Below are 55119 nucleotides of genomic sequence, written 5' to 3'. Positions count from 1 at the left end.
GACGCGTGCGCCTCCAAGCCTGTCGGGCAGGTGGCCGAAGCACAGCCTTGCCACAATCAGAGACGCAGCATAGGCCGTGAAAGGAAGCCATACCGGCTGCCAGCCCCGCTCGGCGAAGAGCAGGGCGCCGAAGCCCAGAATAGCACCATAGCCGAGGCTGCTGAAAGCAGCTCCGACGCCAGGAAGCCAGACCGCTTTCGCCACGCTCCTCCATGACTGCGGCACGCTGCCCGCGGCGGCGCCGGTGCCGCGCATCGGCAGGATGGCAAGCAGCGTCGCCAGCGGCAGGACGATCGTCGCGAGTGCGATCGCGGTGAAACCGCTCGCTGCATAAAGCGCAGATCCGACCGGCGCCCCCAGCGCGAGCGCCGCAAACATCGCCGTGCCCACCCATGCTATGACTTTTCCGGAGTTCTGTCCGCCCGCAACGGAGAGGCCCCAGGCGACGCCGCCGGTGATGATGAAGCTCTCGGACGCGCCCAGCACCGCCCGTCCGGCGAACAGCGCCGATGCGGACGCTACCGGCCGGTCGAGCAATGCCAGCGAGCCGAGGTAAAATAGCCCGGCAAGGGCAGCGGCAACGAGGCCGACGACGACGGCGCGCTTGCCGCCGCGCCCATCGGCATAGTTGCCAGCCCCGATGCGCGACAGCATCGAGGCGACGAACTGGCTGCCCGTCACTAGCCCGACTGCGAAGGGGCCGAAGCCGAGCTGCTGGTGAAGATGCAGCGGCAGGACGGGTAGCGCCAGTCCGATCAGCAGGAAGCCGGCGAAGACAGCCGCCATGATTGGCACCAGTTCCGCGATGACGCCATTTCGGTCTGACATCCGCGCCATTTTGGCCATCGGTAACCCAACTGTTCGGATCAGTAGCGTTCGTAGGTTACGCGCCAGCCTTCGGCCGGGTTGTCAGGCGTGAGGACCAGTTTGTTGTCCGAGACCTCGAATTTGCGTTTCATGCTCTTGCCGACAAGGTTGCGGACCAGGGAGGACTCGATCGTGATGACGAAGGTCTTGTCCTTGTCGTTGATGGCGACCGGCCCGTAATAGGCTTCGTAGCCATTCGCCGTGTAAGGCGTGTCCGGCGCCTTGGGGTCGGGGTTCTGCGCCTGCACCGAGAGGGTGCCGGCCTCGGTGAAGATGACCTGGCCGGAATATGGCACGGGCTTGAGGTTTCCCTCGGCGCCGGCCTCGAGCGAAATCATGCGCCATGCGCCGATGATCGCGGACTCTTGCGAGAAAGCCGGCGTGGCGACCGAAAGCGCAAGCGCAAGGGCGGCAATCTTCAATCTCATCGTCATATGTTGTCCCTTTTCTGAGTTGTGGGTGCGCACAGGCCGTCCGCCCGATCTTTGCTCACACCGAAAGCATGACCTTGATGGCGCGACGCTCGTCCATGGCGCGGTAGCCTTCAGCGACCTCGGCCAGCGGCAGCTTGAGGTCGAAGACCTTGCCGGGCTTGATCCGACCTTGCAGCACACGGTCCATCAGGTCGGGCAGGAAACGGCGCACCGGCGCCGGGCCGCCCAGCATTCGTTTCTGGCCGAAGAATAGTTTTTGGCCGTCGAAGTTCACGCCATGCGGCACGCCGACATAGCCGATGGTGCCGCCGGGGCGGGAGCAGGCCAGCGCCTGGTCGAAGGATTCTCCCGTGCCGACGCATTCCAGCACGGAGTCCGCGCCGACGCCCTTGGTGAGTTCCTTGATGAGGGCCACGCCTTCCTCGCCGCGCTCAGCGACGATGTCGGTGGCGCCGAACTCGCGGGCGAGCTTTTGGCGGCTGGCGTGCCGGCTCATGGCGATGATGCGCTCGGCGCCCATCTCCTTGGCCGCAAGCACGCCCATCAGGCCGACCGCACCGTCGCCGACCACCACCACCGTCGATCCTTCGCGGACCTCGGCTGCGTCGGCCGCATACCAGCCGGTGCCGAGCACATCGGACACCGCCAGCAGGTCAGGGATGAGTTCGGCCGGCGGCACCTCGGCGGTGGCGACCAGTGTGCCATCGGCCAAGGGTACGCGAGCGTAAGGCGCCTGCGCGCCCGACATGAACTCGCGCTGCACGCAAGACGACTGGAAGCCGAAGCGGCAATGCGGGCAGGTATTGTCCGAGAGGCAGAATGACCCGACGACGAACTGGCCGGGGCGGACCGTGCGCACCTCTGCGCCGACCTCGACGACGATGCCGCAATATTCGTGGCCCATATGCATCCGCCCGGCGACCGGCTGCAGCCCGCGATAGGGCCACAGGTCCGAGCCGCAGATGCAGCTTGCCGACAGCTTGATGATGGCGTCCGTCGGCCGCATGATTTTCGGATCGGCGATTTCCTCGCAGCGGATGTCGCCCGGTTTGTGAAGAACGGTTGCAAGCATGTTGGTTCCTTTCGAGGGGAGAGATCAGCCGCCGTAGTCGGCGTCGCTGACATGTTCCAGCCAGTCCACGACCTTGCCATCCTTGACCTCCTGGAGGGCGATGTGGGTCATGGCGGTCTGAGGCGACGCGCCGTGCCAGTGCTTTTCGCCGGGCGCGAACCAGACGACGTCGCCTGGACGGATTTCCTCGACCGGACCACCCTGGCGCTGCACGCGGCCGAGGCCGGAGACGACGATCAGCGTCTGGCCGAGCGGATGCGTGTGCCAGGCGGTGCGGGCGCCGGGCTCGAAGGTCACCTGTGCGCCTTGAACCCGCTCGGCGTCGAAGGGATTGAAGAGCGGATCGATCCGCACCGTTCCGGTGAACCAGTCAGGTGGTCCCTTGCCGGAAGGCCTGGTGCCGGCGCGAAGAATGTCCATGGTGATCTCCTTTGCGTCCTCAAATGCGTTCGATGCGAAGCGGGAATTTGCCGCGAATGTGCAGGGCCTGCTCGCCCTCGTCGAAGCGGCCAAGCCTGATCAGCCCGGGATGGCGGTAGTCGGCGTAGAACATGGCCAGGTTGCCCCAGGGCATGAAATAGCACAGGTCGTAGGGCTGCTCGTCGGCGAACGGACCGCTTCCCTCCTCGGTCAGCTTGCGTGGCAGATAGGCGATCTTCTCGTTATGGGGCGTAGTCCTCGATCTCGAGGTCGAGCGGCAGCATGGAGAAGAAGTCGCGCGCCGAGGGATTGTCGTAGAGCGTGGCGGTCATGGTGCGGCCGTTGAAAACCATCCTGATCTTCATGTCGGTGGGCTCCTGGCTGACGGGAGATTGGCCTTCCTGGCTGGCGGCTGTGCGAGGCAGGGCCGCCACCGCGAGCGCGGCGCCGAGCAATGTCCGGCGGCTGAGCGGCGCACGTTCGATCGTCATGGCAAAGACCTCCGGGCCATATACGCTGCGGCAAGGGCGGCGAGCGCCGATCCGCAGAGCAGCACCGCGCCCAGAGTGAACGGTCCCCACCAGCCCACCGTATCGAACAGCGTGCCGCCGATCGCGGCGCCGCCGGTGATGGCGAGCTGGATGACGGCTACCTGCAACCCGCCGCCGGCCTCCGCGTCGTTCGGCAACGTTCGGCTGAGCCACGTGCCCCAACCAACCGGCGCGGCCATGCCGAAGAAGCCCCAGGCAACGAGCAGCAGCGCTGTGGGACCCGGGAGTGCACCGAAGGCGATGAGCGCGGCGGCCAACGCAGCCATGACCAGCGGGATGACGGTGAGGATGCTGAACAGACGCGTGCGCAAAAGCCGGCCGACGCACCATGTGCCGAGCACCCCGGCCAGCCCCATCGCCAGCAGGACCGCCGAGAGGGCGGCGATGTCGAGCCGGGTGACGTTCTCGAGGAAGGGCCGCAGATAGGTGAAGAGCGCGAACTGGCCCATGAACAGCATCATGATCGACGCCATGCCGGTGGCGACGGGAAGACGGCCGAGCAGCGCCAGCGGATTGCCGGCACGCTTCCTGCGGCGCGGCGGCAGCGGCGGCAGGCTTGTCCACTGCCAGGCCAGCGCCAGGAGACCAAACGGCACGACGAGGAAGAAAGCGCCGCGCCAGCCGACATAGGCGCCAAGAAAACTGCCCAGCGGCGCGGCGATGGTGGCCGCAATGGCATTGCCGGCGTTCAGCATGGCGAGACCCTTCGGAACCATGTCTTGCGGCACGAGGCGCATGACGATCGCGGTCGACATCGACCAGAACCCGCCGATCGCGATACCGAGCAGCGCCCGGCCGACCATGAGCAACGCGTAGTTCGGCGCGAAGGTGACAGCCAGACCGGACACGATGAGGAGGAGGGTAAAGCCGGTCACGACCAGTCGGCGGTCGATGTGGCGCGTGAGGCCGGCGACCAGCAGGCTGGTCACGACGGCGAAAGCGCCCGAAATCGAGATCGCCTGTCCCGCCCGGCCCTCGGTGATGCCGAGATCGGCCGCTAGCGGCGACAGCAGGCTGACCGGCATGAATTCCGACGCGATGAGCACGAAAACACACAGCGCCATCGACAACACCGCGCCCCATGCGGCGCGGTTTTCAACAAGCCTTGTGTCGTACGTGGTTTCCATGATTGGCATCCTGGCAAAGCGACCGGACGGATCAGCCGCCAATCCCCATCGCTGCTGGAAGATATTGCAGGGGAACCCATTTAAGTAGACTAAGCAATCCGCATGGACTTATCTGCTCATGATATGAATGTCCGATGGGAGGTGCCCTGTGCAACGCGATGGCATGAAGGACCTGCTCTGGTTCGTGGCGGTCGCCCGGGAGCGCAGCTTCACCAGGGCGGCGGCCAAGCTCGGAACCTCGCAGTCGACCCTGAGTTCGACAATCAAGGAGCTTGAAGCTCGTCTTGGCGTCCGCCTGCTGACGCGTACGACACGGAGCGTCTCTCCGACCGACGCCGGCGAGCGACTTTTCCAATCGCTCGTTCCGCGCTTCGAGGAAATCGAATCCGACCTCGCAAGCCTGGTGGCGTTTCGCGACAAGCCCTCCGGAACGGTCCGTATCACCCTGTCCGACCATGCGCTCCAGACGACCGTCTGGCCGAAGCTGCAGCCCTTGCTCAGCGACAATCCCGACGTGCGCGTCGAGCTCTACAGCGACAACGGCATGAAGAACATTGTGGAGGAGCGCTTCGACGCAGGCGTGCGGCTTGGTGAGAGCATCGACAGGGATATGATCGCAGTGCGCATCGGACCCGATTGGAGGCTCGTGGCCGTGGCTTCGCCGGACTACTTTTCCCGCCATCCGGTTCCGACCGCGCCCCAGGACCTGGTCGACCATGACTGCATCAATATGCGGCAGGCGACGTTCGGCGGATTATATGCCTGGGAATTCGCCAGGGATGGCCGCGACCTTCGTGTGCGGGTGGAAGGCCAACTCACCTTCAATTCGTCCATTCCCATGATCGAGGCTGCGACAAGCGGTTTCGGGATCGCCTATGTCCCGGAAAACCTCGTCAGCCACCACATCGCCGAGGGACGCCTCAGGCTCGTGCTTGACGACTGGAGCCCGCCATTTGCCGGCTATCACCTCTACTATCCGAGCAGGCGACAGCTCTCCCCTGCGATGGCGGTGATCATCGACGCGCTCCGCCATCGCATCTGACAACTGTTTGGATCATGAAGCTGAGCTTAAATGGCAGGTTCTACCGCCAGGCTCTTTGATTTCTACGCTACGGAAGCTGCTTTGCGCCTGGTTCCTGTCATCCAGGTGGCCTTTGGCATGCTCCTGAAACTGCCGGTCTGTTTAGGTCGCAGCAATGTCCATGACGGGTGGATTCGAACAGGCCCGCCGCGCCCATCAGCCCATCGCCCATCGCGGGAGGCTGCGGGTGAACTCGACTTTGGGTCGCGATGCCGGAACAGATAACTTTCGATCCGAGACAGACGATACTTCTAAATCTGATATCCGGTTGCTGAAATTGTGCGACAGTGCCTCATCCGATTCGGAAGGGTGACTGGACGCATACAATGTACGTGGTGCGGGAAACTCTCGATGATCTACTCGGCGTAGTCTACCGAAGATTACTGAGAAGTCGTAATCGCTTGAGCCCTACCAAGGGACCAAACCGAGAGGAAACTGGAGTTCTACTAAAACTGGCGAATCCTAGAAATAGGTTCAGCCGGACTGAAGAAAGGGCAACACTTTTAAGCTGTCTAGGTGAGACGCTTTGGTACCTATCAGGGTCAGACACTCTCGATTTTGTCGAATACTACATACCAAAATACCGCGAATTCTCGAAAATTCCGCAGGAAGCGACTTCCACCACCGGCGCGTACGGACCGCGGCTCTTCGCAGGAAAACCTAACCAAATCAAACGGATCATTGACATGCTCAATGATCCGGACAAGCGCAGCACGCGCCAAGCAGTCGTCCAGATTTTTGACCAAGCGGACTTGGGGGAGAAGGATGTTCCCTGCACGTGCACGGTCCAGTTTTTCGCTCGGGGAGACTACCTTCATTGTCAAGTTTCCATGCGCTCCAACGACGCCTATCGCGGCTTGCCGCACGACGTGTTTGCATTCACCGTGCTCCAAGAACTGGTCGCCCGCAGTACCGATCTTGAAATCGGTACCTATAGCCATTCAGTAGGAAGCCTTCACCTCTACGACAGGGAAGAGGCGAGGGCCAAAAAATATATCGCCGCTGGCTGGCAGGATACGATTGGGATGCCGCCGATGCCGAAAGGGGATCCGTGGAGTTCGGTCAGATGGCTGCTGAATATGGAACGCCAAATTCGAGAAGGGGCGACCGTTTTGGGCCGAACAGACGGAATAGACCCATATTGGATCGATTTGGCTCGGCTCCTTCTTGTAAAGAGACTGTTCGATCAGAAGGACCATCGCGGTGTCGTCAAACAGAAGAATCTGATGTCCTCGACTGTCTACGACGCCTTCATCCGAGGGAGGGAGGCAGAGCTTCCACAAGCATTCATACCCCAGCCTGATATTCCTGGGCTTGTTGTAGGGAAGGAAAAGCAGAGTTGAGCGCCGCGGAGCATCTAAGGATCGCTACCTTTCAGCAGGTACTACACGAGATCAACAACAACACCGTTCCTTTGCCTGGTCTCGCAACGGAGGATCAGTATAACTGTCTTGCTAAGCAGCTTGTTGACAGCCGGCGACGAATTGAGTTCGTTTTTCACATCCGTGACGGGCAGCACCATCCTTCGCGTGCCGACCCTGCTTCCGGCATGTTCGATCCGCTCAAAGCTGCAGTTCTCCACCTGCGCGCCGGCCGACGCGACGAAGCGTATTGGCTCGTATTCCTTGCTACTCATTTCGGGAAACATCAGGCCGACGGATGGGAGCTTACCCGGCAGATATACGGAAAAGTAGGAGGACCAAGCCGTTGGGACTGGGCCGCAATATCTCAGAATCCTGGAGCTTTCCGACCTTGGCTCGCCGTCAATGAGCAACTGCTTCGTATATGGCGCTTTAGCAACCATCGGAAGTACGAGAGCCTAAGAGCAGACTCGACAAAGGGTACAGCAAGAGTGTTCGAGACCTATGTTGCGTGGGTCGGTCCACCTCGCACCCATGCGGGGATGATCCATGACCTGCACGTCGAGGTTGGGCAGAACCCACAGGCGGTATTCGACAAGATGTATCGCTCAATGGATGACGTTATGCGCTTCGGTCGTCTCGGCCGCTTCGATTTTCTCACAATGCTTGGTAAGCTCGGTATTGCACCGATTGAGCCTGGCTCGGCCTATCTCTGGCACAGCGCTACTGGACCACTTCGCGGCGCTCGTCTGTTGTTCGGCGGAGCAGCAAATGCGAATTTGCGCGCCTCAGAACTGGACGACTTGCTGCTCCAGATCGACGCGAAGTTGAAGGTAGGGATGCAGGCATTGGAGGATAGCTTGTGCAATTGGCAGAAAAGTCCTGCGCAACACCTGCTATTTCGAGGATAGCTTCGTATCACACTGAGACCACTCATAACGACGCTTTAGCGTGTTGAACTGGCCTCGGCCAAGCTGACCTGAGTGCTGTAATTGCCCTACAAGAACTCCGGGTGAGATGCCGATCTGCACTGCCAAACGAATGATGTCGTTGGCTCGAAATCGGATCTTTTCAAGCGAGCCTTTGAACTCCAAAGGTATCAGGGTGCGCTCGGCAAATTCGTTGGCCTCTTTCTCTTCCTTCTCAGCGACCTCGCTTCCATCTTCGAGAAACAGTGCATCCTTACCGTGCAGCAGAAGGTGGCCAACCTCGTGAAAGAACGTGAACCAGAAATGGTCATCTGACTTGTAGCGAAGCGTCAAGGCGATAAGCGCCTTCGTCGCTGAAAGGAAGCGTGTGGCGCCGCTTGCCCTGCATCCCGTGGGAGCCGGAGCGATTACGAGCGCAACACCGCATTCGGCACACAGTGCCTGCAAAAGTGGGATGAACTGCCATGGATGTTTCCGACGTGTCAAAGCACGCATCTCGGTCACCTTTAGCTTTAGGAGGGCAGGGTTCCAAAGCGCACATGGGATGAACTCACTCTGAAGCTCCGACCAGCGAAGCCATACTGCTACGGCTCCCGGTCTTGATTCGTAGGTGGGCGATGTTCGGAATGAGACTGCCGCTATGTCCTGTCCGTATCGGGCCTGCCATGAGACCTTGTCATCAACTCCGAAAAAATGCAGGAGAGTCGCGGCCAAATCCTCCTTGGCTGGTGCTGGAACCCAGCCAAATTTCACCATGTCCTTGACCGGAAATTGCGCCAGCCAAGTCTGCTGTTCTACCGTCTTCCTTCCCACAGTCCGTTCAAAATCAGCTCGGTAAATATGCTCTAGCTTCAACCAAAAAGAAGCTGATGAACCCACGGCCTTACTCAGGCGTTGCGCCAACGATTCGTCGATCTCTGTCTCCCCGATCAGAAGCCTATCTGCCTCCGGTTCAGGAAGATCGATGTGGGTGGCAAACGTCGCTAACGACATGCCGTGTTGATCCATAATGCGTGCGATTGTAGACCCAGGCGGATGCGTCCAATCGGGAGTGAAGGAGTCAGTTCTATCGTTCATCCGAGATGTCCATGATCTTTATCCGACTGACCTTGCCCCATAGGATCGCCTGGGAAGCATCCATCGGCGGGGTCGTGTGGTTCACTTGTATTTTCAGAAACACCCCAGCGGTCACTTGAATGGATGTTGACTGGCCGAGCCCTTTGGTGGGTGTCATATCGACATCCGGAAGGTCGTCAATGCAATCCGCAGCACGCAACTCAGCCAGAAGCGCCATAAGCGCTTTTGCCACATCCAGCCCAAATTCATCTTCCATTGCTATCGACGACTCGCATAGCCTTCGAAGCGCGATGCGATTGAAAGCTAGCTCCATTCGCTGCCTATTATTCCGATACCAAGCGACTCAAAATTAGCTTTGAGTGCAGTTTGCTTTAATGCGGCTACTTTGCAATCAAAACGATCAATTGCTGGACGCCAGTAGAGTCGCAACCAATTTCACAGAATATGGGATTATCGAGAATGAAAGATCTTAGCCTTCAGGCGATCTGTGAAGGAATGATAGCGATTCGTCACAACGCGTCTGAACTCCTAAAAGACGCGGAGTTACTTTACCAAAACAGCAGGATAAGCAGATCCTACGCTCTTTCGTATGTGGCTTGCGAAGAGGCCGGCAAGCTATCCATCCTTTTGGGCGCCGCCACTCAGATCGTTCTCGGCATTCCTGTCGACTGGAAGGTCACGGGAAAGCGCTTCAGATCACATGACTCGAAAGCAAGTCAGTTCATGGGATTGGCCAGCGCCGTGCCGTTGATCGAAGAGGCCGTAGCAGCCGAGAAAAAGGCCATCGACGTTGAAGACCTATTTATGAAGGCCGCCGCCGGAGTTGCTGTAGGGCCAGCTCTGTTCAGATATCGCAACGCTTCGATGTATTGCGATTTTGAGGACGGTTCATTTGTTACACCAGATGAGCGAATAAATGCTTCGATGGCTGAGCAGATGATTAAGTTTGCCAAGCAGCAAATTACTGCGGCCAATGTGCTGCTCGCCAGCTCAGCTGAAGAGACCGCAGCGAATATCGCCAAGCGAACGCGGCGAGATCGGTATGAATTGGTAATGTCGCTGGTAAGCAAGTTTGCGCAATCGCCTATGCCGCCCCGTCGTTGAGCAGGCCGGTTGCCATGACAACCTGCGGGTTCGTTTGACGCCTCATTTCCGCTTGCCATCCCAAAATTCTCATCCTAGTCTCCCGTTGAGAAAACCTTTTCTCAAATTCCGCAGCATCTTCCATCCACCCACATGGACACGCCACGGCCCAGTAAGAGAAAACCTTTTCCCAACCGAGGACTTACACCCGCACCATGGCCCCCGACACGTTGCCACCACCCGCCAAGACCCCCATCACCCTGCGTGAAGTGGCGGCGATGGCTGGCGTCAGTGTGGCCACGGCCTCGAAGGCGCTGAACGGGCAGGGGCGGATGACGGCCGAGACGCGGCAGCGCATTCGCGAGACGGCGCAGCGGCTCGGCTTTCGCCCCAACAGCCTGGCGCAGAGCCTGCTGCGGCGGCGCTCCTTCACCGTCGGCCTGTTGACCAATGATACCTATGGCCGCTTTTCGCTGCCGGTCATGTCGGGCATTTCGGATGCGTTGGTCGACGCCGGTGTCTCGGTGTTCATGTGCAATGTCGAGGACGACCCGCGGCTGGCGCAGCTGCATGTCGAGGCGATGCTGGACAAGCGCATCGACGGCATCATCGCCAGCGGCAAGCGCATCGACCGCCATCTGCCGGTCGACCTCGCCAATCTCGGCGTGCCCGTCATCTACGCCTTCAGCCAGCCCGATCCCGGCGCCATCGCCTTCGTCTCCGACGATGCCGGCGGAGCGCGGCTGGCGGTCGAGCATTTTTGCCGGCTCGGGCGTCGGCGCATCGCCCATGTCAGCGGACCGCCAAGCTTCTCCGTGGTGCATGAGCGGGCACAGGCTTTTTGCGACGTGCTGGCCGAGAACGGTCTGCCGGCGACCCAGCCCTTGCTCGGCTCGTGGTCGGAAGCCTGGGGGCATGAGGCGGTGGGCAAGTTGTTCGACGGCCCAACGCTCTTCAACAAGAAGGGAGAGAAACCCGACGCCGTGTTCTGCGGCAACGACCAGATCGCGCGCGGCGTCATCGATGCGCTGCGCGAGCGCGGCTTGGGCGTGCCTGGCGATGTCGGCGTCATCGGCTTCGACAATTGGGAGATCGTGGCCGAGGCGACCCGCCCGCCGCTGACCTCGGTCGACATGAACCTGGCAGCGCTCGGCCGCGAGGCCGGCCTCACACTGCTTTCGCTCGTCGGCGGCCAACCCGCCGCGCCGGGCATTCGAAAACTGCCGTGCCGGCTGGTGGTGCGTCAGTCATGCGGCCGTCCATTGGGCGGCTAGGAGAACGCGCGGCGCGATCTGCGCCGCAACAGGGAGGAGGAGAAAACCATGAGGAGGAAAACCATGAAGACCATGATTACCGGGTTCGCGCTCGCCGCGAGCATCATTGCCTTGCCTGCGATGGCCGCCGATACCGCCAACATCTGGGTGCGCGCCGACGGCTCGAACTTCATGCCGCGCATCGTCGATGCCTTCAACAAGGGCCATGAGAACCAGGTCAAGCTCGACATCATTCCCAATGCCGAGATCATCCCGAAATATGGCGCCGCCGCCGCCGGCGGCACGGCGCCCGACGCGCTGTCGCTCGACCTGATCTACACGCCGTCCTTTGCCGCCGCCGGCCAGCTCGAGGACATCACCGACTGGGCGAAATCGCTGCCCTATTTCGCCAGCCTGTCGCCGGCGCATGTCAAGACCGGCACCTACAAGGACCACATCTATGGGCTGCCGTTCTCGGCCGACGCCTCGGTGCTGATCTGGAACAAGAAACTGTTCAAGCAGGCGGGTCTCGATCCCGACAAGGGGCCGGCCAACTGGGCCGAGATCGAGGCCGATGCCGAAAAGGTCAACGCGCTTGGCGGCGACATCAAGGGCTTCTACTTCTCCGGCAATTGCGGCGGCTGCAACATCTTCACCTTCACGCCGCTGATCTGGGCCTCGGGCGGCGACATCCTCTCCGAGGACGGCTCGAAGGCGACGCTGGACAGCCCGCAGCTGCGCGGCGCCATCGACCTCTACCGCTCGATGGTCAAGAAGGATCTGGTGCCGGCCGGCGCGCAGACCGACACCGGCGCCAACTTCTTTGCCGCCTTCGCCACCGGCAATATCGGCATTTCGCCGTCCGGCGCCTTCGCCATCGGTGCGCTCAACACGCAGTATCCGGATATCGACTATGGCGTCACCTTCCTGCCGGGCAAGGACAGCGGCTGGTCTTCGTTTGCCGGCGGCGACAATTTCGTCGTCACCAAGGGCACCAAGAAGCTCGCCGTGGTGAAGGAGTTTCTCGACTTCGCCTATTCGCTCGAAGGCCAGACCATCCTGGCCAAATACGGCAGCCTGCCGGTGCGCGGCGACATCGCCAAGGAGGCGCTGAAGGATCTCGATCCGCGCTACCAGATCGCCGCCGAAGCCATGGCCAAGGGCCGCACGCCCTATTCCGTGGTGTTCAACGACCTGATCAACTCGGCCAACGGTCCGTGGACGCAGATGATCAACGAGGTCGTCTTCGGCGACGACGTCGATGGCGCCATCGCCAATGCACAAGAGACCATGCAGTCGATCATCGACCAGGCGCCGCAAAAGTAAGCGGCGCCGCCCCTACCTCCCCCTCGAGGGGAGGTCGGACCGCAGGTCCGGGTGGGGTCGTTCCGGCAGTGCTCGACGTTCTTTTTCGTCGGCGCACTGCGCGGAGGACCCCACCCCCGGCCTGCGGCCGGACCCTCCCCTCGAGGGGGAGGGGGATCACCGCACCCGGAGCCCACGTATGACCATCACCACCACCCCGCCACGCGCCAGAAAACTGGTCGGCGCCGGCCGCCGGCAGTGGATCGGCCTGCTCTATGTCGCGCCGGCCGTGGCGCTGGTCGTCGTGTTCTTCATCATTCCGCTCGGCATGACGGCCTGGATGTCGCTGCACAACTGGCCGCTGATGGGCGAGCATTTTTACATCGGCTTCGACAATTACCGGGCGATCCTGCGCGACAACCGTTTCTGGAACGCGCTGAGCTTCACCGCCTACTACACCGTGATCGTCACCATCGTGATCTTCGCCGTCGCCTTTCCGCTGGCGCTGTTCATCGAAAAGCCCAGGCAGCTGACCGGCTTTTACCGGACATCCTTCTTCATGCCGGCGGTCGTCGGCTTCGCCTCGGCCAGCCTGCTGTGGTCGTGGCTGCTCAATGTCGATTCCGGCCTGTTCAGCCCGGCCGCCTACGATTTCGGCCTGACCGGGAAAAAGTTCAACCTGCTGGCGACGTTCCAGCCGGCCTTCTGGTCGATCATCGCCATGGTCGTCTGGAAGGTGGCGGGCTTCACCATGATCATCCTGATGACCGGCCTGCAGTCGATCCCGACCGATCTGCAGGAAGCGGCGATGATCGACGGGGCAGGGCCGTTCGCGCGCTTTCGCGCCATCACCCTGCCGCTGATGCGCCGCACGCTGGCGCTGGCGCTGATCCTGTCGATCGCCGGCTCGATCCTCGCCTTCGACCAGTTCTACATCATCCTGCGCGGCGGCCCGCGCAACCAGACGCTGACCGCCGTCTACTGGATTTTCAACCAGTCCTTCGTCTCGTTCAAGCTCGGCTATGGCGCCGCTTTGTCGATGATACTGCTCGCCATCCTGGTGGCGCTCAGCCTGGTTCAGCTGTGGCTGCTGCGCAAGCCGGAGGGCATCGACTAATGGCGCAGGCAAGAAGCCGCAGCAGCCGCCTCTGGCTCAGGATCGCCGAGCATTCGACCGGCATGATCGCCTCAGTGCTGTTCATCGCGCCGATCGTCTGGGCCGTGCTGTCGACCTTCAAGCCGGCGCAGGAGGCGCGCCAGCCGCCGCTGCCGCCATGGCCGACGACCGGCTTCTCGGTCGAGAACTATCGCACGCTCGACACCTTTGGCGACGGCCTCTGGCTGCCGGCGCAAAACAGCCTCTATGTCGCCTCGATGACGGTGATCCTGTCGGTCGTCGTCAGCGTGCTGGCCGGCTATGGCTTTTCGCGCTTCCGCTTTCCGATGAAGGATGTGCTCTTCATCGTCATCCTGTCGACGATCATGATCCCCTTCCAGTCGATCCTGACGCCGATCTTCCTGGTGCTGACCAAGGTCGGCCTGCACAACACGCTGACCGGGCTGGTCCTGGTCTACACCACGCTGCAATTGCCGTTCTCGATCTTCATGATGCGCAACGCCTTCGACGCGGTGCCGCGCGAGATCGAGGAGGCCGCGCGCATGGACGGCGCCAACAACGTCACCATGCTGCTCAAGGTGATGCTGCCGCTGGTCTGGCCGGGCATCGTCACCATCGCGCTGTTTGCCTTCCTCGGCGCCTGGAACGAATTCCTGGCCGCCCTGGTGCTGATGACCGACCAGTCCAAATTCACGCTGCCTATCATGATGACCGCACTTCAGTCGGGCCGCTTCGGCGCCATCGACTGGGGCGCCGTGCAGGCGGGCGTCACAGTGATGATGGTGCCGTGCCTGGTGCTCTTCCTGTTGCTGCAGCGCTTCTACATCCGCGGCCTGATGGCCGGCGCGGTGAAATGACCCGCCGTGAAATGACCAATATCCAACGGAGTGACACGATGACCGTTCAACCATCCGCCAAGCCCGGCAAACTCGCCTTCCGCCCGCTGCCGGTGCCGCAGGTCGATGTCCGCGGCTTCTGGGGCGACCGTGTCGATGCCGTGGCGTCGCGCACCGCCGACATCCTCTACGAGCGCTGCGTCGAGGCGCGCATGCTGGAGCAGATCGACCCGGACCGGCCCTCGCCGGGCGTCGTCATTCCGTTCCATTCGCCGTCGCCCGACGAGGCTGCCAGCCCCGGCTTCACCGGCTCGACGGTGACGACGCAGATGTTCTGGGACTCCGATTGGGGCAAGACCATCGAGACCGCGGCCTATTCGCTCTACCGGCGCAAGAACGCGGCGCTCGAGAAGAAGATCGATGCCGTCATCGACCTCTACGGCAGACTGCAGCAGGAAGACGGTTATCTCTCCAGCTGGTACCAGCGTATCCAGCCCGGCAAGCGCTGGACCAATCTGCGCGATTGCCACGAGCTCTATTGCGCCGGCCATCTGATCGAAGGCGCGGTCGCCTACTACCAGGCCACCGGCAAGCGCAAGCTGCTGGATATCATGTGCCGCTACGTCGACCATATCGCCGACACCTTCGGTCCGGAGCCGGGCAAGAAGAAGGGCTATTGCGGCCATGAGGAGATCGAGCTGGCGCTGGTCAAGCTGGCGCGGGCGACCGGCGAGCAGAAATACATGGACCTGGCCAGGTATTTCATCGACCAGCGCGGGCAACAGCCGCATTATTTCGACGAGGAGGCGCGTGCGCGCGGCGCCGACCCGAAGGCCTATCATTTCAAGACTTATGAGTACAACCAGTCGCACAAGCCGGTGCGCGAGCAGGACAAGGTCGTCGGCCATGCGGTCAGGGCGATGTACCTCTATTCCGGCATGGCCGACATCGCCACCGAATATGGCGACGACACGCTCAGGGTAGCGCTCGACCGTCTGTGGAACGATCTCACCACCAAGAACCTCTATGTCACCGGCGGCCTCGGGCCATCGGCGCACAATGAGGGCTTTACCAGCGACTACGACCTGCCCAACGAAACCGCCTATGCCGAGACCTGTGCCTCGGTCGGCCTCGTGTTCTGGGCCAGTCGCATGCTCGGCATGGGTCCCAACGCCCGCTACGCCGACATGATGGAGCGGGCACTCTACAACGGCTCGATCTCCGGCCTGTCGCTCGACGGCTCGCTGTTCTTCTACGAGAACCCGCTGGAGAGCCGGGGCAGGCACAATCGCTGGAAATGGCATCGCTGCCCCTGTTGCCCGCCGAATATCGGCCGCATGGTCGCCTCCATCGGCAGCTATTTCTACAGCCTGTCGGACGACGCGCTGGCCGTTCATCTCTACGGCGACAGCACCGCGCGCTTCGACATATCGAACCGGGCGGTCAGTCTGATTCAGACCAGCAATTATCCCTGGGATGGCGCGGTCTCGATCCGGATCGAAGCCGACGCTCCGGTGGCATTCACCTTGCACCTGCGCGTCCCGTCCTGGTGCGGCAAGGCGGCGCTCAAGATCAACGGCGCCGCCGTCGATCTGGACGGCATCACCAGCGACGGCTATGCCGCGATCCGGCGCGAGTGGCGCCAGGGCGACCGGGTCGAACTCGATCTCGAAATGTCGATCGCCCGTCTGTTCGCCAATCCGGAGGTGCGTCAGGACATCGGCCGCGTCGCACTTGCGCGCGGTCCGCTGATCTATTGCGTCGAGGAGACCGACAATGCCGGCCAGTTGCATCGGATCGCTCTGCCGCGAACGGCAAAAATCGAGGCGCATGCCGAGCCGAACCTGCTCGGCGGCATCGTCACGCTTTCGGCACTTGCCAGCAAGGAAGCCCAGGAAAACTGGGAAACCGGGCTCTATCGCACCGATCCGCCGACGGTGAGCGAAACGAAAATCACCGCCGTCCCGTACTTTGCCTGGGACAACCGTGAACCCGGTGAGATGCTGGTCTGGCTGCGGGACGGATGAGTTACAGGCTGACGAACGCCGTCAGCGGCAAATGATCCGACGCAACCCGCGACAGCGGCGTATCATGAGCTTCCACCGACGAGACCATGCCGTGCCGGTTGGCCATGATCCGGTCGAGCGCCAGCACCGGCAGGCCTGAGGGAAAAGTCGGCACCGCCGCCGGCGTGAAACCAAAGGTGGCGTGCAGCGTCTTGAGCGCCGAGCGGTTGCCCAGCCGCCATTCGTTGAGGTCGCCGAGCAGCAAGGTCGGCCTTTCATCCTGGTTGCTCATGATGTCGAGCACGACGCGGGCCTGCTCCGAACGCGAGCGGCGCAACAGGCCGAGATGCGCGGCGATGACGCGCAGAGTGCGCGTTTCGTCGAGGTCGATCTCGGCAACCAGCGCGCCGCGGGGCTCCAGTCCCGGAAGCTTGATCTGATGGACGTCGCGCACCGTGCCGCGCTTGAACAAAAGCACGTTGCCGCGCCAGCCATGGCCCTTGCCGCTTCCGGAAACCGGCACCGGCACAAGCCCTGTTTCGTGTTCGATCCGGGCAAGGTCGAGCAGCCCGGCGCGATCGCCGAAGCGGTTGTCGGCCTCCTGCAGCGCGATGACGTCGGGGCCGATCTCGCGGATGACGCGAGCGGTCCGTTCGGGGTCGAACCTGCGGTCGGTGCCGATGCATTTGTGGACGTTGTAGGAGGCGACCACCATCTGGGCGCCTTCAATGTGCTTGCGCGGCGTCGCGTTCGCCTTGCGCGCTTTCCTGCCGCGGATCGACAGGAGCACTGTTTCAGGAAGGCTGCGTCCGTTTATGTCCATAGGCCTGCGTTCAATCTGTCCTGATTCTAAAGATAGGGCGATCCCAGCCATAACAACCGGTCAAAAACCCGGATGACAAATGGCCGCGCTCTTAGGGTTGCGAGTGTGACGGGTTTGGCGGAAGCGATTGCCGCTCCGATGCGCCCCTCGATCTCGGCGGCAAAGCCGGTATCCAGCACCTCCAGGTCGATTTCGAAATTCAGCCGCAGCGACCGGGCGTCGAGGTTGGAGGAGCCGACATAGGCCCAGACGCCATCGACCGACAACAGCTTCGAATGGTCGAACGACCCCTCATGCCGCCAGACGCGGCAATAGTGCTTCAGCACCTGGTCGTACTGCGCCGTCATGGCGCGGCCGACCAGGAAGAGATTGTTGACCGCGGGCACGACGATGTCGATCTCGACGCCGCGCCGGGCCGCCGTGACCAGCGCGCTGACAAATTCCCGGTCCGGCAGGAAATAGGGCGACATGATGCGGATCGATTTGCGGGCGACGGAAAATGCCCCCGTCAGCAATTTGTGGTTGGTTTCGATGCTGGCGTCCGGCCCCGACGCCACCGCCCGCACCAGGATCGGCTGACCGGGAGGCGGCGAGGGCTTTGCCACGTGCCAGACCTCGTCCTTGAGGGACTCGTTGCCGGCAAAACGCCAGTCTTCGGCGGCAACCGCGAAAAGGTCGGCCACGACGGGCCCCGTGACCTGGAAATGCGTATCCGCCGAACTGGCGCTGCCGGCGAATTCGGCCGAAAATCCCTTGCGGATGTTCATGCCTCCCGTGAACGCCACCACACCGTCGACGATCAGGATTTTCCTGTGCGTCCTCAAATTCGCATAGGGAAGTCTCAGGCCCATGACGATGTTGCCGTTGAACAGATCGACGGTGACGCCGGCTTCCCGGAGTGTCCCAAGGATGCTGGGCACGGAATAGCGCACGCCGACCGCATCGATCAGCACGCGAACCGTCACACCGCGCCGGACCGCGCCGGCCAGCGATTCCACAAAACGTCGTCCGATCTCGTCATTGTCGAAGATGTAGGTCTCGAGCAGAATGCTGCGCTGTGCGCTGTCTATCGCCCGGCACATTGCTGCGTAAGCTTCGTCGCCGGTCCTGAGGATCGTGATCGCGTTTGCCGACGTCAGTGCGCGCCGCGCCACCCTGTCGCCTAGCGTCTTCAGGCCGGCAAAGCGCTGGCCGAATTCGGCTGAGATGAGTGTTTCGAGCGCAATGTCGTGGTCGTGTTTGGCTGTCTCGGCTTCACCGGCGACGGGCCGCATGGCGCTGATCGTGGCGCGGCGGATGCGGTTGATGCCGGCAATGGCATAGATGATCGCGCCAAGGAACGGCGACAAGATCATCACGCCGACCCAGCCGGTGGCGGCGCGCACGTCTTCCTTGGTCATGATTGCGTGGACGATGCCGATGGCGGCCATCAGCATCGGAATGATCACAAGGATCAGAGGCCAGTAGGTCACAAAGGTCTGCCACATCGGCAGGACTATCGAGCCAGCGGCCGCAGAAGGCAATGTGGGGGATTAGTACCGGGCAAGGGATTAACCAGGACGGAGGCGCTCGCGCCTCAGTCCTTCGCCCGCTCCACATAGGCCCCGTCAGCCGTCATCACCACCACGCGGGTACCCGGCGCGATGTGCGGCGGCACCAGCGTGCGCACGCCGTTGGAAAGCACGGCCGGCTTGTATGACGAGGACGCCGTCTGGCCTTTGGTCGTCGGCTCCGTCTCGACCACTTCGAAAGTAGCGCGCTGCGGCAGCACCAGGGCTATGGCGATGCCGTTGAACTGCGAAATCTGCACCGCCATGCCTTCGAGCAGGTAGGGCGCCATGTCGCCGACCACGCTTTCCGGCACCGCGACCTGGTCGTAGCTTTCCGGGTTCATGAAGTGATACCCCTCGGCGTCGGCGTAGAGGAAGGTGTGCTCGCGCTCCTCGACATAGGCGCGCTCGACCTGCTCGGTGGTGCGGTAGCGCTCCGAAACCTTCACCCCGTCGGAGATGCGGCGCATGTCGAGCTGGGTGACCGGCGTACCCTTGCCAGGGTGGATGTTTTCGGCAAAGAGGATCACGTAAAGCTTGCCGTCCTTGTCGACGACATTGCCTTTACGGAGCGAACTGGCGATGACCTTCACCACGGTTTTCAATCCTAGACTTCGTTGGCCTGAAACGATCGTTCGGCGCAAATCGGCTGCGAGAGCCGTCGCCGTAGCGCATCTTGGCCCGAACCGCCAGCCCTGTCAGCAATTCCGTTGCCCGGCAAACCCATGACTGGCGCTTCGCCCTGGTGGACGCCGGATGTTCACGCCGACCGCCGGCCGCGGCTGATGGCCCGCAACGCCATAGCTGCCGCAATGCGCGGCTGGTTTGGCGAGCGGGACTTCATCGAGGTCGAGACGGCGGCATTGCAGATTTCGCCCGGCAACGAGGCGCATCTCTCAGCCTTCGCCACCGAGGCGATCGGCGCCGACGGCGCGCGCCGGCCGCTTTATCTCCACACCTCGCCGGAGTTCGCCTGCAAGAAGCTGCTGGCCGCCGGTGAGCGGCGCATCTTCAGCCTGGGCGCCGTCTGGCGCAACCGCGAGCGCGGCCCCTTGCACCATCCCGAATTCACCATGCTGGAATGGTATCGGGTCGGCGAAACCTATGACAGCCTGATGGCCGATTGCGCCGAACTGCTGAAGCTGGCAGCCGAGCGGGCCGGCGCCAAAACCTTCCGCTTTCGCGGCCGCGAGGCCGATCCGTTCGCCGAGCCGGAACGCGTGAGCGTGGCGGAAGCTTTTGCGCGTTACGCCGGCATCGATCTTCTTGCCACCGTTTCTGCCGATGGCGGCACAGACCGCGCCGCACTCCATGATGCTCTGATCAAGGCCGGCCTGCGCACGGCCGGCGATGACAACTGGGCCGATTTGTTCAGCCGGGTAATGGTCGAGAAGGTCGAACCGGTGCTGGGGCAGGGGCGGGCCACCATCTTGTACGGCTATCCGATCTCGGAAGCGGCGCTCGCCCGGCCGAGCGCGGAGGACCAGCGCGTGGCCGAGCGCTTCGAGCTCTATTGCTGCGGCGTCGAGCTCGCCAATGCTTTTGGCGAACTGACCGATCCGGCCGAGCAGCGCCGGCGCTTTGCCGCCGAGATGGACGAGAAGGAGCGCGTCTATGGCGAGCGCTATCCGCTGGATGAGGATTTTCTCGCCGCCCTCGCCATCATGCCGCAAGCCAGCGGCTCGGCGCTCGGCTTCGACCGGCTGGTGATGCTGGCAACGGGCGCGACGAGGATCGATGACGTGATCTGGACGCCGGCCGCCACTCCTTGACGGAAATCGGCCTCGGTTAAACTCACAAACCGGTCAAGCCGCGCGTCTCTGGCGGCCGCCGCCGCGGATAGCTTTCGCGCTCCGCTCGGGCGCTATGCCGCAGCGGGACAATTGTCCGTGCGCCATTGCACAAGCCGCATTGGGACAATAGATGGTGCAACAGCCGCTACCGCCCGGCGCGGCTTCAGCCAGGACCACGCGCATGACCGATACATCAGAGGCAGCGAAATTGACCGACCGCGTCGCGGCACTGGTCGAGGCTGCCAAGCGGGCCGGCGCCGACGCCGCCGACGCGGTTGCCGTGCGCGGCCGTTCGATCGGCGTGTCGGTGCGGCTGGGAAAGGTCGAGAACACCGAAGCGTCCGAGGGCGACGATGTCTCGCTGCGCGTCTTCGTCGGCAACCGGGTGGCGAGCGTCTCGGCGACGGCGGCATCGGACCCCAAGGCGCTGGCTGAGCGCGCCGTGGCCATGGCCAAAGTCTCGCCCGAGGACCCCTATCAGGGTCTCGCCGATCCGGCTTTGCTGGTTGGCAAGGTGCGCGACCTCGATCTGTTCGACGCCACCGAGGTTTCGGCCGATCAGTTGAAGGAAGCGGCCCTTGCCGCCGAGGAAGCGGCCCTTGCAGTCAAGGGTGTCACCAATTCGGCCGGCAGCGGCGCCAGCGCAGGCCTCGGCGGGCTGGTGCTTGCCACGTCGGACGGCTTCGTCGGCCACTATGTCGCGTCGCGCTTTTCGCGTTCGGCCAGCGTGATTGCGGGTGAGGGCACCGGCATGGAGCGCGACTACGAATACTCCTCGAACCAGCATTTTTCCGATCTCGACGCGCCGGAGCTGATCGGCCGCAAGGCCGGCGAGCGCGCCGTGCGCCGCCTCGGCGCCCGCAAGGCGGCGACCGGTCCGGTCAACGTGGTGTTCGATCCGCGCGTCGCGCGCGGCATTGCCGGCCATCTCGCCGGCGCCATCAACGGCGCTTCGGTGGCGCGCAAGACCAGTTTTTTGCGCGAGATGATGGGCAAGCAGGTTGCGTCGGCTGCCATCACCGTCACCGACGAACCGCTGCGGCGTCGCGGTCAGGCCTCGCGCCCGTTCGACGGCGAAGGCGTCGAGGGCGAAAAGCTGTTGATGGTCGAGAACGGCGTGCTGAAGCACTGGTTCCTGTCGACGTCCGCCGCGCGGGAATTGGGGCTGACCACCAACGGACGCGGCGCGCGCAGCGGCTCGTCGGTATCGCCGTCTTCGACCAATCTCGCCATCGAGCCGGGCGACAGGACGCCGGAAGACCTGATCAGGTCGCTAAAATCCGGCTTTTATGTCACTGAAGTGTTCGGCCAGGGCGTCGACATGGTGACCGGCGAATACAGCCGTGGCGCATCCGGCTTCTGGATCGACAATGGTGAGCTTGCCTATCCGGTGGCCGAGGTGACCATCGCCTCGAATTTGAAGACGATGTTCCTCAACATGGTTCCGGCGAGCGATCTTGACCGCGATTTCGGCACTGCCGCACCGACGCTGCTGATCGAAGGAATGACCCTTGCCGGAGCGTGACCCGGTCATATCGGCCGGGGCCTCGGAAGACCTCGATCTGCTGCGCGACGCCGCCCGCGAGGCGGGCGCGATCGCCATGCGCTATTTCGGCAAAAACCCGCAAGTGTGGATGAAGGGCGGCACCTCGCCGGTCAGCGAAGCCGACCACGCGGCGGACGCCTATCTGCGCGATACCCTGCTGGCGGCCCGGCCGGACTATGGCTGGCTGTCGGAGGAAACGACTGACGATCCGGCGCGGCTTCTGGCGCGGCGCACCTTTGTCGTCGACCCCATAGACGGCACCCGCGGCTTCCTCGAAGGTCTGCGCTCGTGGTGCGTCAGCGTCGCGGTGGTCGAGAATGGCCGCACGCTCACCGGTGTGCTCGAATGTCCGGCCAAGGGCGAAACCTATTGGGCGCTGCCTGGCCGTGGAGCTTTCCGCAACGGCAAGCCGATTGCCGTGCGCGGCCTGGGTAAGACGGTCGAGATCGGCGGGCTGAAGCAGTTGATCGACCTGATGCCGGCGCAATGGCAGGGCCGGGTGCGGCGGGCGGCGCACATTCCCTCTCTCGCCTACCGGCTGGCGATGGTCGCCAACGGCACGCTCGACGCAACCTTCGTCAAGCCCAACGCGCATGACTGGGATATCGCCGCCGCCGATCTCATCTTGCGCGAGGCTGGCGGCGCCGTGCTCGACGGCCATGGCCGCGCGCCGCTTTATGCCGGGGAGATCATCCGTCACGGCGCGCTGGTCGCCGGCAGCGGGCAGTTGCTGACCGTGCTTGCCGGCGTCATTGCCGATACGGAAGCGTGATCGAAGGTTCCAAAGTCGGCAGCTTTGGGCTAGACCTGTCGCAAACTCACAATATGTGAAGGACCGAAATGGCCGCGGAAGACGGAAAGAAACAGCTTTTGCACCTGGTGTTCGGCGGCGAGCTGAAGAAGCTGGGAGGCACCGAGTTCCGCGATCTCGACGCGCTCGACATCGTTGGCGTTTATCCGGACTATCAAACCGCGCACACCGCGTGGAAGGCCAAGGCGCAAGCCAGCGTGGACAATGCCCATATGCGCTATTTCGTCGTCCATCTGCACCGGCTGCTCGACCCTGAAAGCAAGGCCGCCGGTTGACAGCGATGGAGCATGAAGCGGTGAAAGGGCAGCCCACCGGCGCCGCGGTCCGAAGAAGACGCGGCGGCAGTTCGAAGACATTCTGGCGCAAGATCCGCGAGCCGTTGGCGCAGTCGCGAATCGTCAAGAGCATGATCGTCAGCCTGCTCGCCCAGTTCGTCCGCCTGGTGCGCCTGACCAACCGCGTGGTCGAAGGCTCGGCTAAATTTTCAGGCGGCGACTACGCCGAATTCGAACCCGGCATCATCGCGCTCTGGCATGGCCAGCATCTGCTGACCCCAGCCTATTATCCCAAGGGACGGCCGCTGGTCGCCATGGTCTCGCGCAGCGCCGACGCCGAACTCAACGCGCTGATGATCGAAAAATTCGGCATCGAGGCGGTGCGCGGCTCCGGCGGGCGTGAAAGCACGAAGCATCTCGACAAGGGCGGCGCCAAGGCGCTCATCGCCCTGAAAAAGTCACTCGTGGCCGGCAAGAACGTCGCCATGATCGCCGACATTCCCCACGGCACGCCGCGCGACGCGGGGCTTGGTATCGTTCTGCTGGCACGCCTTTCCGGCCGGCCGATCATGCCTGCCGCCATCGCCACCAGCCGCCGCAAGGTGCTGGAAAGGAGCTGGGACAAGACCACCATCAACCTGCCGTTCGGCCGCTCCTCGATCGTCATCGGAACGCCGGTTTTCGTGCCGGCCAATGCCGACGAGGCCGAAATGGAGCGCAAGCGCCAGGAAGTCACGGCCGCGCTCAATGCCGCGACCGCCGAGGCCTATCGGCTCGTGGACGGCAGGCCATGAGCGTCGGCTGGGCGCGCGCCTTCCTGGCGGCCTACCGCCTTGCCGGTGCAGCCGCCTATCCGCTGATGGGCCCCTATGTCGCCTGGCGCACATCGCAGGGCAAGGAAGACCGCAGCCGCAGCCGTGAGCGCTACGGCGTTGCCGGGCGGCCGCGCCCTGAAGGGCCGGTGATCTGGATCCATGCGGCAAGCGTCGGCGAGACCCTTGCGGTCGTGCCGCTGGTGCAAAGCATCCTCGACTACGGTGTCAACATCGTGCTGACGACGGGCACCGTCACTTCGGCGCAGGTTGCCGACGAACGGCTGGGCGACCGCATCATCCACCAATATGTTCCGCTCGACCTCAAGCCGGCCGTCAGCCGCTTTCTCGATCACTGGCGGCCGGACCTGGCTATCATCGCCGAATCCGAGATATGGCCGATGACGATCCTCGAGCTCGGCGCCCGCCACGTGCCGCAGGTGCTGGTCAACGGCCGGCTCTCCGACCGTTCGTTCAAATCCTGGAAGAAGCGCGCCAACATCGCCGAGGCGCTGTTCGAGAACCTTGCACATGTCGTTGCCCAGTCGGATGTCGACGGCGAACGGTTTCGCGCGCTTGGCGCCCGGCCGGTCACCGTGTCCGGCAACCTCAAGGTCGACACCTTGCCGCCGCCGTTCGACGAACGGGCGCTGGCGACGCTGAAGCGACAGATCGCCGGCCGCCCGACCTGGGCGGCAATTTCGACCCATGACGGCGAGGAGGTGGTCGCGGCGGAAGTTCACGTCACGCTCTACAAGCGCCACCATGGCCTGCTGACGATCATCGTCCCGCGCCATCCCGACCGCGCCGAAGCCCTTGCGGCGCAGATTTCCGGCATGGGGCTGAAGCTGGCGCGGCGCAGCAAGGGCGACAGGATCACCGCCGACACCGATATCCTGCTCGGCGATACGATCGGCGAGATGGGGCTTTATCTCCGGCTGACGGAAATCGCCTTTGTCGGCCGCTCGCTGACCTCGGAAGGCGGCCAGAACCCGCTGGAGCCGGCCATGCTCGACACCGCCGTGCTTGCCGGCCGCAACGTCCAGAATTTCCGCGAAGCCTATCAGCGTCTGCTCGACAGCGGCGGCGCCAAGCTGGTGCGCGACCGCGACATGCTGGCCGGCGCCGTCAATTTCCTGTTGAGCAATGAAGTCGCGCGCCATGAGATGATGGCGGCCGGTGCCGCCACCGTCGACCAGATGCGCGGTGCGCTGGCGCACACGCTGAAATCGCTTGAGCCTTATATCCAGCCATTGATCGTCAAGTCGCGCCTGAAGGGCGCCGACGGGCGATAGGTGGCGTCCGAAGCACCACCTTTCTGGTGGGAAGCGCCGGACTGGCGGGTCTTTGCGCTGTCGCCGCTATCAGCGATTTATGGCATGGTCGCCGGCCGCCATATGCACCGGGCGGTACGTGAAAAGATCGAAGCACCAGTGCTTTGCGTCGGCAACTTCACCGTAGGCGGCAGCGGCAAGACGCCGGTCGCCATCGCGCTGGCCAAGCAGGCCAGGCGCATGCAGCTCAATCCCGGATTCCTGTCGCGCGGCCATGGCGGCTCGTTTGCGCAGCCGCATGTTGTCGATGCCAGTCACGACGCCGCCAAGCATGTCGGCGACGAGCCGCTGCTTCTGGCCGAGCATGCGCCGGTTGCGGTAAGCCCGAACCGCGCCGCCGGCGCCAAGCTGCTCATGGAAGCCCATGGCTGCGATTTCCTGATCATGGATGACGGTTTTCAGAGCGCGCGCATCCATATCGATTATGCGCTGGTCGTCGTCGACGCCCGCTACGGCATCGGCAATGGCCGCGTCATTCCGGGTGGGCCGCTGCGCGCCAACGTCGTCGACCAACTGGTGTTCACCGATGGGCTGTTGAAGATGGGCGAGGGCACCGCCGCCGACCAGGTCGTGCGCCAGGCGGCGCGCGCCGGCCGGCCGATCTTCGAGGCGCATGCTGAACCGGGCGGCAAGGAGCGGTTCGCCGGCCGGCGGTTCCTCGCCTTTGCCGGCATCGGCCATCCCGAAAAATTCTTCGAGACGCTGCGCGGCACCGGTGCGGAAGTGGCGCTGACCCGGTCGTTTCCGGACCATCACTTCTATGCCCCTGATGAGCTCGCGGAACTGGCGGCAACCGCGCGCCGCGATGGACTGGGCCTCGTCACCACCGCCAAGGACGCCGCCCGGCTGCGCCATGGCGCTGCCCCGGCCGATTTCCTCGCTGAACTCGCCGTGCTGGAGATCGACGCCACGTTCGAACTCGACACTGTGCCGGAGCGCATCATCGACGAGACGCTGGATGCCTGGAGACAGCGCAAGCTGCGAGGGTAGGGCGTGCAGCGTCACGCGGAGATGCTGGCGGACAGCACCCCCCTCTGGCCTGCCGGCCATCTCCCCCCGCAAGGAGGGAGATCAGCAGCTTTGCCAATGGCGCTCATTCTGCAACGCTGGTGATTTGGCGAAAGCAAAGATGATCATCCAATCTCCCCCGTTGCGGGGGAGATGTCCGGCAGGACAGAGGGGGGTGTGAAGGAACGCGACCAACGGCTCTGTGCGCGCCTTTAACCCCGGCTGCGCAGGTCCGGATGCATCTCGATCTCGCGGCGCAGCGAGGCGGCGGCGCTGACATAGGGCTCCTGCCTGGCGACGCTCCAATATTTGAGCTCGTCCAGCGGAATGCTCTCGCCGGTCACAGCGCAGCGCACGAATGCGCCGGGGCTGGTGACCTGGAAGTCGCCGTCGAGATAGCGGATCCGGGCTTCCTTGCCGCCAGGGCCTTCGAAGCGGTTCATCATGGGGTGGTGCCAGAGTTCATGCTGATTTCATCGCCATAAATTGCCGGCAAGGTCAAGCTTGACGCAATGCTGAGGCGCTATTGTCGGCTCCAAACCATTCTTATGGGACCGGCATGGACATTTCATCCGCCCGCCTGACTGCGCTGCTGCGCGAGGCCATGATATTGGCAGCGGTGCCGTCGGCGAAGGCCGATCCGGCGAAAGCAGCACTTATAAAGGCGCTGGTGCAGCCGCCGACGCCATCCGGTGCGCCTTTGCAGCCTGCAGCGGCGCCGGCGCTGCAGGCGCTGTTGTCCGCAGCCACCGCAAAGGGGCAGCAGACGGGTTCAGCCGAGATCCTGCAGGCCTATCTGGCCCTTGCCGAACCGGGTGACGCGGCGCCCGACGATTTCGGGCCGACAACGGCTGCGACAGGCAAGGCGACGCCAGCCAACGACGATGCACAGCGCGGTCTGCCGGTGCCGCCGGCCAGGGCCGATGATGGCGCTGCCGCAAAGCCGGCAGGACTGCCCTGGTTTGCGCTTCTCGCACCGGGGGTTTCGCCGCCGCGCCGCGCCTCCGCCACCGACGCGGCGGCGAAGCGGGGGCAGGCGATGTCTGGGTCGAATGACACGGTCCAGCCCGAAGGCCGGCAGCAGATGCGTGTCGGCCTGATGGCGCTGGCTGCCGGGTTTCTGGCCGTTGCCATTGTCGGGCTCGCCTTGCTGGTGCTTGGCTGAGCACCGAACGATCGCCGCTATCGCTCGGCTTCGAGGAATGCTTCCATCTTGTCCATCGCCAGCCCCGCCTCGACAGCGATACGGCGTGAAAGTTCGGCGGCAGCCGTGCGTGGCCGCCCCAGCGGCCGGTCGAGCCAGTACGACACCGGGTTCAGCGCCCTGCGCTCGTCGACGGCGACGATGCGGCCTGCCTCCAACTGGTGTCCGGTCAGCGGTGGCCGCGCCAGCGCGATGCCGAGCCCGTAAGCTGCGGCGTCGAGCACGAGATTGTAGTCCTCGAAGCGGCGATCCTGCGGGCGCGGGCGGTAGTCCATCCCTTGCGCGGCAAACCAGGCACGCCAGCCGGAGGCGTCGGAATCGTTGATCAGTGGAAACCTCAGCAGCCGGGCCGGGTCGCCGCGGCCGATCTCGCGGGCAAGGCCGGGCGCGGCGACGGGAAAGACATGTTCCTCGAACAGCTTCACCGAGATGCGGCCCGGAATGCCGCCGCGGCCGCAGCGGACCGACAGGTCGATGCCTTCATCGGCAAGGTCGGCCTGGCGGATGTCGACGTCGAGGACGATGCGCAGCTTGGTGGGATTGTTCTCCAGCGCCGCCATGCGTGGCATCAGCCACAGCCCGCTGACGGAGGGTATCGAGGTCAGCCGCACCACGGCGGTGCCGCGCGGCTCGACCCAGCGGTCGGAATGGCTGGAGATCAGCGCAAAGGCTTCCGCCGTGCGCAGATGCAGGCGGTTGCCCTCGATGGTCAGCGAGACGCCGCGCGCGCCGCGGTCGAACACTTTCAAGCCCAGCCAGTCCTCCAGCTTGGCGATCTGCCGGCTGACGGCGCCGTGGGTGATGTTGAGCTTCTCGGCCGCGGCCGAAAAGCTCCCCGTTCGCGCCGCCGCATCGAAGGCGCGCAGGGTCTCGAGCGGCACCATTGTGTCTGAGCTGTGATCCATAGTCACAGGTGATCCTCGATTTGATCGTTTGTCAACGGCGCCGAAAAGGCGCTTTCTGCCTTTCAACTCTGGGAACCCGAGGACAGGCAGATGAGCGCAACGACCAGCACGTCGAATCCGACACAGCGGATGGACACCACGGCGGCCATCGCCGTGGCGTTGACGGTGGTCGGCTGGGCCTCGGCCTTTCCGGCGATCCGTGCCGGCCTCGCCGCTTTCGGGCCGCTGGAACTCGGTGCGCTGCGCTTTGCCATTGCCGCGGTGCCGGCGGCGATCTTTCTTGCCGTCAAGCGCCCGGCGCTGCCGAGGCTCGACGAAGTGTGGCGCCTGGTCTTTGGCGGCGCCATCTTCGTCGCGCTCTACACTGTCATGCTCAATTTCGGCGAACTGACCGTGTCGGCGGGTGCCGCCGGTTTCATCATCAATGTCAGCCCGATCTTCACCGCCATCATGGCAATGGCATTGCTCGGCGAGCGCTTCTCAAGCTGGGCCTGGTTCGGCACGGCGATTTCTTTCGCCGGCATCGGCATCATCGCCGTGGCCGACGGCAATGGCTTGAGTTTCGACACCGGCGCGCTGCTGGTTCTTGGCTCCGCGCTGTGCTCGGCCGTCAACACGATCGTCCAGAAGCCGCTCTTTGCCCGCCATCACCCGCTGACCATTTCGGCCTCGAACATGATCCTTGGCGCGCTTTGCCTGGCACCCTTTCTGCCGAGCGGCTTTGCGCAGGCCGCGGTCGCCAACACGGCCGGTATCGGCGCCGTGATCTTTCTTGGCATCGTGCCCAGCCTGATCGCCTATGCCGCCTGGGCAACCGCACTGTCGCGTCTTCCGGCAGCGCGCGCCTCGAACTTCCTCTATCTGGTCTCGCCCATGTCGGCCCTGATCGGCTTCTTCTGGCTGGGCGAAGTGCCGACACTGCTCGGTCTCCTCGGCGGCGCGCTGGCGCTCGGCGGCGTCATCGTGGTGAATTTGAAGCGTTAAAACAAAAAGTTGGAACCGTTTCCGGACTCAAACCGGGAGCCGTATCCGCCAGCTGCAGACACCCGGAGGAAGGACCGTTATGGTGAGTTGCCTGGCTGGGGGATGGAATGGGAAAACTGTTCATATCGGCAATCTTTTGCGTTTTGCTGCTGACCGGGAAAGCCGTCGCTGGCTGGTACCAGGTCGAAAACTACGAAGGGTCCATCGGGCCTAATCCAGTCCATCTGTCACTGCAGAGATATGACAGTTTCGGCAGCGGGATTACGGTCGAAGGAAGCTATTTCTACGACGCGAAGCAAAGCCCGATAGCGGTGTACGGCAAGATCACCGGTACCAGCGTCTCCCTTTGCGAGATTGCGGACGACAAGGAATTCGACCGGGTCCTGGTCATTGGATCGAAAACGCCGGTCGACACCGCCCGATGTCCGTTTTCTCTCGACCTTGGCGAAAGCGGCGCAACGGGGACCTGGAACAGAGGCCTGGACAAGTTCCCGATCGTGCTGAAGAAGGTCGCAAGCCTCGACGATACCGGTGAGGCGAAGGTTGACGGCACCGTCGAGATCCCCTTCTGGGCGCAGACAGCCACCCACAGATTTGCCGGGGTCTACGAGAAAGCCGGCTTTCTCGTCTGCATGAGTAAGCTGCGGGTCATCGACAAGAAGAAAAAGAAGGTCGTTCAGGAGATCGTTTTCGATGACGACGATTGCGATGCCGGCATGCTGATGACTCCCATCTACATGAATGTTCAAAAGCAGGTTGGGGGAAGCTTCGAGACAATCTCCGTGAATTTTCGCGGCGGTAGCGCCGGCTACTCAAGGGATTACGTTTTCTCTCATAGATTCAAGGACTATCGCCTGTTGGTGAATTGAGCGTGTGCCCTGACCTGGCTTGTGCTCACCGCCGTCCGAACAGCCGCTCGATATCGGCAAGCTTCAGCTCGATATAGGTCGGGCGGCCGTGGTTGCAGGTGCCGGATCCCGGCGTCGCCTCCATCTGGCGCAGCAGCGCGTTCATCTCCTCGGCCTTGAGCAGACGGCCGGAACGCACCGAGCCGTGGCAGGCCATGGTGGCGGCAATCTTGTCCAGGCGCTCTTTCAGCGTCTCGACTGTATCATTGTCGGCGATCTCATCGGCAAGGTCGCGCACCAATTGCTGGACATTGGTTTCGCCGAGCATGGACGGCGTCTCGCGCACCGCCACCGCACCGGGGCCGAAGCGCTCGATGCCGAGACCGAACCGGGCAAGTGTCTCCGAATGCATGGCCAGCCGCTCGGCGTCTTCTTCCGGCAGGTCGACGATCTCCGGCAAAAGCAGCATCTGCGAGGGCACCGCGCGTAAGTGCAGCGCATTCTTCAGCGCCTCATAGACCAGCCGCTCATGCGCGGCATGCTGGTCGACGATGATCAGAGAATCCCGGGTTTGCGCGACGATATAGTTTTCGTGGACCTGCGCGCGGGCGGCGCCCAGGGCGGTGCCGAGCAGCGTCTCGGCCGGCTCGGCTAAGCCGGCACGCGCATCGGCGCTGGCGAGCGGACCGGCGTCGAATGCAGCCTGGTCGTTTTCGCGGAAGCCGGCGCCGTCAAATCCCATATCCAGCGGCCGCTGTGGCGAGCGGTCAAAGCCCGAGGCCCGGTAGGCCGCGTCAAAACTGCGATGACCGTTGGCAGGACCCGCATGGGCGTAGGAGGCGGCTCCCGGCCGGAACGCCGCCACCATCCCGGCGGCCCCGCTGGTGGCGGCGCGAATGCCGGCATTGGCCAGAGCCTCGCGGATGGCGCCGACGATCAGCCCGCGCACCAGGCCGGGGTCGCGAAAGCGCACATCGGCCTTGGCCGGGTGGACGTTGACGTCGACGGTCGCCGGATCGAGCGTCAGGAACAGCACGGTCACCGCGTGCCGGTCGCGAGGCAGCACATCGGCGAAAGCGCCGCGAATGGCGCCGGCAATCAGCTTGTCGCGCACCGGACGGCCGTTGACATAGGCATATTGCTGCAGCGCGTTGGCGCGGGTGAAGGACGGGATCGAGACGTGGCCGGTCAGGTGCACGCCGTCCCGGCTGGCGTCGATAGCGATGGAATTGTCGGGAAACTCGGCGCCCATGACTTGCGCGACGCGGCGCAGGCTGCCTTCCGCCGTGTCGTCGGTTGCCGGCAATTCCAGCGTCGAGCGGTCGGAGCCGGCGAGCGTAAAGCGCACGGCGGGGAAGGCGATGGCGATGCGCTTGACCACGTCGCTGGTGGCGGAGCTTTCGGCGCGCTCGCCCTTCATGAATTTGAGCCGGGCCGGCGTGGCGAAGAACAGGTCGCGCACCTCGACCGTTGTGCCGCGGTTGGCCGCCGCCGGTTTGACCGCCGAAACGCGGCCGCCTTCGATGGCGATCTCGGCGGCAGCGTCGCCTGCAGCCGAGCGCGAGCGAACCGACAGTCGCGACACCGAACCAATTGACGGCAATGCCTCGCCACGGAACCCGAGCGAGCGGATATCGTGAATGTTGTCGGCAAGTTTCGAGGTGCAGTGGCGCGCAATGGCCAGCGCCAGTTCCTGTTCGGGGATACCGGAGCCGTCATCGGTGACGCGGATCAGGTTCAGCCCGCCGCCGGCAGTGACGACCTCGACGCGGGAGGCGCCTGCGTCGAGCGCGTTTTCGACCAGTTCCTTCACCACGCTCGCCGGACGCTCGATGACTTCGCCGGCGGCGATCTGGTTGATCATCGTTTCGGAAAGCTGGCGAATGGGCATGGGGGTATTATAGGCGGATTCGAAGGGTGTGCGGAAGGCTTCAATGAATGCCGGACATTGGAGACGCCAGCGGGACAGCACCCCCCTCTGGCCTGCCGGCCATCTCCCCCGCAAGGAGGGAGATCAGATGTCACGACGGCTTTCGCCAATCTTCAATGCTTGAAGGGTGACGCGACATATGAACTGCCAATCTCCCCCCTTGCGGGGGAGATGTCCGGCAGGACAGAGGGGGGTGTGAAGGAACTCCGCGATAGTGACTACGCTGCAACCGATTTCAAGCCTGCGCCGCCAGCCAGTCCCTGACTTTCCGCGCATTCTCGCTCAACTCCCGGTTCTTCGGCCAAACCACATAGAACGCCTTGCCGGTCTTCAGCACGTGATCGGTCACCGGCACCAGCAACCCCGTGGCCAGCAGCCGTTCGGCAAGATGCCGCCAGCCAAGCGCGATGCCCTGGCCTTCCATGACGCCCTGGATCACGAGGCCGTAATCGTTGATGCGCAGGCCGCGCGCGGTGTTGTCGAGGCTGCCGCCCGCAGACTGGAACCATTCGTCCCAGCTGGCCGCCTCGCGGTAGGGCTCCTCGAGGTGGATCAGGCGATGCGTCGCCAGCTCCGCGACGCTCCTTGGCATGCCGAATTTCGCGAGATAGCTGGCGCCAACCACCGGAAAAATCTCCTCGTCGGCCAGCGGCAGCGAATGATAATCGGCCCAGTCGCGCGGTTCGCCGCCGCGAACGGCGAGCGGGATGCCCTCGGCGATGATGTCGAGATCACGGTCGGCGGTCTGGATGCGCAAGTCGATGCCCGGCAGTTCGTCGCGGAACTGCTGCAGGCGCGGCATCATCCAGAACGAGCCGAAGGCGGTCGACGCCGCCAGCGTGACATGGCCGCCGCTCGCCTGCAGGCGCAGATCCTCGGCCGATTTGCGGATATGCGACAGACCGAGCGAGACGTCGGCATGGAAGCGTTCGCCCGCTTCTGTCAGGACGACCTGGCGGTGGCGGCGCTGGAACAGCTGCGCGCTAAGCTGTTCCTCCAACCCGCGCACCGCATAAGAGACGGCGGCCTGCGTCATGCCGAGCTCGCGCCCGGCAGCGGTGAAGCTCGACAGCCGGCCCGCCGCCTCGAAGACGATCAGGCTGCCGGCCGAGGGCAGGAGGTGGCGCAGGCTTCGCATAAGCTGAGCTTATACAAGAGATCAGGATTTTCCAGCATCACATCCATATTTCCTCTCGCTAACTTGGTTGGACGGAATGAGGAGGCTCCATGAACGCACCGGCCGCTGAACTGACCGAGCAAACCCACCGCCGCGGCGGCGGTCGCCTCGGACGCAAGGCGCTGAGGAGCGCCCCCGTCACCTCGTTCCCGACGCTGGTCCGCGAGATCCCCACCTACCAGATGGTCCCGGACGAGGCGGTGGAACTGATCCACCAGGAGTCACTCGCCATCCTCGAAGAGGTCGGTTGCGAGTTCCGCGACGACGAGGCGATCGCCATGTGGAAGGCGGCGGGCGCCGACGTGTCCGAGACACGCGTCCGCATCGACCGCGGCCTGCTGATGGAACTGGTCGCGAAGGTTCCGTCCGAATTCACCCTCAATGCGCGTAATCCCGAGCGCACCGTGCGCGTCGGCGGCAAGAACTCCATCTTCGCGCCGATGTATGGCGCGCCTTACGTGCGCGACCTCGACAACAACCGGCGTTATGGCACGCTTGAAGACCTCAACAATTTCCACAAGCTGGCCTACATGGCCCCGGCGCTGCATTCGTCGAGTTCGATCATCTGCGAGCCGATGGAGATCGCGGTGCCGAAACGGCATCTCCACATCATCCATTCGGCGCTGAAGCATTCCGACAAGCCGTTCATGGGCATCGTTACTTCCAAAGACCGCGCCGAAGACACGATGGCGATGGCGGGCATCGTCTTTGGCGAAGATTTCGTTCGCGACAACCCGGTGCTGGTGTCGATTACCAACTGCAACTCGCCGCTGGTGTGGGACGCCACCATGCTGGACGCGATGAAGGTCTATGCGCGCAGCAATCAGCCGCTGATCCTGGCTCCCTTTGCGCTGTGCGGCGCATCGACTTCGGCCTCGGCCGTCGGCGCGGTGGCGCAGGTCAATGCCGAAGCACTGGCCGGCGTCGCTTTCACCCAACTGCTGCGCCCGGGTTCGCCGCAAATCTACGGCCAGTTCATGGTGACGGTCGACATGAAGACCGGCGCGCCGATGGGCGGCACGCCGGAAGCCGCCCAGATGATGTATCTGATGGGCGCGCTGGCGCGGAAATACAAACTGCCCTGGCGAACCTCCGGCTTCCATGTCGGCTCCAAGCTCAACGACGCCCAGGCCGGCTATGAATCCAACATGCTGATGCATGCCGCCATCCTCGCCGGCGCCAATTATATCTGGCACTCCGCCGGCTGGTTGGAGGCCGGGCTGACATGCGGCTATTCGAAATTCGCCACCGACTGCGAGCAGCTTGTCGGCTGGTATAAATATGCCGGCGGCCTGCCGTTCGACGATTTCAAGGAGGCCATGGCGGCGATCCGCGAAGTCGGGCCGCAGGGCCATTTCCTCGGCACCCAGCACACGCTCGATCATTACGAGTCGGCATTCTTCATGCCCACCATCATGGATTTCAACTCCTACGAACAATGGAAGGCCGGAGGGGCGAAGGACCACGACACGCGCGGCCGCGAGAAAGCCCGCAACATGCTGGCCGACTATGAAGAGCCGAAACTCGATGAGGGCATTGCCGAGGGCCTCAGGGACTTTATCGCGCAGCGCGAAGAGAGGCTGCCCGACAGCGTTAGCTAAGAGAACGACGAATGAGTTGATAACGGGCGAAGACCCGATGGGAACCGCAAGGGAGAAAGACATGACACTTTTCAAAAGCAATGGCGATCGCGTGCCGACGGCCATCGAGGCGATGGCGCAAGAGACGCGTGCTGGCCGTATGGACCGGCGCGAGTTTCTTGCATTGGCAAGTGCGTTCGGCGCATCGACGGCGCTGGCCTACGGCATGATCGGCCTTGCCGCGCCGGGACAGGCTTTTGCCGAGGAGCCGAAGAAGGGCGGCACGCTGCACATATCGATGTCGGTCAAGGCACAAAAAGATCCGCGCACCTATGACTGGGTGGAACTGGCCAACATCTCGCGCTGCTGGCTGGAGCCGCTGGTCCGCTACACCAGGGAATTCACCTTCGAGCCAGTGCTGCTCGAAAGCTGGGACATCAATGACGACGCCACGGAATACACGTTGCATGTGCGCAAGGGCATCACCTGGAACAATGGCGATGCCTTCAACGCCGATGACGTGGTCTTCAATGTTACCCGCTGGTGCGAGAAGAAGGTCGCCGGCAACTCCATGGCCGCTCGCGTCGGCGGGCTGATCGACGAAAAGTCGGGCAAGGCCAGGGAAGGCGCGATCGCCAAGGTCGACGACAATACGGTCAAGCTGACGCTCAGCGCGCCTGACATTTCGCTGATCCCGAACCTCACCGATTATCCCGCGCTCGTCGTCCACCGCAATTTCGACGCCGAAGGCGCCGACCCGGTCAAGAAGCCGATCGGCACGGGCCCGTTCGAACTGGTCTCCTACGATGTTGGCCAGAAGGCGGTGGTCAAGCGTCGTGAAAACGGCAAGTGGTGGGGTGGTGAAGCGCCGCTCGACAGCGTCGAGTTCATCGACTACGGCACCGACTTCAACGCTTCGATCAACGCCTTCGAATCCGGCGAGATAGACCTCAATTTCGAGACGCCGGCCGACTTCATCGACATCCTGGATAAGATGGGGCTGGAGAAGTCCGAGGTTGCGACGGCAACCACGCTGGTTGCCCGCACGAACGTTACCCACAAGCCCTATGACGACCAGCGGGTGCGCAGCGCGCTGCAGATGGCGGTCGACAACAATGCGGTGCTGGAACTCGGCTATGCCGGGCGAGGGACGGTCGGTGAAAACCACCATGTCAGCCCTATCCATCCTGAATATTTTGCGCTGCCCAAGAAGACGCGCGACGCGGCCGGCGCCAAGAAGCTGATGGCGGACGCAGGGCAGGCCGATTTCGAGCACGAGCTGATCACCGTCGAGGACGATTGGCAGAAGAACACCGGCGACGCGATTGCGGGCCAGCTGCGCGACGCCGGCATCAAGGTGAAGCGCACGGTGCTGCCGGGCTCGACCTTCTGGAACGACTGGACGAAGTATCCCTATTCGATGACCATCTGGTACATGCGCCCGCTTGGCGTCCAGGTGCTGGCGCTTGGTTATCGCACCGGCGAAGCCTGGAATGAATCGGCCTATTCCAACCCGGACTTCGACGCCAAGCTGAAGCAGGCGCTGTCGCTGATCGACGTGGAGAAACGGCGTGAGGTGATGAAGGATGTCGAGCAGATCCTGCAGGATTCCGGCGTCATCATTCAACCCTTCTGGCAGAAGCTCTACAGCCACATGAACAAGAAGGTGAAGAACTACGGCGTCCACCAGACCTTCGAGATGGACCTGCAGAACGTCTGGCTGGATGGCTGAGACGGTGCAAGCCGGGGCTTCATGAGCCGCAAAAAAGCCGATATGCAGGATGTCTGGTATTGCCGCCTTGCCGCCGAACCGTCCGGAGATCCTGCATGAAACCGATAGTGCTTGCCGCTGTCTTTTCGATTGCCTTGCCTGCGACGGTGCTGGCCGGGCCGGCTTCCAACGCCGTGAAGTTCTTTTATCTGCCCGAGGTGAAATTCGAGGGAGATGCAAAGTACCGCGACCGCTTCACCGAGCCGGTGACCAAGCTGTTCGATCTCAACGACCAGGCAACGAAGAACAAGCCCGACGAAGTCGCCTGCCTCGACTTCGATCCCGGCCTCGACGCGCAGGATTTCGACCAGAAGTCGATTGCCAAGACATTGAAGCTGGCCGAGACCGTCAATGGCGATACGGCCGAAGTCACCGCCACCTTCAGCCTTTTTGCGGAAGGCGATGATTCCAAACGCGAAATGCTGTGGTCGCTGAAGAAAATCGACGGCAAATGGAAGGTCGCCGACATCACCTCCAAGACCAGCAGCTGGACGCTGAGCGCGCTGGAATGCATGCCCGACAAAGCGCCGGAGTGATCCTGTGCTCCGCCGTCTTGCCCTGGCGCTGTCGCCCATGTGCGTGCTGGCCGTGGCTACGAGCGCAGCCGCGGCACAAGGCCTGTTGGGCCCGCCGCCAGCCAATGCCCCGGCCATGACGGCACCGGCCGGCGCAGCACCGCCCGCAAATCCACCCGGGACAGCGGTGGAAGCGGCGACACCGCCGGTTGGGTGGTCGCCGGCCGACGCCGCACCGGCCGCACCTATTCTGCCGGGATCCCCGACGGCGGTGGTGCGGCCATTTTACGATCAGGTGGGGCTGGAGATCGATCCGGCGCAGCGCAGCCACTTCATCGACCCGGCAAAAACCGTTCTCGACAAGAGCGACGCGTTGCGCAAATCCGGGCAGGGCGAATGCCTCGACCCCAACATGGCGCTCGACAATGCCGACTATGACAAGGCCGAGATCGATAAGAGCCTGAAGACACTCGAAGCGATCAATGGCGACCAGGCCAAGGTCATTGTCGCCTTCGTCGTCGCCGGCAACCCGCATCGCCTTGAATGGAAATTCAGGAAAGTCGACGGCGACTGGAAGATATCCGATCTGCTTTCGGTGACCGGTGAATGGGCGCTCAGCCAGTACCAGTGCGAATAATGTTGATTGAGGATCAGCGCCTGCGATCCTTCGCGCCCCTCTCTGTCCTGCCGGACATCCCCCCGGGTGGGGAGATCAGCAGTTCCAACGTCTCGCCCGCTCCGCATCATTTGAGATTAGCTAAAGCCGGCGTAGCGGCCAATCTCCCCCGTGTGGGGGAGATGTCCGGCAGGACAGAGGGGGGCGCTGTCCCGCTAAAGTTCCGCAAAATAGCTTCAGCCCCTTCCGCGATAGGGGGCAACGCCGGTGTCGGGCAACCAGGCGCCTTCGGGCGGAGCGCCGGTCTGCCAGAAGACATCGATCGGAATGCCGCCGCGCGGATACCAATAGCCGCCTATGCGCAACCACAGCGGCTTCGTTGCCGCCACAATGCGGCGGCCGATCATCACCGTGCAGTCTTCATGGAAAGCGCCATGGTTGCGAAACGAGGTCATGAACAGTTTGAGCGACTTCGATTCCACGAGCGTGGTATCGGGTGCGTAGTCGATGACGATATGAGCGAAATCCGGCTGTCCGGTTACCGGGCAGAGCGAGGTGAATTCCGGGCAGGTGAAGCGCACGATCGCCGGCGGTCCGTCGCCGCGCTGGAACGGCACGGTCTCCAGGACCGCAGTCTCCGGGCTCTGTGGCGTCTCGACGTGGGCGCCGAGCTGGGTGAGGGTTTTGGTATCGATCATCGCGGTTTTCCTGGGGATTTCCGCGCTCATTAGCACCGGACCGAAAAGTGTGCAGCGATTTTCGAATAAATTCGATGCTTAAGACAAGAACTGGAGCAGCACGCGCTGCTCCGACACAAATTGGAATGGCAGGAAGATGATGACCAGCAACGACCCGCTTCTCCAGCCTTACCAGCTCAAACACCTGACGCTGAAGAACAGGGTGATGTCGACCAGCCACGAGCCGGCCTATTCCGAGGACGGCATGCCGAAACAGCGCTACCGGCTCTACCACGCCGAAAAGGCCAAGGGCGGCATGGCGCTGACCATGACGGCGGGCTCGGCGATCGTCTCGCGCGACAGCCCGGCGGCCTTTGGCAATCTGCATGTCTATGACGACCGCATCGTGCCGTGGCTGGCCCAACTGGCGGACGCCTGCCACGAGTATGACTGCAAGGTGATGATCCAGATCACCCATCTTGGTCGCCGCACCGGCTGGAACAAGGCCGACTGGCTGCCGGTGCTGTCGGCCTCGCCGGTGCGTGAGCCGGCGCACCGCGCGTTCCCGAAAACTATCGAGGACTGGGACATCGAGCGCATCGTCGCCGACTATGCGTCCGCTGCGCAGCGCTGCCAGGCGGCCGGCCTCGACGGCATCGAGTTCGAATCCTACGGCCATCTGATGGACGGCTTCTGGTCGCCGGCCACAAACCATCGCGACGACGAGTTCGGCGGTTCGCTCGACAACCGGCTGCGCTTCACCGACATGGTGCTGGATGCCGTGCGGGCTGCCGTCGGTGAAAAGTTCATCGTCGGCATCCGCATGGTCGCCGATGAGGACTTTGACAAAGGCCTGTCGAAGGCCGAGGGCGTCGAGATCGCCAGACGGCTCGCCAATTCTGGCAAGGTCGATTTCCTGAACATCATCCGCGGCTCGATCGAAAGCGACGCGGCGCTCACCAAGGTTATCCCGGTGACCGGCATGCGCTCTTCGCCGCATCTCGATTTCGCCGGCGAGGTGAGGGCGGCAACAAAATTCCCGACCTTCCATGCGGCGCGGATTTCCGATGTCGCCACGGCGCGCCATGCCATCGCCACCGGTAAGCTCGATATGGTCGGCATGACCCGCGCCCATATCGCCGACCCGCACATCATCAAGAAGGTCATGGAAGGTCGCGAGCACGAGATCCGGCCTTGCGTCGGCGCCACCTATTGCCTCGATCGTATCTATGAAGGCGGCGAGGCGCTGTGCGTCCACAATGCCGCGACCGGCCGCGAGGCCGAGATTCCGCACATCATCGTCATGACCGAAGGGCCCAGGCGGAAAGTCGTCGTCGTTGGCGCCGGCGCCGGCGGGCTGGAGGCAGCTCGCGTCATGGCCGAACGCGGCCACCATGTCACGGTGCTCGAAGCCTCCGGTCAGGCCGGCGGCCAGGTTCGGCTGGCGACGCAGAACCCGCGCCGCAAGGAGTTGATCGGCATCATCGACTGGCGGCTGGCGGAACTCGACCGGCTCGGCGTCGGGATCCGCTACGATACATGGGCCGAGCAGGACGATGTGCTGGCGCTGTCGCCCGACGTGGTGGTGATCGCCACCGGCGGCCTGCCGCAGAACCCGCCGCTGACATCAGGCGACAATCTCGTCACGTCGAGTTGGGACATCATGGCCGGCAGCGTCAAGCCGGCGGAGAACGTGCTGCTCTTCGACGACAATGGTGGCCACCAGGGCATGGGCGCGGCGGAGCTGATCGCCAATGCAGGGTCAAAACTGGAGCTGGTTTCGCCGGAGCGCTTCTTCGCCCCCGAAATGGGCGGCATGAACCACGTGCCCTATATGCGCGCCTTCCAGGAGAAGGGCGTCACCATCACCATCAACACCAGGCTGCGCTCGGTACGGCGCGAGGGCAACCAACTGGTCGCCGAACTCGCCTCCGACTTTGCCGATGGCTGGCGTGGCGAAAGGCGGGTCGACCAGGTGGTGGTCGAGCACGGCACGGCGCCGCTCGACGATCTCTATCTCCAGCTGAAACCGCTGTCGAAGAATGGTGGCGCGGTCGATTACGAGCGGCTGGTCGGCGGCGGCGATATTTTTCCTTCACGCAACCCCGAAGGCGGCTTCGTGCTGTTGCGCATCGGCGATGCGGTCGCCTCGCGCAACATCCACGCCGCCATCTATGATGGCATCAGGTTCGGCTTGCGGGTTTGAGCCTACAAGCCGGCCTACGGCTTGTTCCAAAGCTCGATCTCACCCTTCCGGCGGGCGCATCTCGATCGATCAAAGTGATGGGTGGCGCGCAGCCAAACCTCTGTGCGGAGAGCCACCTTGCACATCCGTCCGAACTGCGCGCCGCGTACGCCACCAGCCGAGAGCCAGGCGACGCACGATGCGGAATGCTTTTCAACCGGGAGGCAACGCGCGGCAGGGCTCAAATCATCCTGGCCGTCGCCATGCAAAGTACGGTGAGTACCAGAAGCCAGGCGGCGATGCGCTCGCCGCGGGCCATTTTGGTGCGCAGCGCCGCTTCCGTTGCGGCGTCCGCGCCGGCAAGCTGCCGGCTGGTCTTGCGGACGACGACGCTGAGAACGCCGGCAGCGGCGAAGGCGGCCAGGATGCCTAGCGCCAGCACCATTTCCATCGAGCCGAAATAGGCGCCGTGGAAGAAATACCAGAGCAGGGCGCCGGTCACGAACACCATGCCGGCCGAGCCCATTTGCGGTCCGATAAAGCGCTCCGCCCTGATCTCGGGGTCGCGGGCAAGCGTGATGGTGGTGCCGGCCCAGAACACACCGGCCATGACGTGAAGGCCGATAACGACGATGTAGACATATTGCATGACCGCTTCCTCCTTGCCCGCCGCCCGTCCTCGGATCCCTGTCGAATGCAGGATGATACGAACTCGGTAGATCGACACGCATGATAGTTAGGTATCAAATGATTCGATGTCAATGTATAATGCCGCGTTCCATCGCTCGGCGCCTTGTTCTACTGTCGGCGCATGACTCCCTTTGACCGTCCGCCAATCGGCATGAATCTCGCGCGCACCTCCAAGCTGGTGGCGCAGGCCTTTGACGCCGCTTTGGTCGAGGCCGGCGGCACGCTGCCGGTGTGGCTGACCTTGCTTTCGGTCAAGTCGAGCGAGCTTGCCAACCAGCGCGAACTTGCCGGCATGATCGGCATCCAGGGCGCCACGCTCACCCACCATCTCAATGCCATGGAGGCGCAAGGCTTGCTGACGCGCCGCCGCGATCCGGACAACCGCCGGGTTCATCTGGTCGAGCTGACGCAGGCGGGCGAAACGATGTTCCTGAAGCTGCGGGCGGCGGCTCTCATCTTCGACAAGCGGCTGCGCGCGGGATTGCCGGACGACAGGCTGGCGGAGTTCGCCGAGGTGCTGGCGGCATTGCGGGCGAATGTCGCGCCGGCCAAATGACCGGCACCGGTGGGCAATAGTCTAGGCTAAATTGCCCTGAAGCACCTTCAGCTTGGCTTTCTTCGGGCTGCGCGCCAGCAGCCATTCGCGCGCTTTGTCCTGCGGCATCGGGAAGGCGATGGAATAGCCCTGCACCTGGTCGCAGCCGATTGCCATCAGCGAATCGAGCTCGGCTTCGGTTTCCGCGCCCTCGGCGACGATCGAAATGCCGAGACCGCGCGCCAGCTCGGTGATGGCGCGCACGATCTTGGTGTTGTCGCCATTCTCGTTGATGTTCTGGACGAAGCGGCGGTCGATCTTCAGCCGGTCGATCTCGTTGGGATTGACGTGGCTGAGCGAGGCATAGCCGGTGCCGAAATCGTCGAGCTCAAGATGGACGCCAGCAGCGCGGATGTGGCGCAGCTTCGCCGCGATGCCCGTCTTCTCGTCGTCGAGAATGACGGATTCGACGATTTCAAGCGACAGTTTCTGCGGCGCCAGGCCGGCCTTTTCCAGCGTCGCGAACAGGAAGCGGTCGAAGTCGGGTTCGCGCAGCTCGGTGCCGGACACGTTGACGGCGAGCCGGCCGAAGGCAATGCCGGCGCGATCCCATTCGGCTGCTTGCTCGATCGCCTTCGTAAAGACTATGCGGCCGATCTCGGGCATGAAGCCGCATTTTTCGGCGACCGGAATGAACTCGCCCGGCGCAATCATGCCGCGCTCGGCATGCTTCCAGCGCACCAGCGCCTCGATGCCGCTGATGGCGCCGTTGCTCAGCGACACCTGCGGCTGGAAATAGACCTGGAAGGCGTTCTCCGAAATGGCGACCTTGATGTCGTGCTCGAGCTGCTTGCGGTAATCGAGTTCGCGCCTGAGTTCCTCGGAGAAGAACGAGAAGCTGCCGCCGCCGAGCTTCTTGGCGGAATAGAGCGCGAGGTCGGCGTGGACGAGCAGATCCTCGGCATTGTCGGCGTCGATGGGATAGACGGCAATGCCGGCGCTGGCCCCCGGAAGGATGGTCGTGCCCTGGAAGGTAATCGGCTCGTTGATCTCCTCCAGGATGCGACGGGCCAGCATGTTGATGTCCTCGGGGCCGCCGGCGCCATTGAGGATCATCACGAATTCGTCGCCGCCAAGGCGCGCGCACAGATCCGACGCGCGGCAGGAATCGCGCATGCGCTGCGCGGTGACGACCAGAACATAGTCGCCGGCGGCGTGGCCGAGTGTGTCGTTGATCTGCTTGAACCGGTCGAGGTCGAGCTGGATCACCGCCAGCCTCTCACGCCGGCGATGCGCGCCCTTGATCAGCGTTTCGAAGTGATCGGTCAGGAAGGTGCGGTTGTGCAGGCCGGTCAGCCCGTCATGTACGGCGATGAAGGCCATCGAATTGCGGGCATCGACAAGCTCGTGCGTCTTGCGCAGGATCGCCTTCGACATCGGCCGGAAGATGAAAAGCGCCACCAGGACGATGACGCCGATGGTGGCGTAGAACAAGGTGCGATGGAGATCGAGGAGCTTTTCCGACCGCTCGTCGGCGAATGCGGCGATGCGTTGGCCGAGCGCGGCATAACCCGACAGCGTCGCATTGGCGACGGAAGCATCGAGATTGACGCGCTCGCCGCCGCCCTTGTAGGCGGCATTGCCGGAGAGCTGGGATTCGAAGGACGAGATCAGCCTTTCGCCATTGGCGACCAGCCCGACCGAGAAATAGTCGAGGTGGAACGGCTTGCCGTAGAGCACGCTCTCGATCGACCTTGGGTCGGACAATGCCGGCGACAGCGGGTCGGCTCCCGTCTGTTTGAGGAGCAGGTCGTAGTTCGTCTCGAACTCGGCGGTCGCCTGTTTCAGCGCGGCAACTAGGGCCGGCTGCTTGTCACGCGCGGCGGAGCCGGTTGCGCTGGTCAAAAAGACGATGCGCTGCGACAGCGCCTTCTGGGTGCTGACGATGTCGAGCAGAGTATGGTTGTGCTGTTGCGCCGCCATCATCTGCTGCAGCAGGATGAAGGAGGCCATCACCATGGCGGCGATGATCAGCAGCGCCAGCCAATAGCCGCTCTTGATCAGCAGGATGAGTTTGCCCGAGACGGTTTGCGCCGGCTGCTGCGACATATTCTAGGTGACCCCTCGGTCGAACTGATTCTGCCACCGATTCGTGGCGAGAAGACCATTGGCTTGAAAGGGTTAACAGGTCTGGAAGCCGGCGGAACTGTTGCTTCGGCAGTAAACGAAAGCTGCCGAGATGGTTATCATGTTCTTTCGCGGCATAGCCGTATTCGCGTGCCTGCTACTCCAGCATGCGGGCCATGCGATCGGGTCGCGCCAGGGTTGAGCCCGCCGTGCCACCGAAACGGTCGCTTTTGCGATGGATTTTTAGTGCGCGTAGCGCGACAGTCGCGCCAATCTCAACAGGACCTGATCATGAGCGCGGCATTCCTCTCCCATATCGACAACGAACTGCAAGGGCTGAAATCCGCCGGGCTCTACAAATCCGAGCGGGTGATCACCTCGACCCAGTCGGCTGAGATCGAAGTCGGCGGCGACAAGGTGCTGAACTTCTGCGCCAACAACTATCTCGGCCTCGCCGACAGCGCCGAGTTGCGCACCGCGGCCAAAGGCGCGCTCGACCGCTACGGTTACGGCATGGCCTCGGTGCGCTTCATCTGCGGCACGCAGGAAGAGCACAAGCAGCTTGAATCAACGATTTCATCCTTCCTCGGCCTGGACGACACCATCCTTTACGGCTCCTGCTTCGACGCCAATGGCGGCCTGTTCGAAACGCTGCTCGGCGAGGAGGATGCGATCATCTCCGATGCGCTGAACCATGCCTCGATCATCGACGGCGTGCGGCTGTCGAAGGCCAAGCGTTTCCGCTATGCCAACAACGACATGGCCGACCTCGAAGCGCGGCTGAAAGAGGCGAAAGACTGCCGCTTCCGCCTGATCGCCACCGACGGCGTGTTCTCCATGGACGGCATCATCGCCAATCTGAAAGGCGTCTGCGACCTCGCGGAAAAGTACGGCGCCATGGTGATGGTCGACGACAGCCATGCCGTCGGCTTCGTCGGCAAGAACGGCCGCGGCTCGGCCGAGCATTGCGGCGTCGAGGGCAGGGTGGATATCATCACCGGCACGCTCGGCAAGGCGCTCGGCGGCGCCTCCGGCGGCTACACCTCCGGCAAAAGCCAGGTCGTGGACTGGCTGCGCCAGCGTTCGCGGCCTTATCTCTTTTCCAACACGCTGATGCCGGCGATTGCCGGCGCTTCCATCAAGGTGTTCGAGCTGATCCGCAATGGGGACGCCCTGCGCGAACGCCTCTATGCCAATGCGGCGCGCTTTCGCTCCGAAATGGGCAAGCTCGGCTTCACGCTGGCCGGCGCCGATCATCCGATCATTCCGGTGATGCTGGGCGATGCCAGCCTGGCGCAGGAAATGGCGGCGCGCATGCTGAAGCGCGGCATCTATGTCATCGGCTTTTCCTTCCCGGTGGTGCCGAAAGGCCAGGCGCGCATCCGCACGCAGATGTCGGCGGCGCATTCCAGCGCCGACATCGACCGCGCCGTGGCAGCGTTCGCGGCGGTCGGCAAGGAACTGGGCGTGATTGGCTGAGAGTTTTACCCTCCCCCTTTGTGGGGAGGGTCGACTTCCGACCGCTTGCGAAGCAAGCGGGCGGGAGGCGGGGTGGGGGTCTGCAGGGTCACGACCTCCGCCAGTTTTTGACCCCCACCCGGCCCTTCGGGCCACCCTCCCCACAAGGGGGAGGGTAAGGAGTTGTAGCATGTCGAACATGATGAAGGCGCTGGTGAAGGCCAAGGCCGAACCGGGCATCTGGATGGAAGAGGCACCGGTGCCGGAGATCGGCCCCAACGACGTGCTGATCAAGGTCAAGAAGACGGCGATCTGCGGCACCGACGTCCACATCTACAATTGGGACCAGTGGGCGCAGAAGACCGTGCCGGTGCCGATGGTGACCGGCCATGAATTCGTCGGCACGGTGGCCGATTTCGGCGCTGCGGTCACCGAATACAAGGTCGGCCAGCGTGTCTCCGGCGAAGGTCACATCGTCTGTGGCCATTGCCGCAATTGCCGCGCCGGCAGGGGGCATCTCTGCCGTAACACGCTCGGCGTCGGCGTCAACCGCCCCGGCGCCTTCGGCGAATATCTGGCGATCCCGCAGCACAATGTCGTGCCGATCCCCGACGATGTGCCCGACGAGATCGCCGCGATCTTCGATCCCCTGGGCAATGCCGTCCACACCGCTCTGTCCTTCGACCTGGTCGGTGAAGACGTTCTGGTCACCGGCGCCGGGCCGATCGGCATCATGGGCGCGCTCGTTGCCCAATGTGTGGGGGCGCGAAAAGTCGTCATCACCGACATCAACCCGGTGCGGCTGGCGCTGGCCAAAAAGCTCGGCGTCCAGCATGTCGTCGACGCCTCGAAGGAAAAGCTTAGGGATGTCATGCCGGCGCTCGGCATGACCGAAGGTTTTGACGTCGGCCTGGAAATGTCGGGCGCCGCGCCCGCCTTTCGCGACATGATCGACACCATGAACAATGGCGGCAAGATCGCCATTCTGGGCATCGCGCCGACCGGCTTCGAAATCGACTGGAACAAGGTCATCTTCAAGATGCTGCACTTGAAGGGCATCTACGGCCGCGAAATGTTCGAGACCTGGTACAAGATGATCGCCCTGGTGCAGGGGCCGCTGGATGTGTCGGGTCTGATTACGCACCGCATTGGGATCGACGATTTCCAGACAGGGTTCGATGCGATGAGGAGCGGCAGTTCGGGTAAGGTGGTGATGGATTGGTAGGCGCAGAGGCACGTTCTAGCTGGAGAAGCCGGCGGGACAGCACCGCCCTCTGGCCTGCCGGCCATCTCCCCCGCAAGGAGGGAGATTGGCAGCTTTGACGGCTCGCCAACCTCTGCAACATTGGAGATTGGCGAAAGCCTTCGCGACATCTGATCTCCCCCCTTGCGGGGGAGATGTCCGGCAGGACAGAGGGGGGTGTGAAGGATCACGGCGGAGCAGATTCTTTATTCACCCAACGCTCCCTCCAGCGCCGCCACGCCGCTCACAATCGCTGTCCGCTCCTCTGTGCTCAGCCTCTCCAGCAACTCCCGTTCAAACGCCCTCGCCAGCGGCACCATCTCTTGATAGGCGGTCAGCCCGGCCTTGGTCAGCGCCAAATGATCCACACGCCGATCATTCTCGTCCGGCGTGCGCGTCAGCCAGCGCCGCCGCTCAAGCTCCGCCACCGCCCGCGAAACCTTGGTCTTGTGCATGGCCGACTGCTCGCCGAGCGCCGTCGCGGTCATCGTGCCGCGCTGTCCGAGCCCTGACAGCGTGCGCCATTCCGGCCGCGTCAGGCCGTGGCGGTCGCGGTAGATTTTTGAAAATTCGCGGCTGACGGCGTCGGCCAGCCGGTAGAGCCGATAGGGCAGGAAGCTTTCGAGTTCGAGGATTTCCATCTGCACCATGGATGCGGCATTCGCCCGTTGATAGTTACATTTTCGATGGTTACAAATGAAACCAGTTTGGTCAACATCGCCGGCAAGCAGCGCTTCGCGGGGCCGGGATCAGGGAGGATCGGATGACCTTTTCCTACATGCCGGGCTTCGGCAACGACTTCGAAACCGAGACGCTGCCCGGCTCGCTGCCGCAGGGGCGGAACTCGCCGCAACGGCCGGCTTACGGGCTCTATGCCGAACAGCTATCGGGCTCGCCCTTCACCGCGCCGCGCGGCACCAATGAGCGCTCCTGGCTCTATCGCATCCGGCCGAGCGTAAAACACACCGGCCGCTTCAAGGCGGTGAGCTATCCCTTGTGGAAGACCGCCCCCAATGTCGGCGACCACGAACTGGCGCTCGGGCAGTATCGCTGGAGCCCGGTGCCGATGCCGAGTGAGCCGACCGACTTCATCGCCGGCATGCGCACCATCACCACTGCCGGAGATGTGCTGGGCCAAAGCGGCATGGCCGCGCATGTCTATGTCGCCAACCGATCGATGGTCGACGATCATTTCTTCAATGCCGATGGCGAGTTGCTGATCGTCCCCCAGGTCGGCGCCTTGCGCTTCGTCACCGAGATGGGTGTCATCGAGCTGCGGCCCGGCGAGATCGCCGTGCTGCCGCGCGGGCTGGTGTTCAAGGTCGAGCTCATCGACAAGGAAGTGCGCGGCTATGTCTGCGAAAACTACGGCGCCAAGCTGACGCTGCCCGACCGCGGCCCGATCGGCGCCAACTGCCTGGCCAATCCTCGCGATTTCAAGACGCCTTGCGCCTGGTTCGAGGAGAAGGAAACGCCGTGCCGGCTGACGGTGAAATGGTGCGGCAATTTCAACGTCACCGAGATCGGCCATTCGCCGCTCGACGTCGTCGCCTGGCACGGCAACTATGCGCCCTACAAATATGATCTGGCGACGTTTTCGCCGGTCGGCGCCATCCTGTTCGACCATCCCGATCCGTCGATCTTCACCGTGCTGACGGCGCCGAGCGGCGAGGAGGGCACCGCCAATATCGACTTCGTCATCTTCCCGCCGCGCTGGCTGGTGGCGGAAGACACGTTCCGGCCGCCCTGGTACCACCGCAACATCATGAGCGAGTTCATGGGCCTGATCCATGGCCAGTACGACGCCAAGGAAGAAGGCTTCGTGCCCGGCGGCATCAGCCTGCACAATCTGATGCTGGCCCACGGCCCCGACGCACCTGGCTTCGAAAAGGCCTCGCGCTCCGAGCTGAAACCGGTCAAGCTCGACAACACGATGGCCTTCATGTTCGAGACCCGATTCCCGCAAATGCTGACCCGCTACGGCGCCGAGCTTGAAACAAGGCAGGACAATTACATTGACTGCTGGACCGACCTGAAGAAGCGCTTCAATGGCACGCCGGAGGGCGACTGGTCTTGAGATCAGCTCGATGAGCGACCGGCTGGTGCTTCTCGGCTCGAAAGGCGGCCCGGCATTGCGGTCGGGCGGGCCGTGGCCGAGTTCGTCGCTGCTGGAGCTTGGCGGGCGGACCATCGTCGTCGATTGCGGGCTGGGTGTCACGCGTGGCCTGGTCGATGCCGGCGTCAGCCTGAAGGCGCTCGACCTGATCTTCGTCACCCATCTGCATTCCGATCATGTGCTGGAAATGGGGGCGCTGCTCCACACCGCCTGGACCGCCGGTCTGGCCAATCCGGTGACGTTGTTCGGACCGCCCGGCACCGGGCATTACTGGCGGCGCTTCTGCCAGGCGATGGAGTTCGACATCGAGATCCGAATCGTCGACGAAGGCAGGCCGGACATTCGCGAAATGGCTTCGATCGTGGAATTCGGCGAGGGCGAGATTTTTGCGCAGCGCGGCCTGAAGGTCTCGGCACTGCGCGTCGACCATCCGCCGGTCACGGACTGTTTCGCGCTGCGTTTCGACCACGCTGGCAAAAGCATCGTCTTCTCGGCCGACACAGCCTTCTTTCCGCCGCTCGCAGGCTTTGCCCGAAATGCCGACATTCTCGTCCATGAGGCCATGCTGGAAGAAGGCATCGAGCGGCTGGTCGCCAGGACCGGCAATGGCGCGCGGCTGAAAGAGCATCTGCTTGCCAGCCACTCATTTGCCGAGCAGGCAGGTCGCATCGCCAGCGATGCCGGGGTGAAGAGGCTGGTGCTCAACCACCTCATTCCGGCCGATGATGCCGCGATCGGCGAGGCCGACTGGGAGGCGGCCGTCAGGAAATCGTGGGCGGGTGACTTGACGATTGCCCGCGACGGCCTTGTTGTGAACTTAGACGGCGCCAAAGCCGCATTAGGAGAGGAAACCGCATGAAGCTTGCCACATTGAGGGACGGGACGCGCGACGGAAAGCTTGTCGTCGTCTCGCGCGACCTGACGCGCTTCACCGACGCCTCGTTCCTGGCGCGCACGCTGCAGGCGGCACTCGACGACTGGCAGCGGATTTCGCCGCACCTGGCGACGATCGCCGAATCGCTGGAGAACAATGCGGTGCCGTCGGCACGCTTCCATGAGCATGACGCCCATTCGCCGCTGCCGCGCGCCTATCAATGGGCCGATGGTTCTGCCTATGTGAACCATGTCGAGCTGGTGCGCAAAGCCCGCGGCGCCGAGATGCCGGCAAGCTTCTGGACCGATCCGCTGATCTACCAGGGTGGCTCGGATTCCTTCATCGCGCCGCGCGAGCCGATCCGCACGGCGGACGAAGCCTTCGGCATCGACATGGAGGCGGAAGTCTCCGTCATCGTCGACGATGTGCCGATGGGCGCCAGCCTCGACCAGGCGCGCGCCGCCATCCGGCTGGTCATGCTGGTCAATGATGTGACGCTGCGCGCGCTCACCGGACCCGAGCTCGCCAAGGGGTTTGGCTTCTTCCAGTCGAAGCCGTCCTCGGCTTTTTCGCCGGTGGCGGTGACGCCGGACGAACTCGGCGACGCCTGGGATGGCGGCAAGGTCAACCTGCCTCTGCTCGCCGACGTCAACGGCAAGCCGTTCGGCCGTGCCAATGCCGGCGTCGACATGACCTTCGACTTCCCGGCGCTGATTGCCCATGCCGCAAAGACACGGCCGCTGGTTGCCGGCACCATCATCGGTTCCGGCACCGTCTCCAACAAGCTGGATGGCGGGCCGGGCAAACCGGTGGCGGCCGGCGGCGCCGGCTATTCCTGCATCGCTGAACTGCGCATGATCGAGACCATTGAGTCTGGCGAGCCCAAGACGCCGTTCCTGCGCTTTGGCGATACGGTGCGTATCGAGATGAAGAATAAAAGCGGAAACTCGATCTTCGGCGCCATCGAGCAGAAGGTCGAGAAGTCCCAGGCATAAGAGGGGGCAATAGTGACGGGAGAGGCGTTCTACCTGCTGGCCGGCGTCTGGGCGTTGGCCATTCTGGTGGTCTTCATCCAGGCGATCCGGCTGAGCTACCGCATCGAGGCGCGCTCGCCCGATCTGACCAACCGCAGCGGCTACCCGCGCAAGGCGATGATGTTCCACACCATCACCAACACCAATGTGGCGCGGGACGAGGAGACGCAGGCGATGCGGCGGCGCATGAACCGGCTGCTGCTGATCGTTGTCGCCGGCTTCGCGGTGATGGCGGCTGGCATTGGCCTGATCAGACGAATGAACGCGTGACCCTGCTCGAGCATTTCAGCCGCATGGCCGGCAACAATCTCTGGTCGAACGACCGGCTCTATCGGGCCGTGCTGCAGCTAAAGCCCGGCGAATTCGAAGCCGAACGCACCAGCTTCTTCCCGTCGATCAAGGCAACGCTCAACCACATCCTCGCGGTCGATCATCTCTATCTCGATTTCCTTGAGGAGGGCGGCGTCGGCGCGGCCGCCCATGACGATTACGTGCCGTTCGATGACCCGCAGGCGCTGTTTGCCGCTCAGGTCGCGGCCGACTGGCGCCTGATCGCCTTTTGCGAGAAGCTGTCGGAAGCGGATGTCGACCGTCAGGTCGTCACCGACCGGCGCGAGGACGGCATGATCCGCGAAAAGATCGGCGACATTCTCGCCCATGTCTTCCTGCACGACATCCATCATCGCGGCCAGGTGCACGCGATGCTCTCGGGCAGCTCGGTCGCGCCGCCGCAGCTGGACGAGTTTTTGCTCGATTATGATTTGAAGGTGAGGAAAGAAGAGGTCGAGCGGTTGGGCCTCTGACCTTTATCTGGTGTACTCGTTCCATTCAGGGCCGAGTTTGTCGAAATCGTCTGAAATCCAAATCTTCCCCTTCAGGGCACCTATGCGCGACAACAAGTCTTCTCGAACTGGTGGCACGAGCCGCGCCGCGATCTTGCCGTGACGAGTGATGACTATCTCCTCGCCGGCTTCCGCGCGGCCGACGAGTTCCGATAGTTGGCCTTTGCTTCGGTTATGGAGACGTTCACGGCTTGACCCTTTTGATCGAAACTTAGATCAAGGCCGATCGAGCCGCAAACGGGGGTTCACGCCGCCTTGCCATCGACCTTGATTACGCCGCGCTTGATCTGGTCCTGCTCGATCGACTCGAACAGCGCGCGGAAATTGCCTTCGCCAAAACCTTCGTCGCCCTTCCTCTGGATGAATTCGAAGAAGATCGGGCCGATCACGGTTTTGGAGAATATCTGCAGCAGGATCTTGGTCATGCCGCCGTCGACCACGCCTTCGCCGTCGATCAGGATGCCGTGCTTCTTCATCCGCTCGATCGGCTCGTCATGCCCGTTCACCCTGTTGTACGACATGTCGTAGTAGGTCTCCGGCGGACCGGGCATGAACTTCAGCCCGTTGTCGGCAAGCTTGTCGGTGGCGGCGTAGATGTCGTCGGTGCCGACGGCGATATGCTGGATGCCTTCGCCATTGTACTTCTTCAGGTATTCGGCGATCTGGCTGGTGTCGTCCTTGGATTCATTTAGCGGAATGCGGATCTTGCCGCAGGGCGAGGTGATGGCGCGGCTGACCAGGCCGGTGATCTTGCCGTCGATGTCGAAGAAATGGATCTGCTTGAAGCCGAACAGCTCGCGATAAAAGTCCCACCATTTGTCCATCTGGCCGCGATAGACATTGTGGGTGAGGTGGTCGAGGAAATAGAAGCCGACGCCTTGCGGCCGCGGGTCGCGTTCGCCCAGCCACTCGAACTCGGCATCATAGGCCGAGCCCTTCTTGCCATAGGCTTCGATGAAATAGAGCAGTGAGCCGCCAATGCCGACAATGGCCGGCACGTCGAGCGCCTTGTCGTTGCCGTCGTAGGGCGTGGCGCCTTTCGATACCGCATGCTCGAACGCATGCTTTGCATCGACCACGCGCCAGGCCATCGAGGCGGCGCAGGGGCCGTGCTTGTCGACGAATTTCATCGCATGCGAACCCGGCTCGGCATTGACGACATAGTTGATGTCGCCCTGGCGCCAGACGGTGATGTCCTTCGTGCGGTGCTTGGCCACCGCGACATAGCCCATGCGGGTGAACAGCTCGGCGAGCTTCTGCGGCTCCGCATGGGCGAACTCGACGAACTCGAAACCGTCGGTGCCGGCGGGGTTTTCCTTGCTGATCTTGGCGGGCGGGGCGTCGTGCGGAAAGGGACCCATGGCATTGCTCCAAAACTGGCGGTGGCCGCAGCGGACCACGTGCAATCATAACGCGGAGCGGCTGCACGGTGCTTGCATTCAAACGCTTGAAATGATCAGATCGTGCGTGAATTGTGCACAAACGGGCCAAAGATCATGAATGAGACGCGCATCGATCAGTTCGACCGCAAGATAATGGCACTTCTGCAGGGCGATGCGCGGCTGACCAACAACGACCTGTCGGAGCGGGTGAACCTCTCCGCCTCCCAATGCTCGCGCCGCCGCCAGCGGTTGGAAGAGGACGGCTATATCAAGGGCTACCGGGCGGTGCTCGACCGCGACAAGCTCGGCTTCTCGCTGGTCAATGTCATCTCGGTGACATTGGCCACCCACAACCGCGACAATGCGCGGCGCTTCGGCGAATTGCTGGCGCGGCTGCCGGAAGTGCAGGAGGCGCACGCGCTGACCGGTGAGATGGACTACATCTTGAAAGTGGTGACCCCCGATCTGAAATCGCTGTCGGAATTCGTCAACGGCGTGCTGTTGCCGCACGACTCCGTGCAGCATGTAAAGACCGCGATCGTGCTGGAGACGCTGAAGGAGACCGGGGCGCTGCCGATCTAGTTTGAGAGAGTTTCAGTTGATACGTCGGCGGGACAGCACCCCCCCTCTGGCCTGCCGGCCATCTCTCCCGCAAGGAGGGAGATCAGCAGCTTTGTCGATAGCGCTCATCCTGCAACGTCGGCGATTGGCGAAAAGCGAAGGCGACATCCGATCTCCCCCCTTGCGGGGGAGATGATGTCCGGCAGGACAGAGGGGGGTGTGAGGGATCGCCAGCGCCTCAGATGCTCACCCCTTGGACTGCTGAATCAGCCCGTAGAGATTGGTGCAGCGCGCGCCGGAGCGGCAATAGGCAAACACCGGGCCTTCAAGCGCGTCGAGCGCTTCGGCCTGATCTTCGACATTCTCGGCTGTGATCTGGCCGCTGATTACCGGGATGTAGCGGAAGGCCAGCCCCGCGGCTTCGACCGCCGCCTTGACGCTGTCGGCCGAAGGCTGGTCGGGCTGCTCGTCATCCGGCCGGTTGCAGATCACGCTCTTGAAACCGGCTTCCTTGATGGCGGCGGCATCTTCGGGCTGGATCTGGCCCGAGACCGAATAGTCCTCGCTGATTTCTCGATATTCCATGGCTCTCATCCTCTCAACCTGGTTTGGCGCGAAGTCTTGCCACTCTCACACGAGGGCGGCAATCCGCGCCGGAAAGAAATCCCTCGGCGCAGATAGACATTTGCGGCCCAAGATCCAACCCAGGCTCAAGAGGTTTCGCGCTGTTGGCCTTGCCCGGAGGCGGCAGCGACTCTAAACAGGCGCACCGACAAACGAAGGAACCATCCCATGAGCATTCGTCGCATCGATGTTGGCCCGCGCATGAGCCAGATCGTCATCCACGGCAACACCGTCTATCTCGCCGGCCAGGTCGGAACGCCCGGCGCCAGCGTTGGCGAACAGACGAGGTCGATCCTCGCATCTATCGACGAACTGCTGGCCAAGGCCGGCACCGACAAGACCAAGATCCTGCAGGCGATCATCTGGCTGGCCGATATGGGCACCTTCGCCGAGATGAACAAGGAATGGGACAAGTGGGTCCCGCAAGGCAACACGCCCGCCCGCGCCACGGGTGAGGCCAAGCTTGCAGGGCCGGAATACACTGTCGAGATTATCGTTACGGCGGCGATTTAGAGCGCGGCGCCTTACCCTCCCCCTCGAGGGGAGGGTCGGCGAGTAGTCGAAGCGAAGCGGAGACTGCGAGACGGGGTGGGGTCGGCGAGGCTGCACCGGGGGGGGGCGCGGGCGCCCCCCCCCCCGCGGCGGGGGGGGGGGGGGGGCGCGCGCGGGGGGGGGGGGGGCCCCCGCGGCACCGACCCCCACCCGGACCTGCGGTCCGACCTCCCCACAAGGGGGAGGTAGGGGGCTGGCGCTTTTCGCGACGGCTACGA

General features: G+C 63.2%; 54 protein-coding genes and 2 pseudogenes (1 of these 56 only partly in view). 34 read left to right on the top strand and 22 right to left on the bottom strand.

Features of this window, described 5'->3' with window-relative positions:
* The 6 genes and pseudogenes from NKH22_RS26920 to NKH22_RS26895 all read right to left on the bottom strand — a co-directional run.
* Positions 1 to 828, bottom strand: the 5' portion of a protein-coding gene (locus NKH22_RS26920) for an arabinose transporter (RefSeq protein ID WP_352911709.1). 345 nt of this gene lie to the left of the window's left edge; the window shows 828 of its 1173 coding nt (coding positions 1–828); the start codon lies at positions 826 to 828; its stop codon lies beyond the left edge, outside the window.
* A 38-nt stretch (positions 829 to 866) separates the two neighbouring features.
* On the bottom strand, positions 867 to 1301 hold the full coding sequence (locus NKH22_RS26915) for a lipocalin-like domain-containing protein (RefSeq protein ID WP_023753752.1): 435 nt from the start codon (positions 1299 to 1301) through the stop codon (positions 867 to 869).
* 55 nt (positions 1302 to 1356) lie between these two features.
* Entirely contained in the window at positions 1357 to 2373 is a 1017-nt protein-coding gene (locus tag NKH22_RS26910; protein ID WP_352911706.1) for a zinc-dependent alcohol dehydrogenase family protein, read from the bottom strand.
* A gap of 24 nt (positions 2374 to 2397) precedes the next feature.
* Positions 2398 to 2793, bottom strand: coding sequence for a (R)-mandelonitrile lyase (locus NKH22_RS26905; RefSeq protein ID WP_023824518.1), 396 nt, complete (start codon positions 2791 to 2793; stop codon positions 2398 to 2400).
* Positions 2794 to 2812: 19 nt separating this feature from the next.
* Positions 2813 to 3284 (bottom strand): annotated as a pseudogene (locus NKH22_RS26900) (cyclophilin-like fold protein).
* A complete protein-coding gene (locus NKH22_RS26895) occupies positions 3281 to 4471 on the bottom strand; it encodes an MFS transporter (protein ID WP_031199609.1) in 1191 nt (396 codons plus the stop codon). The pseudogene NKH22_RS26900 and the gene NKH22_RS26895 overlap by 4 nt, the downstream one beginning before the upstream one ends.
* A gap of 163 nt (positions 4472 to 4634) precedes the next feature.
* Between NKH22_RS26895 and NKH22_RS26890 the strand changes: the two genes are divergently transcribed.
* From NKH22_RS26890 to NKH22_RS26880, 3 genes are all read left to right on the top strand, one after another.
* Complete coding sequence (locus tag NKH22_RS26890; protein ID WP_032886666.1) at positions 4635 to 5513, top strand: LysR family transcriptional regulator; 879 nt, start codon at positions 4635 to 4637, stop codon at positions 5511 to 5513.
* Between the two features lie 365 nt (positions 5514 to 5878).
* On the top strand, positions 5879 to 6895 hold the full coding sequence (locus tag NKH22_RS26885) for a thymidylate synthase (protein WP_023824522.1): 1017 nt from the start codon (positions 5879 to 5881) through the stop codon (positions 6893 to 6895).
* Positions 6892 to 7824: an alpha-glutamyl/putrescinyl thymine pyrophosphorylase clade 3 protein gene (locus NKH22_RS26880; protein WP_023824523.1), complete on the top strand. Its 933-nt coding sequence runs from the start codon at positions 6892 to 6894 to the stop codon at positions 7822 to 7824. The genes NKH22_RS26885 and NKH22_RS26880 overlap by 4 nt, the downstream gene beginning before the upstream one ends.
* On the opposite strand, the gene NKH22_RS26875 is transcribed toward NKH22_RS26880, so the two are convergent.
* Together NKH22_RS26875 and NKH22_RS26870 are read right to left on the bottom strand one after the other, a co-directional pair.
* Positions 7810 to 8919, bottom strand: a complete 1110-nt coding sequence (locus NKH22_RS26875; protein WP_023824524.1) for an ImmA/IrrE family metallo-endopeptidase — start codon at positions 8917 to 8919, stop codon at positions 7810 to 7812. The genes NKH22_RS26880 and NKH22_RS26875 overlap by 15 nt on opposite strands.
* Positions 8909 to 9175 (bottom strand): hypothetical protein, encoded by a 267-nt coding sequence (locus NKH22_RS26870; RefSeq protein ID WP_155922436.1) that lies wholly within the window; start codon positions 9173 to 9175, stop codon positions 8909 to 8911. Before NKH22_RS26870 ends, NKH22_RS26875 begins: the two co-directional genes overlap by 11 nt.
* Positions 9176 to 9378: 203 nt before the next feature.
* Here NKH22_RS26870 and NKH22_RS26865 point away from each other — a divergent pair, with 203 nt between their 5' ends.
* The 6 genes from NKH22_RS26865 to NKH22_RS26840 all read left to right on the top strand — a co-directional run bounded on the left by NKH22_RS26865 (position 9379) and on the right by NKH22_RS26840 (position 16540).
* Positions 9379 to 10023, top strand: a complete 645-nt coding sequence (locus NKH22_RS26865; protein WP_023824526.1) for an AbiV family abortive infection protein — start codon at positions 9379 to 9381, stop codon at positions 10021 to 10023.
* A 194-nt stretch (positions 10024 to 10217) separates the two neighbouring features.
* Complete coding sequence (locus NKH22_RS26860) at positions 10218 to 11276, top strand: LacI family DNA-binding transcriptional regulator (protein WP_352911700.1); 1059 nt, start codon at positions 10218 to 10220, stop codon at positions 11274 to 11276.
* Positions 11277 to 11339: 63 nt separating this feature from the next.
* Positions 11340 to 12581, top strand: a complete 1242-nt coding sequence (locus NKH22_RS26855) for an ABC transporter substrate-binding protein (protein WP_352537609.1) — start codon at positions 11340 to 11342, stop codon at positions 12579 to 12581.
* A 178-nt stretch (positions 12582 to 12759) separates the two neighbouring features.
* Positions 12760 to 13677, top strand: a complete 918-nt coding sequence (locus NKH22_RS26850; protein ID WP_352911697.1) for a carbohydrate ABC transporter permease — start codon at positions 12760 to 12762, stop codon at positions 13675 to 13677.
* Positions 13677 to 14534, top strand: a complete 858-nt coding sequence (locus NKH22_RS26845; protein WP_023682951.1) for a carbohydrate ABC transporter permease — start codon at positions 13677 to 13679, stop codon at positions 14532 to 14534. Before NKH22_RS26850 ends, NKH22_RS26845 begins: the two co-directional genes overlap by 1 nt.
* A 38-nt stretch (positions 14535 to 14572) precedes the next feature.
* Positions 14573 to 16540 (top strand): glycoside hydrolase family 127 protein, encoded by a 1968-nt coding sequence (locus NKH22_RS26840; RefSeq protein ID WP_352499217.1) that lies wholly within the window; start codon positions 14573 to 14575, stop codon positions 16538 to 16540.
* Between the two features lies 1 nt (position 16541).
* Here the strand turns inward: NKH22_RS26840 and NKH22_RS26835 are convergent, their stop codons facing one another.
* The 3 genes from NKH22_RS26835 to efp all read right to left on the bottom strand — a co-directional run bounded on the left by NKH22_RS26835 (position 16542) and on the right by efp (position 19488).
* Positions 16542 to 17342 (bottom strand): endonuclease/exonuclease/phosphatase family protein, encoded by an 801-nt coding sequence (locus NKH22_RS26835; protein WP_023671569.1) that lies wholly within the window; start codon positions 17340 to 17342, stop codon positions 16542 to 16544.
* Positions 17343 to 17368: 26 nt separating this feature from the next.
* The gene (locus NKH22_RS26830; protein WP_352911694.1) at positions 17369 to 18829 is read right to left on the bottom strand and encodes a phospholipase D-like domain-containing protein; all 1461 of its coding nucleotides are present in this window, start codon (positions 18827 to 18829) and stop codon (positions 17369 to 17371) included.
* Between the two features lie 89 nt (positions 18830 to 18918).
* Positions 18919 to 19488, bottom strand: coding sequence for an elongation factor P (gene efp / locus NKH22_RS26825; protein ID WP_023682947.1), 570 nt, complete (start codon positions 19486 to 19488; stop codon positions 18919 to 18921).
* Between the two features lie 129 nt (positions 19489 to 19617).
* On the opposite strand from efp, the gene epmA reads away from it, so the two are divergent.
* The 7 genes from epmA (at position 19618) to lpxK (ending at position 26453) form a co-directional block, all read left to right on the top strand.
* The gene (gene epmA / locus NKH22_RS26820; protein WP_023712779.1) at positions 19618 to 20664 is read left to right on the top strand and encodes an EF-P lysine aminoacylase EpmA; all 1047 of its coding nucleotides are present in this window, start codon (positions 19618 to 19620) and stop codon (positions 20662 to 20664) included.
* Positions 20665 to 20866: 202 nt separating this feature from the next.
* Entirely contained in the window at positions 20867 to 22210 is a 1344-nt protein-coding gene (locus NKH22_RS26815; RefSeq protein WP_023712780.1) for a TldD/PmbA family protein, read from the top strand.
* Positions 22197 to 23003 carry a 3'(2'),5'-bisphosphate nucleotidase CysQ gene (locus NKH22_RS26810; protein WP_023694437.1) on the top strand — a complete coding sequence of 269 codons (807 nt, stop codon included), beginning with the start codon at positions 22197 to 22199 and terminating at the stop codon, positions 23001 to 23003. Before NKH22_RS26815 ends, NKH22_RS26810 begins: the two co-directional genes overlap by 14 nt.
* 68 nt (positions 23004 to 23071) lie before the next feature.
* On the top strand, positions 23072 to 23317 hold the full coding sequence (locus tag NKH22_RS26805; RefSeq protein ID WP_023682943.1) for a DUF4170 domain-containing protein: 246 nt from the start codon (positions 23072 to 23074) through the stop codon (positions 23315 to 23317).
* Between the two features lie 5 nt (positions 23318 to 23322).
* A complete protein-coding gene (locus NKH22_RS26800) occupies positions 23323 to 24111 on the top strand; it encodes a lysophospholipid acyltransferase family protein (RefSeq protein WP_023682942.1) in 789 nt (262 codons plus the stop codon).
* Complete coding sequence (waaA, locus tag NKH22_RS26795; RefSeq protein WP_023730486.1) at positions 24108 to 25424, top strand: lipid IV(A) 3-deoxy-D-manno-octulosonic acid transferase; 1317 nt, start codon at positions 24108 to 24110, stop codon at positions 25422 to 25424. The genes NKH22_RS26800 and waaA overlap by 4 nt, the downstream gene beginning before the upstream one ends.
* Positions 25425 to 26453 (top strand): tetraacyldisaccharide 4'-kinase, encoded by a 1029-nt coding sequence (gene lpxK, locus NKH22_RS26790; protein ID WP_352911691.1) that lies wholly within the window; start codon positions 25425 to 25427, stop codon positions 26451 to 26453.
* Between the two features lie 230 nt (positions 26454 to 26683).
* Here lpxK and NKH22_RS26785 read toward each other — a convergent pair whose 3' ends face one another.
* Entirely contained in the window at positions 26684 to 26917 is a 234-nt protein-coding gene (locus NKH22_RS26785; RefSeq protein WP_023694434.1) for a DUF2093 domain-containing protein, read from the bottom strand.
* A 113-nt stretch (positions 26918 to 27030) separates the two neighbouring features.
* On the opposite strand from NKH22_RS26785, the gene NKH22_RS26780 reads away from it, so the two are divergent.
* Complete coding sequence (locus NKH22_RS26780; RefSeq protein ID WP_023745489.1) at positions 27031 to 27636, top strand: hypothetical protein; 606 nt, start codon at positions 27031 to 27033, stop codon at positions 27634 to 27636.
* Positions 27637 to 27653: 17 nt separating this feature from the next.
* On the opposite strand, the gene NKH22_RS26775 is transcribed toward NKH22_RS26780, so the two are convergent.
* On the bottom strand, positions 27654 to 28580 hold the full coding sequence (locus tag NKH22_RS26775; RefSeq protein ID WP_023724839.1) for a LysR substrate-binding domain-containing protein: 927 nt from the start codon (positions 28578 to 28580) through the stop codon (positions 27654 to 27656).
* 90 nt (positions 28581 to 28670) lie between these two features.
* Between NKH22_RS26775 and NKH22_RS26770 the strand changes: the two genes are divergently transcribed.
* Positions 28671 to 29564: a DMT family transporter gene (locus tag NKH22_RS26770; RefSeq protein ID WP_023715225.1), complete on the top strand. Its 894-nt coding sequence runs from the start codon at positions 28671 to 28673 to the stop codon at positions 29562 to 29564.
* Positions 29565 to 29671: 107 nt separating this feature from the next.
* Positions 29672 to 30433 carry a hypothetical protein gene (locus NKH22_RS26765; protein ID WP_023715226.1) on the top strand — a complete coding sequence of 254 codons (762 nt, stop codon included), beginning with the start codon at positions 29672 to 29674 and terminating at the stop codon, positions 30431 to 30433.
* A gap of 25 nt (positions 30434 to 30458) precedes the next feature.
* Here NKH22_RS26765 and mutL read toward each other — a convergent pair whose 3' ends face one another.
* Entirely contained in the window at positions 30459 to 32303 is a 1845-nt protein-coding gene (gene mutL, locus NKH22_RS26760; RefSeq protein ID WP_023752058.1) for a DNA mismatch repair endonuclease MutL, read from the bottom strand.
* 274 nt (positions 32304 to 32577) lie between these two features.
* Positions 32578 to 33480, bottom strand: coding sequence for a LysR substrate-binding domain-containing protein (locus NKH22_RS26755; RefSeq protein ID WP_023752057.1), 903 nt, complete (start codon positions 33478 to 33480; stop codon positions 32578 to 32580).
* 89 nt (positions 33481 to 33569) lie between these two features.
* Here NKH22_RS26755 and NKH22_RS26750 point away from each other — a divergent pair, with 89 nt between their 5' ends.
* The 4 genes from NKH22_RS26750 to NKH22_RS26735 all read left to right on the top strand — a co-directional run bounded on the left by NKH22_RS26750 (position 33570) and on the right by NKH22_RS26735 (position 38022).
* Entirely contained in the window at positions 33570 to 35120 is a 1551-nt protein-coding gene (locus tag NKH22_RS26750; RefSeq protein ID WP_023715227.1) for a trimethylamine methyltransferase family protein, read from the top strand.
* 61 nt (positions 35121 to 35181) lie between these two features.
* On the top strand, positions 35182 to 36831 hold the full coding sequence (locus NKH22_RS26745; protein WP_023715228.1) for an ABC transporter substrate-binding protein: 1650 nt from the start codon (positions 35182 to 35184) through the stop codon (positions 36829 to 36831).
* A 95-nt stretch (positions 36832 to 36926) separates the two neighbouring features.
* On the top strand, positions 36927 to 37406 hold the full coding sequence (locus NKH22_RS26740; protein ID WP_023671589.1) for a DUF3828 domain-containing protein: 480 nt from the start codon (positions 36927 to 36929) through the stop codon (positions 37404 to 37406).
* A 4-nt stretch (positions 37407 to 37410) separates the two neighbouring features.
* Positions 37411 to 38022, top strand: coding sequence for a hypothetical protein (locus NKH22_RS26735; protein ID WP_023807907.1), 612 nt, complete (start codon positions 37411 to 37413; stop codon positions 38020 to 38022).
* A gap of 215 nt (positions 38023 to 38237) precedes the next feature.
* Here NKH22_RS26735 and queF read toward each other — a convergent pair whose 3' ends face one another.
* Positions 38238 to 38699 carry a preQ(1) synthase gene (gene queF / locus NKH22_RS26730; RefSeq protein ID WP_023672924.1) on the bottom strand — a complete coding sequence of 154 codons (462 nt, stop codon included), beginning with the start codon at positions 38697 to 38699 and terminating at the stop codon, positions 38238 to 38240.
* A gap of 139 nt (positions 38700 to 38838) precedes the next feature.
* Between queF and NKH22_RS26725 the strand changes: the two genes are divergently transcribed.
* Entirely contained in the window at positions 38839 to 40884 is a 2046-nt protein-coding gene (locus NKH22_RS26725; RefSeq protein WP_023807908.1) for an oxidoreductase, read from the top strand.
* 220 nt (positions 40885 to 41104) lie between these two features.
* On the opposite strand, the gene NKH22_RS26720 is transcribed toward NKH22_RS26725, so the two are convergent.
* Complete coding sequence (locus NKH22_RS26720) at positions 41105 to 41512, bottom strand: hypothetical protein (protein ID WP_023745497.1); 408 nt, start codon at positions 41510 to 41512, stop codon at positions 41105 to 41107.
* Between the two features lie 192 nt (positions 41513 to 41704).
* On the opposite strand from NKH22_RS26720, the gene NKH22_RS26715 reads away from it, so the two are divergent.
* Complete coding sequence (locus NKH22_RS26715) at positions 41705 to 42109, top strand: MarR family winged helix-turn-helix transcriptional regulator (protein WP_023672921.1); 405 nt, start codon at positions 41705 to 41707, stop codon at positions 42107 to 42109.
* 21 nt (positions 42110 to 42130) lie between these two features.
* On the opposite strand, the gene NKH22_RS26710 is transcribed toward NKH22_RS26715, so the two are convergent.
* On the bottom strand, positions 42131 to 44197 hold the full coding sequence (locus NKH22_RS26710; RefSeq protein WP_023724848.1) for a putative bifunctional diguanylate cyclase/phosphodiesterase: 2067 nt from the start codon (positions 44195 to 44197) through the stop codon (positions 42131 to 42133).
* A 309-nt stretch (positions 44198 to 44506) separates the two neighbouring features.
* Between NKH22_RS26710 and NKH22_RS26705 the strand changes: the two genes are divergently transcribed.
* Both NKH22_RS26705 and tdh read left to right on the top strand, forming a co-directional pair.
* A complete protein-coding gene (locus tag NKH22_RS26705; protein WP_023715232.1) occupies positions 44507 to 45694 on the top strand; it encodes a glycine C-acetyltransferase in 1188 nt (395 codons plus the stop codon).
* Positions 45695 to 45863: 169 nt separating this feature from the next.
* Complete coding sequence (gene tdh, locus NKH22_RS26700; RefSeq protein ID WP_023715233.1) at positions 45864 to 46898, top strand: L-threonine 3-dehydrogenase; 1035 nt, start codon at positions 45864 to 45866, stop codon at positions 46896 to 46898.
* Positions 46899 to 47122: 224 nt separating this feature from the next.
* On the opposite strand, the gene NKH22_RS26695 is transcribed toward tdh, so the two are convergent.
* The gene (locus NKH22_RS26695; RefSeq protein WP_031198143.1) at positions 47123 to 47557 is read right to left on the bottom strand and encodes a MarR family winged helix-turn-helix transcriptional regulator; all 435 of its coding nucleotides are present in this window, start codon (positions 47555 to 47557) and stop codon (positions 47123 to 47125) included.
* Between the two features lie 122 nt (positions 47558 to 47679).
* Between NKH22_RS26695 and hmgA the strand changes: the two genes are divergently transcribed.
* From hmgA to NKH22_RS26670, 5 genes are read left to right on the top strand one after another with little or no spacing between them, the layout of a single operon-like run.
* A complete protein-coding gene (gene hmgA / locus NKH22_RS26690; RefSeq protein WP_023682923.1) occupies positions 47680 to 48993 on the top strand; it encodes a homogentisate 1,2-dioxygenase in 1314 nt (437 codons plus the stop codon).
* Positions 48994 to 49003: 10 nt separating this feature from the next.
* Complete coding sequence (locus NKH22_RS26685) at positions 49004 to 49891, top strand: MBL fold metallo-hydrolase (protein ID WP_352911683.1); 888 nt, start codon at positions 49004 to 49006, stop codon at positions 49889 to 49891.
* On the top strand, positions 49888 to 50901 hold the full coding sequence (locus NKH22_RS26680) for a fumarylacetoacetate hydrolase family protein (RefSeq protein WP_023672913.1): 1014 nt from the start codon (positions 49888 to 49890) through the stop codon (positions 50899 to 50901). Before NKH22_RS26685 ends, NKH22_RS26680 begins: the two co-directional genes overlap by 4 nt.
* A gap of 12 nt (positions 50902 to 50913) precedes the next feature.
* The gene (locus NKH22_RS26675; protein WP_023694415.1) at positions 50914 to 51210 is read left to right on the top strand and encodes a hypothetical protein; all 297 of its coding nucleotides are present in this window, start codon (positions 50914 to 50916) and stop codon (positions 51208 to 51210) included.
* A complete protein-coding gene (locus tag NKH22_RS26670) occupies positions 51207 to 51743 on the top strand; it encodes a DinB family protein (RefSeq protein ID WP_352911680.1) in 537 nt (178 codons plus the stop codon). Before NKH22_RS26675 ends, NKH22_RS26670 begins: the two co-directional genes overlap by 4 nt.
* 3 nt (positions 51744 to 51746) lie before the next feature.
* Here NKH22_RS26670 and NKH22_RS26665 read toward each other — a convergent pair.
* Together NKH22_RS26665 and hppD are read right to left on the bottom strand one after the other, a co-directional pair.
* Positions 51747 to 51905 (bottom strand): annotated as a pseudogene (locus tag NKH22_RS26665) (type II toxin-antitoxin system Phd/YefM family antitoxin); the annotation flags it as partial.
* Positions 51906 to 52027: 122 nt separating this feature from the next.
* A complete protein-coding gene (gene hppD / locus NKH22_RS26660) occupies positions 52028 to 53143 on the bottom strand; it encodes a 4-hydroxyphenylpyruvate dioxygenase (protein WP_023694412.1) in 1116 nt (371 codons plus the stop codon).
* 135 nt (positions 53144 to 53278) lie between these two features.
* Between hppD and NKH22_RS26655 the strand changes: the two genes are divergently transcribed.
* Positions 53279 to 53746, top strand: a complete 468-nt coding sequence (locus NKH22_RS26655) for an Lrp/AsnC family transcriptional regulator (RefSeq protein WP_023689628.1) — start codon at positions 53279 to 53281, stop codon at positions 53744 to 53746.
* A 225-nt stretch (positions 53747 to 53971) separates the two neighbouring features.
* On the opposite strand, the gene NKH22_RS26650 is transcribed toward NKH22_RS26655, so the two are convergent.
* A complete protein-coding gene (locus tag NKH22_RS26650; protein ID WP_023672907.1) occupies positions 53972 to 54310 on the bottom strand; it encodes a protein tyrosine phosphatase family protein in 339 nt (112 codons plus the stop codon).
* A 207-nt stretch (positions 54311 to 54517) separates the two neighbouring features.
* Here NKH22_RS26650 and NKH22_RS26645 point away from each other — a divergent pair, with 207 nt between their 5' ends.
* Positions 54518 to 54862, top strand: coding sequence for a RidA family protein (locus tag NKH22_RS26645; protein ID WP_023672906.1), 345 nt, complete (start codon positions 54518 to 54520; stop codon positions 54860 to 54862).
* The last annotated feature ends 257 nt before the right edge of the window (positions 54863 to 55119 follow it).

It is taken from the genome of Mesorhizobium sp. M1252 (genome assembly GCF_040318265.1).
In the GTDB taxonomy this organism is placed as follows: Bacteria; Pseudomonadota; Alphaproteobacteria; order Rhizobiales; family Rhizobiaceae; genus Mesorhizobium.
The sequence above is the reverse complement of the archived record's forward strand: the minus strand, read 5'-3'. Positions and strand labels throughout refer to the sequence as shown.

Excerpts from the sequence above, each read along its gene's own strand:
- NKH22_RS26740 (WP_023671589.1), top strand. The coding sequence starts at position 36,927 with ATGAAACCGATAGTGCTTGCCGCTGTCTTTTCGATTGCCTTGCCTGCG.
- NKH22_RS26815 (WP_023712780.1), top strand. The coding sequence starts at position 20,867 with ATGACCGATACATCAGAGGCAGCGAAATTGACCGACCGCGTCGCGGCA.
- NKH22_RS26655 (WP_023689628.1), top strand. The coding sequence starts at position 53,279 with ATGAATGAGACGCGCATCGATCAGTTCGACCGCAAGATAATGGCACTT.
- NKH22_RS26865 (WP_023824526.1), top strand. The coding sequence starts at position 9,379 with ATGAAAGATCTTAGCCTTCAGGCGATCTGTGAAGGAATGATAGCGATT.
- NKH22_RS26845 (WP_023682951.1), top strand. The coding sequence starts at position 13,677 with ATGGCGCAGGCAAGAAGCCGCAGCAGCCGCCTCTGGCTCAGGATCGCC.
- NKH22_RS26860 (WP_352911700.1), top strand. The coding sequence starts at position 10,218 with ATGGCCCCCGACACGTTGCCACCACCCGCCAAGACCCCCATCACCCTG.
- NKH22_RS26890 (WP_032886666.1), top strand. The coding sequence starts at position 4,635 with ATGAAGGACCTGCTCTGGTTCGTGGCGGTCGCCCGGGAGCGCAGCTTC.
- NKH22_RS26895 (WP_031199609.1), bottom strand. The coding sequence starts at position 4,471 with ATGGAAACCACGTACGACACAAGGCTTGTTGAAAACCGCGCCGCATGG.
- NKH22_RS26650 (WP_023672907.1), bottom strand. The coding sequence starts at position 54,310 with ATGGAATATCGAGAAATCAGCGAGGACTATTCGGTCTCGGGCCAGATC.
- queF (WP_023672924.1), bottom strand. The coding sequence starts at position 38,699 with ATGATCGATACCAAAACCCTCACCCAGCTCGGCGCCCACGTCGAGACG.
- hppD (WP_023694412.1), bottom strand. The coding sequence starts at position 53,143 with ATGGGTCCCTTTCCGCACGACGCCCCGCCCGCCAAGATCAGCAAGGAA.
- NKH22_RS26775 (WP_023724839.1), bottom strand. The coding sequence starts at position 28,580 with ATGGATCACAGCTCAGACACAATGGTGCCGCTCGAGACCCTGCGCGCC.
- NKH22_RS26705 (WP_023715232.1), top strand. The coding sequence starts at position 44,507 with ATGAGCGCGGCATTCCTCTCCCATATCGACAACGAACTGCAAGGGCTG.
- NKH22_RS26885 (WP_023824522.1), top strand. The coding sequence starts at position 5,879 with ATGTACGTGGTGCGGGAAACTCTCGATGATCTACTCGGCGTAGTCTAC.
- NKH22_RS26725 (WP_023807908.1), top strand. The coding sequence starts at position 38,839 with ATGACCAGCAACGACCCGCTTCTCCAGCCTTACCAGCTCAAACACCTG.
- NKH22_RS26750 (WP_023715227.1), top strand. The coding sequence starts at position 33,570 with ATGAACGCACCGGCCGCTGAACTGACCGAGCAAACCCACCGCCGCGGC.
- tdh (WP_023715233.1), top strand. The coding sequence starts at position 45,864 with ATGTCGAACATGATGAAGGCGCTGGTGAAGGCCAAGGCCGAACCGGGC.
- NKH22_RS26805 (WP_023682943.1), top strand. The coding sequence starts at position 23,072 with ATGGCCGCGGAAGACGGAAAGAAACAGCTTTTGCACCTGGTGTTCGGC.
- NKH22_RS26870 (WP_155922436.1), bottom strand. The coding sequence starts at position 9,175 with ATGGAAGATGAATTTGGGCTGGATGTGGCAAAAGCGCTTATGGCGCTT.
- NKH22_RS26785 (WP_023694434.1), bottom strand. The coding sequence starts at position 26,917 with ATGATGAACCGCTTCGAAGGCCCTGGCGGCAAGGAAGCCCGGATCCGC.
- NKH22_RS26695 (WP_031198143.1), bottom strand. The coding sequence starts at position 47,557 with ATGGAAATCCTCGAACTCGAAAGCTTCCTGCCCTATCGGCTCTACCGG.
- NKH22_RS26800 (WP_023682942.1), top strand. The coding sequence starts at position 23,323 with ATGGAGCATGAAGCGGTGAAAGGGCAGCCCACCGGCGCCGCGGTCCGA.
- NKH22_RS26875 (WP_023824524.1), bottom strand. The coding sequence starts at position 8,919 with ATGAACGATAGAACTGACTCCTTCACTCCCGATTGGACGCATCCGCCT.
- NKH22_RS26755 (WP_023752057.1), bottom strand. The coding sequence starts at position 33,480 with ATGCGAAGCCTGCGCCACCTCCTGCCCTCGGCCGGCAGCCTGATCGTC.
- waaA (WP_023730486.1), top strand. The coding sequence starts at position 24,108 with ATGAGCGTCGGCTGGGCGCGCGCCTTCCTGGCGGCCTACCGCCTTGCC.
- NKH22_RS26770 (WP_023715225.1), top strand. The coding sequence starts at position 28,671 with ATGAGCGCAACGACCAGCACGTCGAATCCGACACAGCGGATGGACACC.
- NKH22_RS26915 (WP_023753752.1), bottom strand. The coding sequence starts at position 1,301 with ATGACGATGAGATTGAAGATTGCCGCCCTTGCGCTTGCGCTTTCGGTC.
- NKH22_RS26720 (WP_023745497.1), bottom strand. The coding sequence starts at position 41,512 with ATGCAATATGTCTACATCGTCGTTATCGGCCTTCACGTCATGGCCGGT.
- NKH22_RS26905 (WP_023824518.1), bottom strand. The coding sequence starts at position 2,793 with ATGGACATTCTTCGCGCCGGCACCAGGCCTTCCGGCAAGGGACCACCT.
- NKH22_RS26685 (WP_352911683.1), top strand. The coding sequence starts at position 49,004 with ATGAGCGACCGGCTGGTGCTTCTCGGCTCGAAAGGCGGCCCGGCATTG.
- mutL (WP_023752058.1), bottom strand. The coding sequence starts at position 32,303 with ATGCCCATTCGCCAGCTTTCCGAAACGATGATCAACCAGATCGCCGCC.
- NKH22_RS26855 (WP_352537609.1), top strand. The coding sequence starts at position 11,340 with ATGAAGACCATGATTACCGGGTTCGCGCTCGCCGCGAGCATCATTGCC.
- NKH22_RS26835 (WP_023671569.1), bottom strand. The coding sequence starts at position 17,342 with ATGGACATAAACGGACGCAGCCTTCCTGAAACAGTGCTCCTGTCGATC.
- NKH22_RS26645 (WP_023672906.1), top strand. The coding sequence starts at position 54,518 with ATGAGCATTCGTCGCATCGATGTTGGCCCGCGCATGAGCCAGATCGTC.
- NKH22_RS26830 (WP_352911694.1), bottom strand. The coding sequence starts at position 18,829 with ATGTGGCAGACCTTTGTGACCTACTGGCCTCTGATCCTTGTGATCATT.
- NKH22_RS26710 (WP_023724848.1), bottom strand. The coding sequence starts at position 44,197 with ATGTCGCAGCAGCCGGCGCAAACCGTCTCGGGCAAACTCATCCTGCTG.
- NKH22_RS26840 (WP_352499217.1), top strand. The coding sequence starts at position 14,573 with ATGACCGTTCAACCATCCGCCAAGCCCGGCAAACTCGCCTTCCGCCCG.
- epmA (WP_023712779.1), top strand. The coding sequence starts at position 19,618 with ATGACTGGCGCTTCGCCCTGGTGGACGCCGGATGTTCACGCCGACCGC.
- NKH22_RS26850 (WP_352911697.1), top strand. The coding sequence starts at position 12,760 with ATGACCATCACCACCACCCCGCCACGCGCCAGAAAACTGGTCGGCGCC.
- NKH22_RS26745 (WP_023715228.1), top strand. The coding sequence starts at position 35,182 with ATGACACTTTTCAAAAGCAATGGCGATCGCGTGCCGACGGCCATCGAG.
- hmgA (WP_023682923.1), top strand. The coding sequence starts at position 47,680 with ATGACCTTTTCCTACATGCCGGGCTTCGGCAACGACTTCGAAACCGAG.
- NKH22_RS26680 (WP_023672913.1), top strand. The coding sequence starts at position 49,888 with ATGAAGCTTGCCACATTGAGGGACGGGACGCGCGACGGAAAGCTTGTC.
- NKH22_RS26910 (WP_352911706.1), bottom strand. The coding sequence starts at position 2,373 with ATGCTTGCAACCGTTCTTCACAAACCGGGCGACATCCGCTGCGAGGAA.
- NKH22_RS26765 (WP_023715226.1), top strand. The coding sequence starts at position 29,672 with ATGGGAAAACTGTTCATATCGGCAATCTTTTGCGTTTTGCTGCTGACC.
- NKH22_RS26715 (WP_023672921.1), top strand. The coding sequence starts at position 41,705 with ATGAATCTCGCGCGCACCTCCAAGCTGGTGGCGCAGGCCTTTGACGCC.
- NKH22_RS26780 (WP_023745489.1), top strand. The coding sequence starts at position 27,031 with ATGGACATTTCATCCGCCCGCCTGACTGCGCTGCTGCGCGAGGCCATG.